52 protein-coding genes (2 of these 52 running past the window's edge) are annotated in these 56,919 nt (G+C 66.9%); 31 read left to right on the forward strand and 21 right to left on the reverse strand.

What is annotated here, in order from left to right; genetic code table 11:
• From ACO07Z_RS15275 to treY, 6 genes are all read left to right on the forward strand, one after another.
• Positions 1-23 carry the 3' end of an ATP-binding protein gene (locus ACO07Z_RS15275; RefSeq protein ID WP_421699480.1) on the forward strand. 2,152 nt of this gene lie to the left of the window's left edge, so the window shows 23 of its 2,175 coding nt (coding positions 2,153-2,175); the start codon falls outside the window, past its left edge; its stop codon occupies positions 21-23.
• Between the two features lie 58 nt (positions 24-81).
• Positions 82-1,557, forward strand: a complete 1,476-nt coding sequence (locus ACO07Z_RS15280) for a methyl-accepting chemotaxis protein (RefSeq protein WP_421699481.1) — start codon at positions 82-84, stop codon at positions 1,555-1,557.
• A gap of 190 nt (positions 1,558-1,747) precedes the next feature.
• Complete coding sequence (locus ACO07Z_RS15285) at positions 1,748-1,996, forward strand: hypothetical protein (RefSeq protein ID WP_421699482.1); 249 nt, start codon at positions 1,748-1,750, stop codon at positions 1,994-1,996.
• Between the two features lie 96 nt (positions 1,997-2,092).
• Entirely contained in the window at positions 2,093-4,156 is a 2,064-nt protein-coding gene (glgX, locus tag ACO07Z_RS15290) for a glycogen debranching protein GlgX (RefSeq protein WP_421699483.1), read from the forward strand.
• Positions 4,153-5,928: a malto-oligosyltrehalose trehalohydrolase gene (gene treZ, locus ACO07Z_RS15295; protein WP_421699484.1), complete on the forward strand. Its 1,776-nt coding sequence runs from the start codon at positions 4,153-4,155 to the stop codon at positions 5,926-5,928. The genes glgX and treZ overlap by 4 nt, the downstream gene beginning before the upstream one ends.
• Positions 5,925-8,441 (forward strand): malto-oligosyltrehalose synthase, encoded by a 2,517-nt coding sequence (treY, locus tag ACO07Z_RS15300; protein ID WP_421699485.1) that lies wholly within the window; start codon positions 5,925-5,927, stop codon positions 8,439-8,441. Before treZ ends, treY begins: the two co-directional genes overlap by 4 nt.
• Positions 8,442-8,448: 7 nt before the next feature.
• Here treY and ACO07Z_RS15305 read toward each other — a convergent pair whose 3' ends face one another.
• The 4 genes from ACO07Z_RS15305 to ACO07Z_RS15320 form a co-directional block, all read right to left on the reverse strand.
• Entirely contained in the window at positions 8,449-9,399 is a 951-nt protein-coding gene (locus tag ACO07Z_RS15305; protein WP_421699486.1) for a dicarboxylate transporter/tellurite-resistance protein TehA, read from the reverse strand.
• 68 nt (positions 9,400-9,467) lie between these two features.
• Entirely contained in the window at positions 9,468-10,280 is an 813-nt protein-coding gene (gene phnE, locus ACO07Z_RS15310; protein ID WP_421699487.1) for a phosphonate ABC transporter, permease protein PhnE, read from the reverse strand.
• Positions 10,273-11,136, reverse strand: coding sequence for a phosphonate ABC transporter ATP-binding protein (locus tag ACO07Z_RS15315; RefSeq protein ID WP_421699488.1), 864 nt, complete (start codon positions 11,134-11,136; stop codon positions 10,273-10,275). Before ACO07Z_RS15315 ends, phnE begins: the two co-directional genes overlap by 8 nt.
• A 70-nt stretch (positions 11,137-11,206) precedes the next feature.
• Positions 11,207-12,064, reverse strand: coding sequence for a PhnD/SsuA/transferrin family substrate-binding protein (locus tag ACO07Z_RS15320; RefSeq protein WP_244450471.1), 858 nt, complete (start codon positions 12,062-12,064; stop codon positions 11,207-11,209).
• Positions 12,065-12,167: 103 nt separating this feature from the next.
• On the opposite strand from ACO07Z_RS15320, the gene ACO07Z_RS15325 reads away from it, so the two are divergent.
• From ACO07Z_RS15325 to phnF, 3 genes are read left to right on the forward strand one after another with little or no spacing between them, the layout of a single operon-like run.
• Entirely contained in the window at positions 12,168-12,848 is a 681-nt protein-coding gene (locus ACO07Z_RS15325) for a hypothetical protein (RefSeq protein WP_421699489.1), read from the forward strand.
• Positions 12,781-13,347, forward strand: coding sequence for an amidohydrolase family protein (locus tag ACO07Z_RS15330; protein ID WP_421699490.1), 567 nt, complete (start codon positions 12,781-12,783; stop codon positions 13,345-13,347). Before ACO07Z_RS15325 ends, ACO07Z_RS15330 begins: the two co-directional genes overlap by 68 nt.
• A 4-nt stretch (positions 13,348-13,351) precedes the next feature.
• A complete protein-coding gene (phnF, locus tag ACO07Z_RS15335; protein ID WP_421699491.1) occupies positions 13,352-14,128 on the forward strand; it encodes a phosphonate metabolism transcriptional regulator PhnF in 777 nt (258 codons plus the stop codon).
• A gap of 7 nt (positions 14,129-14,135) precedes the next feature.
• Here the strand turns inward: phnF and ACO07Z_RS15340 are convergent, their stop codons facing one another.
• From ACO07Z_RS15340 to ACO07Z_RS15365, 6 genes are all read right to left on the reverse strand, one after another.
• Positions 14,136-15,530, reverse strand: a complete 1,395-nt coding sequence (locus ACO07Z_RS15340) for an FGGY family carbohydrate kinase (protein WP_421699492.1) — start codon at positions 15,528-15,530, stop codon at positions 14,136-14,138.
• Complete coding sequence (locus ACO07Z_RS15345; RefSeq protein WP_421699493.1) at positions 15,530-16,762, reverse strand: NAD(P)/FAD-dependent oxidoreductase; 1,233 nt, start codon at positions 16,760-16,762, stop codon at positions 15,530-15,532. Before ACO07Z_RS15345 ends, ACO07Z_RS15340 begins: the two co-directional genes overlap by 1 nt.
• Positions 16,759-18,174, reverse strand: coding sequence for an NAD(P)/FAD-dependent oxidoreductase (locus ACO07Z_RS15350; protein WP_421699494.1), 1,416 nt, complete (start codon positions 18,172-18,174; stop codon positions 16,759-16,761). The genes ACO07Z_RS15345 and ACO07Z_RS15350 overlap by 4 nt, the downstream gene beginning before the upstream one ends.
• A 135-nt stretch (positions 18,175-18,309) precedes the next feature.
• A complete protein-coding gene (locus ACO07Z_RS15355; RefSeq protein ID WP_421699495.1) occupies positions 18,310-19,437 on the reverse strand; it encodes a C4-dicarboxylate ABC transporter in 1,128 nt (375 codons plus the stop codon).
• 44 nt (positions 19,438-19,481) lie between these two features.
• Positions 19,482-20,819, reverse strand: coding sequence for a TRAP transporter large permease (locus ACO07Z_RS15360; protein WP_421699496.1), 1,338 nt, complete (start codon positions 20,817-20,819; stop codon positions 19,482-19,484).
• Positions 20,819-21,361, reverse strand: coding sequence for a TRAP transporter small permease subunit (locus tag ACO07Z_RS15365; RefSeq protein ID WP_421699497.1), 543 nt, complete (start codon positions 21,359-21,361; stop codon positions 20,819-20,821). The genes ACO07Z_RS15360 and ACO07Z_RS15365 overlap by 1 nt, the downstream gene beginning before the upstream one ends.
• 501 nt (positions 21,362-21,862) lie before the next feature.
• Here ACO07Z_RS15365 and ACO07Z_RS15370 point away from each other — a divergent pair.
• Positions 21,863-22,642 carry a DeoR/GlpR family DNA-binding transcription regulator gene (locus ACO07Z_RS15370; protein ID WP_421699498.1) on the forward strand — a complete coding sequence of 260 codons (780 nt, stop codon included), beginning with the start codon at positions 21,863-21,865 and terminating at the stop codon, positions 22,640-22,642.
• A 72-nt stretch (positions 22,643-22,714) separates the two neighbouring features.
• Here the strand turns inward: ACO07Z_RS15370 and ACO07Z_RS15375 are convergent, their stop codons facing one another.
• The 6 genes from ACO07Z_RS15375 to ACO07Z_RS15400 all read right to left on the reverse strand — a co-directional run bounded on the left by ACO07Z_RS15375 (position 22,715) and on the right by ACO07Z_RS15400 (position 29,584).
• Positions 22,715-23,203, reverse strand: a complete 489-nt coding sequence (locus ACO07Z_RS15375) for a hypothetical protein (RefSeq protein ID WP_421699499.1) — start codon at positions 23,201-23,203, stop codon at positions 22,715-22,717.
• A 42-nt stretch (positions 23,204-23,245) separates the two neighbouring features.
• A complete protein-coding gene (ppk2, locus tag ACO07Z_RS15380; protein WP_421699500.1) occupies positions 23,246-24,046 on the reverse strand; it encodes a polyphosphate kinase 2 in 801 nt (266 codons plus the stop codon).
• A 156-nt stretch (positions 24,047-24,202) separates the two neighbouring features.
• Positions 24,203-25,693 carry a hypothetical protein gene (locus tag ACO07Z_RS15385; RefSeq protein ID WP_421699501.1) on the reverse strand — a complete coding sequence of 497 codons (1,491 nt, stop codon included), beginning with the start codon at positions 25,691-25,693 and terminating at the stop codon, positions 24,203-24,205.
• A gap of 131 nt (positions 25,694-25,824) precedes the next feature.
• Positions 25,825-26,589, reverse strand: coding sequence for a DnaJ domain-containing protein (locus ACO07Z_RS15390; RefSeq protein ID WP_421699502.1), 765 nt, complete (start codon positions 26,587-26,589; stop codon positions 25,825-25,827).
• Positions 26,590-26,591: 2 nt separating this feature from the next.
• Positions 26,592-28,961 carry a GumC family protein gene (locus tag ACO07Z_RS15395; RefSeq protein ID WP_421699503.1) on the reverse strand — a complete coding sequence of 790 codons (2,370 nt, stop codon included), beginning with the start codon at positions 28,959-28,961 and terminating at the stop codon, positions 26,592-26,594.
• A 47-nt stretch (positions 28,962-29,008) separates the two neighbouring features.
• Positions 29,009-29,584 carry a polysaccharide biosynthesis/export family protein gene (locus ACO07Z_RS15400; protein WP_421699504.1) on the reverse strand — a complete coding sequence of 192 codons (576 nt, stop codon included), beginning with the start codon at positions 29,582-29,584 and terminating at the stop codon, positions 29,009-29,011.
• On the opposite strand from ACO07Z_RS15400, the gene ACO07Z_RS15405 reads away from it, so the two are divergent.
• Entirely contained in the window at positions 29,583-29,729 is a 147-nt protein-coding gene (locus ACO07Z_RS15405) for a hypothetical protein (protein ID WP_421699505.1), read from the forward strand. The genes ACO07Z_RS15400 and ACO07Z_RS15405 overlap by 2 nt on opposite strands.
• 27 nt (positions 29,730-29,756) lie before the next feature.
• Here the strand turns inward: ACO07Z_RS15405 and ACO07Z_RS15410 are convergent, their stop codons facing one another.
• On the reverse strand, positions 29,757-30,602 hold the full coding sequence (locus ACO07Z_RS15410) for a tyrosine-protein phosphatase (RefSeq protein ID WP_421699506.1): 846 nt from the start codon (positions 30,600-30,602) through the stop codon (positions 29,757-29,759).
• Positions 30,603-31,043: 441 nt separating this feature from the next.
• On the opposite strand from ACO07Z_RS15410, the gene ACO07Z_RS15415 reads away from it, so the two are divergent.
• The 3 genes from ACO07Z_RS15415 to ACO07Z_RS15425 all read left to right on the forward strand — a co-directional run bounded on the left by ACO07Z_RS15415 (position 31,044) and on the right by ACO07Z_RS15425 (position 33,699).
• Positions 31,044-31,448, forward strand: a complete 405-nt coding sequence (locus ACO07Z_RS15415; RefSeq protein WP_421699507.1) for a hypothetical protein — start codon at positions 31,044-31,046, stop codon at positions 31,446-31,448.
• A gap of 34 nt (positions 31,449-31,482) precedes the next feature.
• On the forward strand, positions 31,483-33,003 hold the full coding sequence (locus ACO07Z_RS15420; RefSeq protein ID WP_421699508.1) for an O-antigen ligase family protein: 1,521 nt from the start codon (positions 31,483-31,485) through the stop codon (positions 33,001-33,003).
• A 114-nt stretch (positions 33,004-33,117) separates the two neighbouring features.
• Positions 33,118-33,699 carry a sugar transferase gene (locus tag ACO07Z_RS15425; protein WP_421699509.1) on the forward strand — a complete coding sequence of 194 codons (582 nt, stop codon included), beginning with the start codon at positions 33,118-33,120 and terminating at the stop codon, positions 33,697-33,699.
• Here the strand turns inward: ACO07Z_RS15425 and ACO07Z_RS15430 are convergent.
• Entirely contained in the window at positions 33,686-34,600 is a 915-nt protein-coding gene (locus ACO07Z_RS15430) for an NAD-dependent epimerase/dehydratase family protein (RefSeq protein ID WP_421699510.1), read from the reverse strand. The genes ACO07Z_RS15425 and ACO07Z_RS15430 overlap by 14 nt on opposite strands.
• Before the next feature lie 53 nt (positions 34,601-34,653).
• On the opposite strand from ACO07Z_RS15430, the gene ACO07Z_RS15435 reads away from it, so the two are divergent.
• Complete coding sequence (locus ACO07Z_RS15435) at positions 34,654-35,937, forward strand: glycosyltransferase family 4 protein (protein ID WP_421699511.1); 1,284 nt, start codon at positions 34,654-34,656, stop codon at positions 35,935-35,937.
• A 151-nt stretch (positions 35,938-36,088) separates the two neighbouring features.
• Positions 36,089-38,053 carry a polysaccharide biosynthesis protein gene (locus ACO07Z_RS15440; RefSeq protein ID WP_421699512.1) on the forward strand — a complete coding sequence of 655 codons (1,965 nt, stop codon included), beginning with the start codon at positions 36,089-36,091 and terminating at the stop codon, positions 38,051-38,053.
• Between the two features lie 12 nt (positions 38,054-38,065).
• Here ACO07Z_RS15440 and ACO07Z_RS15445 read toward each other — a convergent pair whose 3' ends face one another.
• On the reverse strand, positions 38,066-38,629 hold the full coding sequence (locus ACO07Z_RS15445; protein WP_421699513.1) for a class I SAM-dependent methyltransferase: 564 nt from the start codon (positions 38,627-38,629) through the stop codon (positions 38,066-38,068).
• A 582-nt stretch (positions 38,630-39,211) separates the two neighbouring features.
• Between ACO07Z_RS15445 and ACO07Z_RS15450 the strand changes: the two genes are divergently transcribed.
• The 15 genes from ACO07Z_RS15450 (at position 39,212) to ACO07Z_RS15520 (ending at position 55,062) form a co-directional block, all read left to right on the forward strand.
• Positions 39,212-40,942, forward strand: coding sequence for an ABC transporter ATP-binding protein (locus ACO07Z_RS15450; protein WP_421699514.1), 1,731 nt, complete (start codon positions 39,212-39,214; stop codon positions 40,940-40,942).
• Complete coding sequence (locus ACO07Z_RS15455) at positions 40,939-42,129, forward strand: glycosyltransferase family 4 protein (protein WP_421699515.1); 1,191 nt, start codon at positions 40,939-40,941, stop codon at positions 42,127-42,129. Before ACO07Z_RS15450 ends, ACO07Z_RS15455 begins: the two co-directional genes overlap by 4 nt.
• A gap of 24 nt (positions 42,130-42,153) precedes the next feature.
• A complete protein-coding gene (locus ACO07Z_RS15460) occupies positions 42,154-42,915 on the forward strand; it encodes a class I SAM-dependent methyltransferase (protein WP_421699516.1) in 762 nt (253 codons plus the stop codon).
• A gap of 81 nt (positions 42,916-42,996) precedes the next feature.
• Positions 42,997-44,103: a glycosyltransferase gene (locus tag ACO07Z_RS15465; RefSeq protein ID WP_421699517.1), complete on the forward strand. Its 1,107-nt coding sequence runs from the start codon at positions 42,997-42,999 to the stop codon at positions 44,101-44,103.
• A 149-nt stretch (positions 44,104-44,252) separates the two neighbouring features.
• Positions 44,253-44,576: a hypothetical protein gene (locus tag ACO07Z_RS15470; protein ID WP_421699518.1), complete on the forward strand. Its 324-nt coding sequence runs from the start codon at positions 44,253-44,255 to the stop codon at positions 44,574-44,576.
• Positions 44,545-45,582 carry an O-antigen ligase family protein gene (locus tag ACO07Z_RS15475; RefSeq protein WP_421699519.1) on the forward strand — a complete coding sequence of 346 codons (1,038 nt, stop codon included), beginning with the start codon at positions 44,545-44,547 and terminating at the stop codon, positions 45,580-45,582. The genes ACO07Z_RS15470 and ACO07Z_RS15475 overlap by 32 nt, the downstream gene beginning before the upstream one ends.
• A 64-nt stretch (positions 45,583-45,646) precedes the next feature.
• Complete coding sequence (locus tag ACO07Z_RS15480) at positions 45,647-46,771, forward strand: glycosyltransferase (protein ID WP_421699520.1); 1,125 nt, start codon at positions 45,647-45,649, stop codon at positions 46,769-46,771.
• Positions 46,755-47,969 (forward strand): glycosyltransferase, encoded by a 1,215-nt coding sequence (locus tag ACO07Z_RS15485; protein ID WP_421699521.1) that lies wholly within the window; start codon positions 46,755-46,757, stop codon positions 47,967-47,969. Before ACO07Z_RS15480 ends, ACO07Z_RS15485 begins: the two co-directional genes overlap by 17 nt.
• 5 nt (positions 47,970-47,974) lie before the next feature.
• The gene (locus ACO07Z_RS15490) at positions 47,975-49,129 is read left to right on the forward strand and encodes a glycosyltransferase (RefSeq protein WP_421699522.1); all 1,155 of its coding nucleotides are present in this window, start codon (positions 47,975-47,977) and stop codon (positions 49,127-49,129) included.
• The gene (locus tag ACO07Z_RS15495) at positions 49,129-50,151 is read left to right on the forward strand and encodes a polysaccharide biosynthesis protein (RefSeq protein WP_421700828.1); all 1,023 of its coding nucleotides are present in this window, start codon (positions 49,129-49,131) and stop codon (positions 50,149-50,151) included. Before ACO07Z_RS15490 ends, ACO07Z_RS15495 begins: the two co-directional genes overlap by 1 nt.
• 27 nt (positions 50,152-50,178) lie before the next feature.
• Positions 50,179-50,565 (forward strand): NAD-dependent epimerase/dehydratase family protein, encoded by a 387-nt coding sequence (locus tag ACO07Z_RS15500; RefSeq protein WP_421699523.1) that lies wholly within the window; start codon positions 50,179-50,181, stop codon positions 50,563-50,565.
• The gene (locus tag ACO07Z_RS15505; protein ID WP_421699524.1) at positions 50,543-51,706 is read left to right on the forward strand and encodes an NAD-dependent epimerase/dehydratase family protein; all 1,164 of its coding nucleotides are present in this window, start codon (positions 50,543-50,545) and stop codon (positions 51,704-51,706) included. Before ACO07Z_RS15500 ends, ACO07Z_RS15505 begins: the two co-directional genes overlap by 23 nt.
• A 4-nt stretch (positions 51,707-51,710) precedes the next feature.
• The gene (gene wecB / locus ACO07Z_RS15510) at positions 51,711-52,856 is read left to right on the forward strand and encodes a non-hydrolyzing UDP-N-acetylglucosamine 2-epimerase (RefSeq protein WP_421699525.1); all 1,146 of its coding nucleotides are present in this window, start codon (positions 51,711-51,713) and stop codon (positions 52,854-52,856) included.
• On the forward strand, positions 52,853-54,112 hold the full coding sequence (locus ACO07Z_RS15515; protein WP_421699526.1) for a glycosyltransferase family 4 protein: 1,260 nt from the start codon (positions 52,853-52,855) through the stop codon (positions 54,110-54,112). Before wecB ends, ACO07Z_RS15515 begins: the two co-directional genes overlap by 4 nt.
• Before the next feature lie 503 nt (positions 54,113-54,615).
• The gene (locus tag ACO07Z_RS15520) at positions 54,616-55,062 is read left to right on the forward strand and encodes a class I SAM-dependent methyltransferase (RefSeq protein WP_421699527.1); all 447 of its coding nucleotides are present in this window, start codon (positions 54,616-54,618) and stop codon (positions 55,060-55,062) included.
• Positions 55,063-55,093: 31 nt separating this feature from the next.
• On the opposite strand, the gene ACO07Z_RS15525 is transcribed toward ACO07Z_RS15520, so the two are convergent.
• Together ACO07Z_RS15525 and ACO07Z_RS15530 are read right to left on the reverse strand one after the other, a co-directional pair.
• On the reverse strand, positions 55,094-56,458 hold the full coding sequence (locus ACO07Z_RS15525; protein WP_421699528.1) for an MBOAT family O-acyltransferase: 1,365 nt from the start codon (positions 56,456-56,458) through the stop codon (positions 55,094-55,096).
• A 6-nt stretch (positions 56,459-56,464) separates the two neighbouring features.
• On the reverse strand, positions 56,465-56,919 hold the 3' portion of the coding sequence (locus ACO07Z_RS15530) for a hypothetical protein (protein ID WP_421699529.1). Its footprint extends 91 nt past the window's final position; the window shows 455 of its 546 coding nt (coding positions 92-546); its start codon lies beyond the right edge, outside the window; the stop codon is at positions 56,465-56,467.

Consider the following 56,919-nt stretch of genomic DNA (forward strand, 5'->3'; position numbering starts at 1 on the left):
CTGAAGCAAGCTCCGCGGGCTAGCAAAAGAGGCCCGTCCCGATCAGCTGGACCGGCCAACTGCCCCCGACCGGAGATCGGCATGAGCCCCGCCTCGCTTTATTCCCTCAAGCGCCGCTCCTCCGCGCGCGCCTTCGACGCCTCCCTGCTGGACGAGCTGCCGGCAGCCATCCTCATGTGCGACCCCCATACGGGTGGGATCGACTACGCCAATATGCGCTCGAGGGCGCTCTACGAGACGATCCGGCACGCGCTGCCCAAGGCGCCGCCGGAGATCGTCGGGGCGTCGCTCAGCCTGTTCACCCTCGATCTCGCCTCGGGCGACGGCCGCTCGGCGCGCGGCGACCTCCAGCCGTTCTCGCGGGATGTGCGCCTCGGCGACGAGGTGCTGCGCTTCGCCCTCGCCCCCATCCGCAACGCCCGTGGCGAATGCCAGCATGTGCAGGTGATGTGGAGCGTTGAGACGGCGGCGCTGATCGCCGAGGCCAAGATCCGGCGGCTGATGCAGATGGTCGACCAGATGCCGATCAATGTGATGACCTGCTCGCTCGACGGCTTCATCATCGACTACGCCAACCGCACCAGCCTCGATACGCTCAAGCGCATCGAGCAGCATCTGCCGATCAAGGCGTCCGAGCTCATCGGCTCCTCCATCGACGTGTTCCACAAGAAGCCGGAAATGCAGCGCCACATGCTGGCGGACGCCTCGCGCCTGCCGCACACGGCGCGCATCAAGGTCGGGCCGGAGACGCTCAATCTCTCCGTCTCCGCGCTGATGACGCCCGATGGCCATTATGACGGGCCGATGCTGACCTGGGCGCTGGTGACGGACACAGTCAAGGTTGCCGCCAGCGTCACCTCGGTCATCGAGGAGATGAACAAGTCCTCCACCGCCATGGAGGTCGCCAGCACCGATCTCGACGATCTCAGCCGCCAGAGCGAGGAGATGACGGCGTCCGTCGCCGCCTCGGCGGTGGAGATGTCGGTGTCCTTCGGCGAAGTGAGCAAGCAGATTCACAACGCCACTGCCATGACCGCGCAGGCGGCCGAGCGCGCCACCTCCGCCGACGGGCTGGTCGGCGGGCTGGTGGCGAGCATCGAGCGCATCGGCAGCATTTCGGCGATGATCGAGCGCATCGCCTCGCAGACCAATCTTCTCGCCCTCAACGCCGCCATCGAGGCTGCCCGCGTCGGCGAAGCCGGCAAGGGATTCGCGGTGGTCGCCTCCGAGGTGAAGGAGCTGGCGCTGCAAACCGCCAACGCCACCAAGGAGATCACCACTCAGGTCGGCGCGGTGCAGCAGGCGAGCAATGACGCGGCGCGCGCGGTGAACGAGATCACCCACAGCGTCGGCACGCTGCGCGACGTGTTCTCCACCCTTTCCGCCGCGGTGGAGGAACAGAGCGTCACCAATGCCTCGGTGACGCAGAGCATCAACAGCGTCTCGCGCATCTCCGGCCAGATCCGGGGCACGGCGGGGCAGATCGATCAGGTTTCCGATGCCGTCTCCGCGCTTGGCGGGCGGCTGCGCGACGAAGTGAAGGTGCTGACCGCCTGAGCGACAGGCGGGCCGGGCACCCGCGAGACATCCCGTTCCTGCACAACCTCCCAAGGGCCGGCTTCCGCCGGCCCTCTTTTTATGCGATCGCCGGCTGATGGCCCCCGGCCGGGGCACTTGCTCGGTCCCGACAGGGAACCTTTTGGCGCGGACCTGCGTTTTGTGCTCGATCCGACACATGAGAGCACCCATGTCCGACTGCTACTGGGACGCTGATCTGGAACGCCCGCTGCGCACGCGGGAGGGCCGTCGCCTGCGCACGCTGCGCGACGCCTATGAATTTGTCGGCACCCGCAGCGCCTGCCCCGGCCATCCCGTGGTCAAGACGACGCTCGGCGCGCTCGCCGCCGCGGCGCGGAGCGGGGCGCCGCTCGATCTGCGCCGGGCGCTGGAACGCACGGTGCGCCTCATGCGCGCCAACCACTGGGGCTGGGGCTGACGCTCCACTTGTTCTGACCATTCCGGATGTGCCACGCGCCGCCCCTGCGGCGCGAACGACTGACCGCGTCTTTTCCCTCCTTCTGGTGACCCCATCATGCGCAAGATACTGCCCGGTTCTGCCTTTCCGCTCGGCGTGACGGTCGACGGGAAAGGAACGAATTTTGCGCTCTTCTCGGACAATGCCGTCGGGGTGACGCTGTGCCTGTTCGACCGCTATGGCCAGACCGAGCTGGAGCGCATCGACCTGCACGAATGCACCAACGGCGTCTGGCACTGCTATCTGCCGGGCGTCGGGCGCGGACAGGTCTATGGCTGGCGCGTCCACGGCCCGTGGGCGCCGGACGCTGGCCACCGCTTCAACCCTAACAAGCTGCTGCTCGATCCCTATGCCCGCATGCTGGTGGGCAATATCGAATGGGACGACGCGCTCTATGGCTACACGATCGGCGCCGGCGACGATGCCGATTTGATCATGGACGCGCGCGACAGCGCCCCCTTCATGCCCAAGGCCCGCGTCGTCGCCGGCACGCCGATGGCGGCGACCCAGCACCCGCGCGTCTCCTGGGCCAAGACCGTCATCTATGAGGGCCATGTGCGCGGCCTGACCATGCGCCACCCGCTGATCCCCGAATCCATTCGTGGCACTTTCACCGCGCTCGGCCAGCCGGAATTCATCGACTACCTCGCCAAGCTCGGTGTCACCGCGCTGGAACTGCTCCCGGTCCACGCCTTCACCCAGGACCGGCACCTCATCGACCGGGGGCTCGCCAATTACTGGGGCTACAACACGTTGAACTTCTTCGCCCCGGAGCCGCGCTATCTCGGCGAGGACGGGCTCGACGCCATTGGCGAAGCGGTGGACCGGCTGCACCAGGCCGGCATCGAGATCATTCTCGACGTGGTCTACAACCACACCTGCGAGGGCAACCATCTCGGCCCGACGCTCTCCTTCAAGGGCATCGACAACGCCTCCTATTACCGGCTGCTGCCCGGCAACGGCCGCTATTATGACGACCTCACCGGCTGCGGGAACTCGGTCAACACCGATCATCCGCGCGTGCTGCAGATGGTGATGGATAGCTTGCGCATGTGGGCTTCGGTCTACGGCATTGACGGCTTCCGCTTCGACCTCGCCACCACGCTCGGCCGCCGTCCGGACGGGTTCGATCCCGGCCACGCCTTCTTCAACGCCATCCTGCAGGACCCCACCCTTGGCGGGCTGAAGCTGATCGCCGAGCCGTGGGATGTCGGCCCCGGCGGCTACCAGCTCGGCGCCTTCCCGCCCGGCTTCTCCGAGTGGAACGGCGACTACCGCGACAAGGTGCGCGAGTTCTGGTGCGGTTCGGAAGGGCTGCTGCCGAGCTTCGCCACCCGTTTCGCCGCCTCGCAGGACATCTTCTCGGAAGGCCGCCGCCGGCCGTGGTCGAGCCTCAATTTCATCACCGCCCATGACGGTTTCACCCTGCACGATCTCGTCACCTACAACGACAAGCACAATGAGGCCAATGGCGAGGATGGCCGCGATGGCCATGACGACAATAAGAGCTGGAACTGCGGCGTCGAAGGCGAGACCGACGACCCTGCGATCAACGCGCTGCGCCGCCGGCAGAAGCGCAATTTGATCGCCACGCTGTTCCTCAGCCAGGGCGTGCCCATGTTGCTCGCCGGTGACGAGCGGTCCAACTCGCAGGGCGGCAACAACAACGCCTATTGCCAGGACAATGAGATCGGCTGGGTCGACTGGTCGAATGACGACCCGGAACTGCCGGAATTCGTCGCCCGCCTCGCCCAGCTGCGCAAGACCCATTCCTGCCTGTCGCGGCCGGAATTCCTCACCGGCTCGCGCAACGCGATGGGCCAGCCGGATGTCGCCTGGTTCAACAATGGCGGCACGCGGATGACCGAGGAGAACTGGGCCGATCCGCACTCGAAATGCATCACGCTGCGGCTTGCGCCGGTGCTGCCCGAGGAGCCCTCGCTGGTGATCATGCTCAACGCGTCGCATGTCGATGTCGATTTCGTCGCCCCGCCCGTGCAGTCCGGCCATTGGGAAGCGATCCTCGCGACCGGCGACGATCTCGAAGGCGCGAGCCTCGACGGCGGCGGCACGTTCGGCGTGCCGGCCCGCACGCTCATCGTGTGGGAATGGCGGGCATGAACAGCACTTTCGGCCCGCTGATCGAGGGCGCCACCACTCGCTTCCGCCTGTTCGCCCCTGAGGCCGCCACTGTGAGCCTGGAGATTGACGGCGCGGGGCCGGTGGCGATGGAGAAAGGCGCGGACGGCTTCTTCACCGCCGCTGTCGATGGGCTCAATGCCGGCACACGCTACCGCTTCCGCCTCGGCGAGGGGCAGGCTGGCCTCGCCGTGCCCGATCCCGCCTCGCGTGGGCAGGCGGAGGATGCCGATGGCTGGAGCCTCGTCCCCGCGCCCCTCCCCTCCCGCGCGCCCGGCCCGTCGCGGCCCTGGCATGAGGCCATCATCGCCGAGGTGCATGTCGGCACCGCCACGCCGGAGGGCACGTTCCGCGCGTTGATCGACCGGCTGGACCATTACCGCGACGCCGGCTTCACGGTTATCGAGCTGCTGCCGGTCGCCGACTTCGCCGGGCGCCGCAACTGGGGCTATGACGGCGTGCTGCTCTACGCGCCCGACACCGCCTATGGTTCGCCGGAGGATTTGCGCGCGCTGATCGACGCCGCGCATGAGCGCGGCCTCGGCATGATGCTCGACGTCGTCTACAACCATTTCGGCCCGAGCGGTAATTACCTGCCGCTCTACGCCAAATCCTTCTTCCGCGCGGATATCGACACCCCCTGGGGCCCGGCGATCGACCTCGAAAACCCCGTTGTCCGCGCCTTCTTCAGCGAGAACGCCGCCTATTGGATCGCCGAGTTCGGCTTTGACGGGCTGCGCTTCGACGCGGTGCATGCGCTGGCGACCACGGGCGCCGAGACCTTCCTGCGCGAGATCGCGGCTGCCTGCAGGGCGGCGAAGCCCGATGCCTGGCTGGTGCTGGAGAACCACGACAATATCGCCGGCTGGATGACGGGCGACGATCATCTCTACGACGCGCAGTGGAACGACGACTGGCACCATGCCTTCCATGTGCTGGCGAGCGGCGAGCGCACCGGCTATTACGCCCCCTATGCCAGCGACCCCGTCGCCGCCGCCGGCCGGGCGCTCAGCGAGGGCTTCGTGTTCCAGGGCGAGCCCTATCCCGGCGAGGGGGGGCATCCGCGCGGCACGGTGAGCACGGCGCTGGCCCCCGACGCTTTCGTCGCCTTCGCCCAGAACCACGACCATATTGGCAACCGCCCGCTCGGCGACCGGCTGGCCGCGAGCCTGGCGCCGGAGCGGCTTGCCTTCTTGCGCTTCGTGCTGATGCTCTCGCCTGCCATTCCGCTGCTGTTCCAGGGCGAGGAGGCGCTGCTGTCGCAGCCCTTCCCGTTCTTCTGCGATTTCGAGGGCGATCTTGCCGAGGCGGTGCGCAATGGCCGGCGGAGCGAATTCGCCGATTTCTTCGACGCCCATGGCGAGAGCTTCCCCGACCCGCTGAGCGAAGCGACCTTCATCTCCGCCAAGCTGAAGGCGGAGGATTTCCGCACCCCGCAGGCGCGAGCGGAACTCGACATCTTCCGCCGGCTGGCGGATGAGCGGCGGCGGCTGGTGTGGCCGCTGGCTTTGAGCGGCTATCGCGCCAGCGAACTCAGCCGCACGGGCGAGGCGCTGCGCGTCGCCTGGCACTTCAACGCCGGCACGCTGGTGATGGTGCTGAATGGCGGCCGGCAGGCGGCGACGCTCGACCCGATGACCGGCATTGCCGGTATGCCCGCCGGGGCCAGCACTGGCAGCGTGATCCATGAAGCCGAGGGCAAGCTCACCCTCGGCCCCTTCGCCGCCGCCGTCTGGAGCCTCGCGCCCGTATGAACCCGCCGCTTCGCGCCACCTACCGCCTGCAGTTCCATCGCGGCTTCACCTTTGCCGATGCCGAGGCGCTGGTCCCCTATCTCGCCGAGCTCGGCATCAGCCATCTCTACGCCTCGCCGATCACCATGGCGGTGCCGGGCTCCACCCATGGCTATGACGTGGCCGACCCGACCCGCATCAACCCGGAACTCGGCGGGGAGGAGGGGTTCGCGCGCCTCGCCGCCGCGCTGGCCGCGCGCGGCTTGGGCGTGCTGCTCGACATCGTGCCCAACCATATGGCGGCGTCCAGCCACAACCCGTTCTGGAACGACATGCTGGAAGGCGGGCCGGGTTCGCCCGCCGCCCGCGTGTTCGATGTGAAATGGGAGAGCGGCCGGCTGCTGCTGCCGCTGCTGGGCGATCCGCTCAAAGCTACGCTGGAGGCGGGCAGCCTGTCGCTGGAGGCCGATTACGCGCTCGGACGGATCAATGTCGCCTATGCCGATCACCGCTTCCCGCTGCGCGCGGCGAGCGTGGCGGCGCTGCTGCGCGCGGCCGGGCTTGAGGCCGCCGCCGCCGGCTTCGAGCGGGTGGAGGCCTCGCCCAGCGATGCCGGTCTCGGCGCGGCGCGGGTGGTGTTCACCGGCCTTGGCGAAAGCGAGCGGGCCGCGCTCGACACTGCTCTCGCCGGTGCGGACCTCGCCGCCCTGCTGGAGGCCCAGCACTGGCGCCTCGCCTGGTGGCGGACGGCGGCGCATGACCTCAATTACCGCCGCTTCTTCAACATCACCGACCTTGCCGGCGTCCGCGTCGAGGACCCCGAGGTGTTCGACCTCGTCCACCGCCTGCCGCTGGACCTGATCCGGCGTGGCCTCGTCCATGGCCTGCGCATCGACCACATTGACGGGCTGGTCGACCCGGCCGGCTATTGCGACAGGCTGCGCGCAGCGGTGGGTGCGGGTGTGCCGTTGCTTGTCGAGAAGATTCTTGAGCCGGGCGAGGTGCTGCGCCCGTGGCCGATCGAGGGCACCACCGGCTATGAGCGGATGAACGACATCAACGCGCTCTGTGTCGACCCCGAGGGCTATCGCCGCTTCGAGGAAGATCTGCGGACCCGCCATCTGCTCATCGGCGCGCTGCCCGAGCGGCTCGCTTCGGCGAAACGGCAGGTGCTGGAAGCGAGCCTGAAGGCCGAGGTCGACATTCTGGCGACGCTGGCCCGCGAGGGGCTGGACGAGGCGATGCAGGCCGGCGACCTCACCGACACCGCGATCCGCGACGGCGTGGTGGCGCTGCTCGCCCATTGCCCGGTCTATCGGTCCTATGCCACGCCCAACGGCCATGCGCCCGAGGATGTCGCGATCTGGGAAGAAATCCGCGCCCGCATCGAGGCGAACGAGAACCCGCTCACCACGGCGGCCGCCACGCTGCTGCTGCAGCGGGTGGAGCATCCAGAGCGGCCAAGCGACCATGAGTTCCGCTCGCGCTTCCAGCAGCTCAGCGGCCCGGCCATGGCCAAGGGGTTCGAGGACACCGAGCTTTACCGTTATCCTGTGCTGCTCTGCGCCAATGAGGTGGGCGGCAGTCTCGACCATCCCGCCCGCACGGCGGAGGAGATGCACGCGCTGTATGCGGCGCGGGCGCAGGCGGGGCTGAGCGATCTCATCCCGCTCGCCACCCACGACACCAAGCGCGGCCCCGGCCCGCGCGCCCGCCTCGCCGCGCTCAGCCACCAGCCCGAGCACTGGCTCGCCTTCACCGAAGAGGCGCGGGAACTTGTCGCGCCGCTGCTGCGCGAGGAGGCGGGCATGGCGATGCCCGACCCGCTCGATGCGCATATGATCGTGCAGACGCTGGTCTCGGCCTGGCCGATCACCGCCGAGCGCATGGCGGGGTACATCACCAAAGCGCTGCGCGAGGCCAAGCGCCACAGCAATTGGGAAACGCCGAACGCGCCTTACGAGGAGGCCTGCCTCGCCTTCGCCGCTGCATTGATCGAGGCGCCGGAGGCGGCCGGGTTCCGCGAGCGGCTGGGGGCGCTGGTGGCGGAAATCGCCCCGGCCGGGCGGTTGGTCGGCCTCACCCAGCTCATTCTCCAGCACACGCTGCCGGGCACGCCAGACCTCTATCAGGGCACGGAGTTCCGCGATTTCTCGCTGGTCGACCCGGATAATCGCCGCCCGGTCGACTGGACGGCGCGGCAGGCGGCGCTGCGCGGCGAGGAACCCAATGAGGCCGGCGACGCCGAATATTTCCGGCTGACGCGGGCGCTGCTGGCGCTCCGCAACCGCAATGCGGCACTGACGGGCGGGGACTACCGACCGCTCGACCTTGATCCCGGCCGCGTCGGCTGGTTCGGCTTCGAGCGCTGGCGCGGCGAAGAGGCGGTGCGCGTCGTTGTGCCGACACGCCTGCCGGCCGATGCCGGCGAGGTTGCGTTGCCGGATGAACTCATCGCGCCGGGCTGGCGGGTGCTCGACGCGCTCGGTCCGGATGCGCCTTTCCTGATAGCGGAACGTGGGGCGGCGGGCTGACCGAGGTTCAGCCGACCTTGCTCCTGATGAAACCGGCGACACCGACCAGGCTGCGCAGTGCGATCCAGCCGATGATTGCGTTGCCGGCGACGAACAGCGCCAGCGCCATCTGCGTCACCGGCGCGCCGGCGCCCTGTTCCACCAGCTTCAGCGCAGCGAGCGGCAGGCTGGCCACGCCGAACGTGTAGCCCCAGGCGCCGGGGCCGAAGGGCTGCTGCCGCAGCCAGGGCACGAGGCGCAGCATCACCAGCGCCAGAAAGCAGCCATAGCCGAACAGAGCGAGCGCCGCCCGGTCCGCCGGGCCGGGCGCCAGCGAGAGATAGGCGACGCAGGCCACCGCTGGCGGCGCCAGTTCCATGCCGAGGCTCGCGCGGGCGGTGGCAGGCAGCCCGTGCTGGAACAGCCGGGTGAGGAACACCGATTCCATGGAGAGCCACGAGAACAGCCCCATGCCGAAGAACATCCAGCCCAGCGCCGGCTGGCCGAAGGTGGCGCTGGCGATGCCGGCGACCAGCCCGCCGCCGACGGTGGGCAGATAGAGGATCGGCGTCACTTCCTGCGGCGCCCGCCCGCCCTGCCACAGCCCGCCGACGCTCCACGCGGCGTAGAGCGCGACCCCCGCCGCCCCGGCGATGAACAGGCCCCAGCCGAGCAGCGGCACATGCGGGCCGATGGCGATGGCGGCGATGAGGGTGGAAACGGGCGCCAGCGCGGCGATGAGCCCCTGCGCGGGGTGGCGTATTTCCTCGCGCGCGGCGGCGGGATGGATCAGCCATTTCAGCGCGTAGAGCACGCTCCACAGCGCCCAGAGGGCGAAGGCGGTGACCGCCAGCGCCTCGCCGATCAGCACCGGCGCGCCCCACAACCGGCTCGCCGCCCGCCAGCCATTGGCGAGGCCGCCAATCCCGAGCACGGTGCCGAAGAAGATGGGGCGCATGTGGAGGAGGAGGGAGGTCACGAGTGGGCACCTGTCGCTTGAGGCGCGACACTTACCCCCTCGACCCGCGGAAAGCACCCTCCGCGCGCCTATTGGAACTTCGCCCGCAGCCGGTCGGTGAGGAATTCCATCGCCAGCACGATGACGAAGATGGCGAGGATGATGGCCGAGGCGTTGCGGTACTGGAAAAGGTCGAACGCCACTTTCAGTTCCTGCCCGATGCCACCGGCGCCGACGAGGCCGAGCACCACCGAGGCCCGCACCGCCTTTTCCAGCGCGAAGAGCGAGGAGTTGATCAGTGTCGGCATCACATCCGGCAGGATCGCCCCCAGCAGCACGCTGACGCGGTTGGCGCCGATGGCGTGCAGCGCCTCCTGCGGCTTCTTGTCGGCCTCCTCCATCGCCTCGGCGAAGAAGCGGCCGCAAAAGCCGATCGTGTCGACGACGATGGTCATCGTGCCCGCCACCGCGCCGAGGCCGAGCGTCGAGACGAAGAGCAGGGCCCAGACGAGATCGGGCACGGTGCGGAACAGCGACACCAGCGCGCGCGGGAAATGCCGGAGCGCGCCGAGCGGGGAGATGCCGCGCGCGGCCAGCCAGCCCATGGGCAGGCTGATGAGCACGCCGAACACGGTGCCGACCAGCGCGATCTGCAGCGTCTCCAGAATGCGCCAGCCCATGCGCTGGAGAAAGCCGGGGTCGGTGTTGGGCGGCAGCATGCGGCCGACCAGTTCGGCCATGCGCGGCAGGCCGTTGGCGAGCTTTTCCGGCGAGGGGGCGACCTGCCCCATGGAGGCGAGGAAGAGGGCCGCGACCACCACGATGAGGGTGAAGGTCAGCGGCGACATCGACGGAAGCCGCGAGGGCGGCAGGGCGCGTGTGGCGGTGGCGGCGTCAGCCATGGAACACGCCCTCCATGTCGCGCGCGGTCACCCGCGCGGTGGGCCGGTCGAAATGCACCTTCCCGTCTTTCAGGGCGACGATGCGGTCGGAATAGTCGAGCGCGTGCTGCATGTCGTGCGTGGTGTAGACGAGGGTGATGCCGTGATCGCGGGCGAGATCGGAGAAGATGCGCATGATGTCGCGCCCCACCGCCGGGTCGAGGCTGGCGGCGGGCTCGTCGGCGATCAACAGGCGCGGCCGGCGGATCAGCGCGCGGGCGATGGCGACGCGCTGCGCCTGTCCGCCGGAAAGCTGGTCGGCGCGGGCGCCGGCCTTGTCGGCGAGGCGCACCTCGGCCAGCACCGCCATTGCCTCCTCGCGCCAGTGCTGCGGGGCGAGTGCGTGGTGGAAGGCGCGCCAGCTACCGGGCAGGCCGAGCTTGCCCTGAACGACATTGGTGAGCACGCTCTGCCGCCCGACCAGCCCGTGATTCTGGAACACGAAGCCGATCTGCCGGCGCAGGCGGGCGAGCTGCGCGCCGCTCGGCGCGGCGAGGAAGCGCTCGCCCAGCGTGGTGATTTCGCCGAGCGTCGTCGGCAACAGGCCGATCAGGCATTTGAGCAGGGTGGATTTGCCCGCGCCATTGGAGCCGATGAGCGCCACGCGCTGGTCGGCGCGGATGTCGAGATCGACGCCGGCGAAGACACGCTGCCCGTTGGGATAAGTCTTGGCGAGGCCGCGCGCGCCAATGATCTGCGGGGCGAGCACCGGCGCCGGCGCCTTCACCAGCGGGCCGATCGGCGGGTTGCCGGTGTCGGCCGGGCGCAGGCCGGCGAGATGCGGCACGGGAACGGGCTCGATCGGAACGCGCTCCATGGCGGCCTCCATCGCGAAAAACACAGAAGCGCCGGACGGGGCAGAGCCCGCCCGGCGCCGGGAAAGCGGATCAGTTGATGAAGCTGCCGAAGCTCTCAATGCCGATGGTGCGGTACATCGAGCGGACATAGTCGTAATCGCTGTCCGTCACGTCGGTGATGAAGACACCGCCCTTGAACTTCTGATTGTCCTCGCCCTTCAGCACGGCGTTCATCAGCTCGTTGCCGTGCTTGAGGAAGGCTTCGCGCACCTTCACGAACACCTCCTCGGGAATGTCCTTGCGGGCGACGAGGATGTCGTTCGGCAGGTCGCGGCCACGGGCGACGACGGCGAAGGCAGCGTTGGGGAACGCCTTGCGGATGGAGTTGAGATGGCCATAGTTCAGGCCGATGGCGGCGATGTCGCCGCGGATCAGCGCTTCCGCCGCAACGTTGCGGGAGATGATGACGCCCTCATAATCCTTGCCATACATGATGCCGAAATCGGCCAGCACCTGCGCCGGGCCGAGATGCTGCGAGGTGGAGCCGACCGAGCCGAAGGAGACCTTCTTGCCCTTGAGGTCGTCGATGGAACGGATCGGCCCGTTGGCCAGCACCGCGATTTGCGCGAAATAATCCGGGCGCTGCCAGGCGACGACGATGCGCGGGTCGCTGAGCTGCTTCATGACGACATATTCGGCCGGGCCGGTGAGCACGAGCTCGACATGGCCGGAATTCATCGCCTCGACAGCGGCGGTGCGCGAGCTGACCGGGATCAGCTCGATGTCGAGCCCGGTGAGCTTCGACAGTTCCTTCTGGAAGCCGCCGAACTCCTGCTGCAGCGCCTCCAGCCCCTCAATGTCGGTCACGGCGAAACGCACGGGTTCGGCGCTTGCGGCGAAGGCGGTCACCACGGTGATGGCGAGAGCGGAAACAAGCCTGCGAAACATTTTGTGCCCTTTGCTGTATAGACAGGAACTATGGACTGCGATTATCTGTATAGACAGCGTATGACGCATACGTGACAGTGACCTAGGGGACGATGAGGCGGTGATGAGCGTGCGTATCGAGAACGGACTGGCGCTGGTCGATGGCCGGTGGAGCGAGGAGCCGCTGGCGCTGCGTGGGGCGCTTCTGGCGGATGACGCCACCTCCGGCGCGCCGGCGCGGGTCATCGACGCGTCGGGCCTCCTCGTGCTGCCGGGCATCGTCGACATTCACGGCGACGCCTTCGAGCGCTACATCATGCCGCGCCCGGGGGTGCGCTTCGACACCACGCTCGCCTTGCGCGACACCGACCGGCAGCTGGTGGCCAACGGCATCACCACCGCCTTTCACGGCGTCACCATCTCCTGGGAGCCGGGTCTGCGCTCGGTGGAAGCGGCGCGCGCCTTCGTCGCCACGCTGATGGACATCCGCCCCGGCCTTGCCTGCGACACCCGCCTGCATCTGCGCTGGGAGACCTTCGCGCTGGAGGCGCTGGAAGAGGTGCGCGGCTGGCTGGCGCTCGACCCCGCGCCGATCCTCGCCTTCAACGACCACACGACCGGCTCGGTGCTCAAGGGCACCATCGCGCGCAAGATCGGCCAGATGGCCGAGCGGTCCGGCCTGACACAGGACGATTACCGCGCGTTGCTGGACCGCGTGTGGGGGGGCGCGCGAGGCCGTGCCCGCCGCCATTGCGAGCCTCGCGGCCAGCGCGCGGGCGAACGGCAATGTGTTGCTGGCCCATGACGAGAATTCGCCGGCCGAGCGCGCGCAGTTCCGCGCGCTGGGCGCGGTGGCGTCCGAATTCCCGATGAACCCGGAGACCGCGCAGGCCGCCCGCGATGCCGGCGAGGATGTGATCCTCGGCGCGCCGAATGTGGTGCGCGGCGGCAGCCATAATGGCGCGCAGAGCGCGGGGGAGGCGGTGGCCGCCGGGCGCTGCACCGTGCTGACCAGCGATTATCACTACCCCTCGCCGCTCTATGCCGCCTTCACCCTGGCGGCCGGCGACCGCGACGCGCTGGCGCGGCACTGGCCGCTCATCTCCGCCAACCCCGCCCGCGTCGCCCGTCTGGACGATCGCGGCTGGCTGGCGCCGGGGCAGCGGGCGGATCTGCTGCTGGTCGATGCCTCGGACATGGCGCATCCGGAAGTTGTGGCGACGCTGGTCGAAGGGCGTATCGTCCATGCGCGCCGGGCGGTGGAGCATCGCCCCGTCGCGGGCGTGGCACAGGCGGCGGAGTGAGGGCGTGAACCGAAGCGTGAAGGCACAGGCCGGGGGGGCGAGCGATGTGTCCGGCTTTGACGGGCTGGTGTTCCGCCCGCGCCGGGACACCCCGATCTGGCAGCAGATTTACGATTACATCCTCGCGCTGATCGAGAGCGGCTATTTGCGGCCGGGCAGCCAGCTGCCGGGCGAGGTGCATCTGGCGGAAAAGCTCGGCGTCACCCGCATCACGCTGCGCCGGGCGCTGCAGCAATTGCAGCAGGAAGGCCACCTCACCGCCCGCAAGGGGGTGGGGGCGTTCGTGCGCAGCCTGCCCTCGGCGCTGGTGGTGCGCGACGGCAGCCGCTTCGCCGAGAGCCTGCGTGCCGACGGCAAGGCGGTCACCACCACGACGACGCTGCTGGAAGAGGAGTTCGCCGACGCCGCGGCCGCCGAGCAGCTGCATCTGCCGCCCGGTGCGCCGGTGGTGCGGCTGCGCCGCGTGCGCGCGGCCGACGGGCAGCCGATCTATATCAGCACCAAGGTGTTTCCCGCCGCTTTGCTGCCGGACTTCGCCACCGTCTATTCCCGCCGCCAGTCGGTGACGGATGTGTTCATCGCCCATGGCATCCAGAAATATCGCCGCGCCGAAACCCGGATCAGCGGCGGCTTCGCCACAGCGGAGGAGGCGAGCCTCCTGGCGCTGACGCCGGGCACGCCGGTGTTCCGCACCAGCTCCATCAACACCGACGCGGCCGGCAACCGCATCGAATGGGCACGCGGCTGCTGGCTGCTCACCTCGGTCGACTTCGTGTTCTGAGGCGGCGTTACGCCCGCCAGCCCCGGCTTTTCGCCACCGCCTCGGCGAACCGGGCGTGGTCCTGCGGGCTCACCGAACCGTCCGGGGCGAAATGGCGATCGGCGCCGCGCGCGGCACTGATATCGACGCCGCACAGCGCGGCGAGACCGAGCGCGGTCATTTCGTGCTGCGCCGGCACCTTCACCACCCGCCCGCTGGCGGCGGCGAGGAAGCGGGCGAAATAGGTGCTTTGCGAGAGGCCGCCATCGATGGAAATCGCCGTGATCGGCGCGCCGGCAGCCTCCGCCGCGTCGATCAGCCCGACGGTGAGCAGAGCAATGCCTTCGAGCGCCGCCCGCACCATATCGCGCCGGTCGGTCGCCGCCTCCATGCCGATGAACAGCGGTGCCGCCTTGCGGTCCCAATAGGGCGCGGCAAGGCCGGACAGCGCCGGCACGAACACCAGTCCGCGGCTGAGAGCGGAGGGGCCGGTGAAGCCGTCGAGTTCGGCCGTGTCGCTGTAGAGACCGAGCCGGCGCAGCCATTCCAGAGCCGCCCCGGCATCATAGACCCCGCCCTCAATGGCGAAGACCGGCGCCTCGCCCATGCGCTGCCAGCCGATGGTGGGCAGCAGCCCCTCCGGCGCGGGCCGCTCCGCGCCGGCGAGGACGAGCAGGAAGGCGCCGGTGCCGAAGGTGATCTTGGCATCCCCCGGCGCCCGGCAGCCATGGCCATACAGCGCCGCCTGCTGGTCGACGATGGACACGCGCAGCGGCACGCCGTCGATCGTCCCGAAACCGGAATCGACGGCACGGATGGGGGGGAGGAACTCGCGCGGCACGCCGTGGAGATCGCAGAGTTCCGCGCTCCAGCGCCCGGTGGCAAGGTCGAGCAGGCCGGTGCGCGAAGCGGTGGCGAGATCGGTGGCGAAGGTGCCGGTAAGCCGGTCGAGGAAATAGGCGTCGGTGGTGCCGAGCCGCAGCCGCCCGGTCGCCCGCGCGGTAGCGACGCCGGGCACATTCTCCATCAGCCAGCCGAGCTTGGAGGCGGAGAAATACGGGTCGAGCGGCAGGCCGCTGATCGTCTTGGCGCGTGCCGCCTGTTTCGCCGGGCGCGCGGCCAGGCTGTCCGCTGTGCGCGCATCCTGCCAGACGATGATGGGAGAGAGCGCGTCCCCGCTCACCGCGTCCCAGGCGAGGCAGCTCTCGCCCTGATTGGCGAGGGCGATGGCGTCCACTTCACCGGCGGCGGCAATGAGCGCGCGGATATTGCGCAGGAGCTCGGCCGGGTCGTGCTCCACCCAGCCCGGCGCGGGGTGGCGCTGGGCATGGGTCAGGCTGCCGGCCACCCGCGCCGTGCCATCCGCCTCGACCACGAGGCAGCGCGTGGAAGTGGTGCCCTGGTCGATCGCGGCGACACGCATCAGGCGGCCTCCTCGAAGCGGAGATGCACGGCGTCGGCGGTGAGCGCGGCGCATGGGATCGGCACCAGGACGCGCCGCTCGGGCATCCAGGCCCCCCGCGCCGACCACGTCTCGCGCCCGTCAATGAGCAGCGCCAGCCGCCCGCGCGCCCGGCGCAGGAAGCGCAGCTGGAAATCGGGGAAGGCGGGCGTCGCGCGCGCCCCGCGCCGGATCAGGCCGGGAACCGCCAGCTTGATCGGCGGGTCGAAGGTGACGGGAATGAGCGCGTCCGCGTCGTCGCCTGCCTCGCCGCGCGCCAAATCCTCGGCCATGGCGCGGCCGACGGCACGACCCTCGCGGAACGACCAGCCGCCGGTCTCCACCGCCCGCAACAGATTGCCGGCGGCGAAGACATGGGGGTCGGCGGTGCGGCCGAACGGGTCGATGGCCGGGCCGGAACTGCCGGCGTCGACGCCGATGGCGGACTGACGCAGCAGCGCCGATTCCGGGGTGAAGCGGCCGGTGAACAGCACGCCGTCGCAGGCGAAGATGCGCTCCGTGCCGTCGGCAAGGCGCACCGTCGCCTCTTCCACCCGCGTCGTCCCTTTAATGTCGACAAGTTCCGCGCCGGCATGGAAGGGCACGCCCATCAGCCGGGGAAAGGCCATCAGCGGCGCCGGGGCGAGCGGGTGCGGGCCGGGCTCGATCATCGCCACCGGCCGCGCGCCATGGCTCTTGCAGGTGAGCACGGCGGAAAGGCTGACCAGTTCCGAGCCGACAATGAGCGGGCGGCGGAACGGCATCAGCCCGTGAAAGGCGACATAGGCCTGCAGCGCGCCGGTCGTGACCACGCCCACCGGCCGGTCGCCGGAAACGAGGCGCGCCGCGCGCGGCGTCTCGCGCGTGCCGGTGGCGATGAGCAGGCGCTTCGCGGCCAGGGTTTCGACCCCGCGCGGGGAGGTGACGTGGAGCTGGCCATCCGGCTCGATCCGCACCACGGAGTGTCCTGTGCGCAGTTCGACCCCGGCGCGGGCGATCTCCGCTTCCAGCCGCCTGCCATAGGCGGCGCCGAGATAGACCCGGCCGAATTCGCGCATGCCGAAGGGCGAATGGCTGCAATGGCGGGTGGCGCCGCCGAGATGCGGCTCGCGTTCCAGCAGCACGACGCGGGCGACGCTCTGGCGGCGCAGCTCCAGCGCCGCCGCGACCCCGGCCGGCCCGCCGCCGACGATGAGGACATCCGCCTCGCTCATGATGCGTCGCCTCCCACCGCCAGCGGTTCGGCCAGATGGCCGCGCGTCATCTCGGCGAGGCGGGCATTGCAGTAGAAGCCCTGGCAGCGGCCCATGCCGGCGCGGGTGCGCCGCCGCAGCCCGCCGAAATCGCCCGGCGACACCTCGGAGGCGAGCGCCGCCTCGATCTCGCGCTTGGTCACCAGTTCGCAATGGCAGACGATCTCGCCATGCTCCGGCTGCTGCCAGTCGCGCGGCAGCGTTTCGGTGAGGTTGGGCAGGCGCACCGGCGGCGCGCTTTCCACCGGCGCGAGGCCGAGGCCGAAGCCTTCGATCAGCCGAAGCGCGTGCTGTGCCAGGCCGAGCGCGGCGCTGAGACCGGTGGAGCGGATGCCGCCAAGGGTGACGGCGCGGCTCTCCGGCCGGCAGAAGACGCGATAGGCCTTGCTCTCGCTCGCCGGGCGCAGGCCGGCATAAATGGCGGTGACCGGAATGCCCGCCAGCGCCGGCACGATCTCCGCTCCGCGTGCCAGCAGCGCTTCCAGCGTGTCCTTCTCCACCGTGGCGCGGACGCGGTCGTCCTGTTCCTCGGCGGTGGGGCCGATCAGCACATTGCCGAAGGCGGTGGGGCAGACGACGACGCCCTTGGTGATTTCCGTCGGCACCGGCAGCACGATGCGCGGCACATGCGCGGCGGCCGCCTTGTCCAGCACGACGAACTGGCCCTTGCGCGGGCGGATCTCGAATTCCGGGGCAAAGCCGAGGCGGGCATCGACGATGTCGCCATAGAGCCCGGCGGTGTTGACCACGGCGCGGGCGCGCACGTCCCCGGTGGTGGTCGAGAGATGCCACTCCCCGTCATAGCGGCCCGCGATCAGCTCGGCGTGGCGCAGGAAGCGCGCGCCGAGCTTTACGCCTTGCGTGAGATAGGCGAGCGGCGCGGTCCAGGGGTCGATGATGTGCTCGTCCGCCACCTCCAGCGCCGCGACCAGCCGCTCGGAGAGGCCGGACATGGTGGCGCGGGCGGCGTGGCCGGAGAGCAGCTCCAGCGCCGCGATGCCATTGGCCCGGCCCTGCGCGGCGATGGCCTCCAGCTTTTCCGCCTCAACGTCGTTCCAGGCGCAGACCAGCGCGCCGGTCTTCACCACGGAGAGGCCCAGCGAACCGGCGATGGCGAGATATTCCGCGCGTCCCGCCTTGATGAGATCGAGTTCGAGACTGCCGGGCGGGGCGTCGAAGCCGGTATGCAGAATGGCGCTGTTGGCCTTCGAGGCGCCGGAGAGGATATCGCTGCCCTTCTCGATCAGCACCACCTTGGCGCCGGCGAGCGCAAGGCGCCGCACCACCGCGCAGCCGACCACGCCGGCGCCGATGACGGCGACATCGAAGGTCTCGCGGGGGGCTGAGAGGGTGGGGGCGGTTGCGGGGAGCATGCGGCTCCTTTCCTGGTCGGCACGGCCGCAGCGGGGCGGTCGGGCCCGGCTGGCAGGTGACAGTGAGCGCTGGGGGGGCGGGCGCTCGGGGCCCCGCCGCCGCGCGGGCGGCGGGACAATTGGCGGTGAGGCGGCTCAGCGATAGGGGTAGCCGGCCTTCTGCATGGTCTCGTCATATTTCTTGAAGGCGGCGACCACCTTGGCCGCGCGCGGGCTGGACGACGACACCTCGTCCCAGAAGCCCTTGGAATCGGCCACCACCTGCGCCCATTCGGCCGGCGGCAGGGCGGTCAGCTCCATCTTGTTGCCCTCGACGCGCAGCTTAGCCTCGCCGCCCCAGTACCAGACATCGCGGTAATAGTGCGACTGGTCGATGCTCATCAGGAACAGCTCCTTGAGATGCGCCGGCACCTTCTCCCAGCTCGGCGTGTTGGCGAAGTAGCTGCCGAACCAGGCGCCGGTGACCGAATTGGTCAGCGCGTAGTTGCACACATCCGCCCAGCCCACCTCATAGGCCTCGGTGAAGCCGCACCAGGCCACGCCGTCGAGTTCGCCGGTCTGCAGCGCCACTTCCACGTTGTCCCACGGGATGGTCACCGGCACGAGGCCGTATTTGGAGAGGAACTTGCCGGCCGTCGGCACGCCGAACACGCGCAGGCCGGCCATGTCGGCGAGGCTCTTGATCGGCTTGTTGACGGTGAAGATGTGCAGCGGGTCCCAGGCGCCGGTCGACAGCCAGGTGACGTTCGGCACCTCGGCATAGGCCTCGGCCCAGATTTCCTTGAGGCCGTAATAGCGGAACAGCGCCGGCACATCGAGGCTGTAGCGGGTGGCGAAGGGGAAGTAGCCGCCAAACACCGCGATATCGACCGGCGAGGCCATGGTCGCCTCGTCCGACTGCACCGCGTCGAGCGTGCCGGTCTGCAAGGCGCGGAACAGGTCGGAGGTCGGCACCAGCTGGTCGGCGTAATAGAGCTCGATCTCCATCGCGCCATTGGCGGCGGCATTGAAGGCGTCGATCTGCGGCTTGATCACATGCGCGCCGAGCGGGGCGCCGGAATAGGTCTGCAGCCGCCACTTGATGGTGCCGGCCTGGGCGATGACGGCGGGGGCGGCAAGCGTCGAGCCGGCGAGCGCCGCGCCGGTGCCGAGCGCCGCCTTGCCGAGGAAGCTGCGGCGGGTGGCGAGAATGGCGTCGGCGGCGGGGTCGACCTTTTTCGGGAAGGGCGTCGTCGCGGCGGGCTTCTTGATGTCGTCGGTCATCTTGTTCTCCTCTGGAAGGGGGAAAGATTGGACAAGGCCGTTGATCAGCCTTTGACCTTCATGTGTTCGGGGAGCCAGAGCGCGATCTGCGGGAAGACCATCAGGATGACGATGGTGAACAGCATGATCGCGGCGAAGGGCCAGATCGACTTGTAGATGTCGACCAGCGAGATTTCCTTCGGCGCCAGCGAGCGCATCAGGAACAGATTGTAGCCGAAGGGTGGGGTGATGTAGGCGATCTGGCAGGTAATCGTGTACAGGATACCGTACCAGATCAGCTGGTTGTCGAAGCCGAGATCGAGTGCCTTCACCAGCGGGATGTAGAGCGGCGCGACGATGACGAGCATCGCCGTGTCGTCGAGGAACATCCCCATGATGATGAAGCTCAGCTGCATCATGATGATGATGGTCCAGGGGTTGAGATCCCACTGCTTGACGAACAGGAACTCGATCGCCTTCACCGCGCCGAGCCCGTCGAACACGGTGCCGAAGGCGAGCGCGGCCAGGATCAGCCACATGAACATGCAGGAGACGTTCAGCGTCTTCAGCGCGGTGTCGCGCAGCACCGGCCAGTTCAGCCGGCGCTTGGCCAGCGCCGCCAGCGTCGCCGTGGTGGCGCCGACCGCCGAGCTTTCCACCAGGCTGGTGACGCCGAAGACGAACAGGCCGGTCATAAAGAAGAAGATGGCGAAGGGAATGATGCCCGCCCGCGCCAGCGCCAGCTTTTCGCGCAGCGGCATGTTCAGCTCTTCGTCCGTCAGCGCGGGCGCCAGCTTCGGGTTCAGCTTCACGCGGATGTAGATGTAGATGATGAACAGCGCGGCCATCAAAAGGCCCGGCCCGACACCGGCGAACCACAGCTTGGACACCGGCTGGCGGGCGATCATGCCGTAGAGCACCAGCACCACCGACGGCGGGATGAGGATGCCGAGCGAGGAGCCGCCCTGGATGACGCCCGAGATCAGCACCTTGTCATAGCCGCGGCGGATCATTTCCGGCAAGGCGATGGTGGCGCCGATGGCCATGCCGGCGACGGAGAGGCCGTTCATCGCCGAGATGATGACCATCAGGAAGATGGTGCCGATGGCAAGGCCGCCGGTGAAGCGCCCGAACCAGACATGCAGCGCTCGGTATAGATCCTCCGCGATGCCGGATTCCGCGAGGACGTAGCCCATATAGATGAACATGGGCAGGGTCAGCATCGCGTACCAGTTGAACAGCTTGAACACCTGGTTGAACGGCAGGTCCATGGCGCCGGGACCATAGAGCAGCAGCGCCGCGGCGGAGGCGACGAAGCCGATGCCGGCGAAGACCAGCTGGCCGCTGATCAGCGCCAGCACCATCGACGCGAACATCAAGAGCGCGATCGTCTCATAGGACATCAGAGCTTCTCCCCGCGCAGGGTGGCGATATGCTTGAACACCAGCGCGAAGGCCTGCATCAGCATCAGAACGAGACAGACGGTGAGCAGCGCCTTGATCGGAATCACCGAGGGATTCCAGATCGAGAAGCGCTTCTCATTGGTGGCAATGGCGTATTGCAGGCTGGAAATGGAGCCGGCGAGCAGCACGCCGAGATAGAAGATGAGGCACCAGACGGTGGCGAGGTCCATCTTCGCCTTGCCGCGCTCCGACAGGGTCGAATACCAGAGGTCCATCCGCACATGCTCATTGTTCTTGAGCGTGAACGGGCCACCCATGAAGTAATAGGCCGCGAGCATGAACTGGGTGAGTTCCACCGCCCAGTGCACCGGCATCTTGATGAGGTTGCGGGTCACCGCATCGAACATCAGCACCCCGCCCATGGCGAAGACCAGAGAGGCGGCGAGATAGCCGACATAGTCCGAGAGCTTGTCCGTCACGCGGACATAGGCGGCGATCAGCCGCCAGACGCCCCCGCTCCGCTTCACGCCTTCCACCTGCACGCGGTGTCTCCATGGCTGGCCGGGCGTCCCTCGCCAGGCGGCAGGACGCACGCCCGCGACGCCGCGCCGGCCGGGGCCAGCGCAGGGTGATGCGGGGTGCGGCGCTGCCGCCGTCGGCCGGGCGCGAGCCCGGCAGGTGCTGCCCGGTTCAATTCAGTCCCCTCGCGCTGCATTGCACTAATGTTGTGCTTGCTTGATTTTTTCGCGCTTGCGATCACTCTAACGTAACGGAGCGCAAAGGGAAGCCCGATTTTTGACCTAATTGCCCGTTCGGTCGCTGATTTTGTGAACAAAAAGTCCGAACGGTCGGTCGCGGCCCGGATTCCTTGACCAATTCGATGTTTCGCGCGGAATCCACTGGATTAACGCCGCCCATTCGGTCAAGCTTGGCCGTATTGACCGCCTTTCCGCTCTGGCATAACCGATCCCGCATGCCTAAATCGCCCGAACGGGCAGGGGCGGCATGGGGCGGCGCGGGGCGCGGCTCGTTGGGAGACAGGCTTGGCACTTTCCTCGCGCCATCAGGACATCGTCGCGCTGGTCGCCGCTGCGGGCGAACTGACCGTGGAGGCGCTGTCCGACCGGCTCGGCGTCTCGCGCGAGACGGTGCGGCGCGATCTCGCGCGGCTGGAATCCACGGGGCATCTGCGCCGCTACCATGGCGGCGCGCGCGCGCTCGCCGCGCCGGGCGCCGAACCCGACGAGGAACGCCCCTTCGCCCAGCGCATGGTGCAGAACGCGGCCGGCAAGAAGCGCATCGCGCTGGCGGCGCGGGAGCTGTTCGGGCCCGAGGATTCGCTGTTCATCGACACCGGCAGCACCACCATCGCCTTCGCCGAGGCGCTGGCGACGCGGCCGGCGCTGGTCGCCATCACCAATGCGCCGCGCATCGCCGCGACACTGGCGGCGCCCCATACGCACAAGGTGTTCCTGCTCGGCGGGGCCTATGGCGCCGATGCGGGGGAGAGCCTCGGCCCGCTGGCCCTGGAGCAGATCGGCAAGTTCCGCGCACGCCACGCCGTGCTCACCATCGGCGCCATCGACGCCCATGCGGTGATGGATTTCGACCTGCAGGAGGCGGAAGTGGCGAAGGCGATGATCGAGCGCGCCGACCGCGTCACCGTGCTGGCCGATCACAGCAAGTTCGAGCGCGGCGCGGTGTTCGAGGTCGCGCCGCTGGCGCGCATCGACCGGCTGGTGACCGATCTGCCGCCCTCCGAGGCGATGAGGCGCGCCCTCACCGAGGCCGGGGTGGAGCTGATCGTCGCCGACGCGGAATAGGTGGACGACGGGATCCTCCTCCTCTGCGGCCCCTCTGCGGGTGTCGTCCCGCTAACGCTTGCCCCAGTCCCCCTATCGCTTGCCCCACGTCAGGTACATGCCGACATCGCCGGGCATGTCGTTGGGCCATTCCACGATGAGGGCGGAAAGCCCGTAGCCGGCGCTTTTCAAATGGTCGCGCCAGATTTCATAGGCCTGGCGCGGGCGTCCGGTCAGTGTCTCCGGCCAGCCGGGCTCGGCATTGTTGATCGCCCGCCCATGGTCGGTGCACAGCGTGTTGGGGAAGCGCATGACCATGATCTCGGTCTCGCCGCGCTCGGCGGCGGCGCGCATCTTCACCAGCAGCGTCTCGGCGAGTTCGTGCAGCTTCTGCGGCGTCAGCTCGATGGGTTCGGCGAGCCGCTTGGCCAGCTCCTCCTTGGCGTGGCGGGCATGGTCCATCGCCTCCACCGCCTCGTTCATCTTCGCCAGCGCGATCTTGTCCATGTAGCCGCGCAGATCGGCGGCGGACATGAAGCTTTCATCGCCGAGCTTGTCGTGCGGGCCGGTGGGGTCGGTCATTGTTCGCTCCTCTGATTGTTGTTGCCGGCGGCGGATGGGCATTCAGAAAATCGCCGGGACGTGGTGGCGCACATCCTCCGGCTCGACATAGCCCTTGGGCCTCTGCCGCTTCGGCAGGGTGATCTTGTCGCGCTTGGGCGCCTCATAGGGCACCTTGGACAGCAAATGGCTGATGACGTTGAGCCGGGTGCGCTTCTTGTCGTCGGAGCGCGCGACATACCAGGGTGCCCAGGCGCTGTCGGAGGCGGTGAACATGGCGTCGCGGGCGCGGGAATAATCGTACCAGCGGCCATAGGATTCGAGGTCCATCGGCGAGAGCTTCCAGATCTTGCGCGGGTCGTGAATGCGCTGCTCGATCCGGCGGGTCTGTTCCTCCGGGCTCACTTCCAGCCAGTATTTCAGCAGGATCACGCCGGATTCGACGACGACGCGCTCGACGGCGGAAATGGTGTCGAGGAACTTCTCCGCCTCCGCCTCGCTGCAGAAGCCCATCACCCGCTCGACGCCGGCGCGGTTGTACCAGGAGCGGTCGAAGATCACGATCTCGCCCGCCGCCGGCAGATGCGGCAGGTAGCGCTGGGCATACATCTGCGATTTCTCGCGCTCGCTCGGCGCCGGCAGGGCGACGACACGGAACACGCGCGGGCTCACCCGCTCGGTGATGGCCTTGATGACGCCGCCCTTGCCGGCGCCGTCGCGGCCCTCGAACAGGATGCAGATCTTCGCGCCGGTCGCCTTGGTCCATTCCTGCAGCGCGACGAGTTCGCCATGCAGGCGCTTGAGTTCGCGCTCATACACCTTGCGGGAGAGAGGGGCGGGCGTTTCGTCGCTCGTGTCGCTCATGGGTCTGCCCTGTCCAGCACAGCCGCAGCCCGCTGCCGCCAGGACGGATACGGGCACTACGCCCTTACCCTAGACGCCGCATCGGCGGGGGCTTTGATCTTAGGCAAGAGCGGGCAAGCGCCCGCGGGTCAGCGCCGGCGGGCCAGCGGCCGGGGCTCAGCCGCCGGATGTCGCCGGTTCCACCGGCGTGATCTGCAGCGACTGGAACTGGATCTCGCCGGAGGCGAACTGCTCCGAGGTCGAGCGCGAATCGTGGAACAGCCGCAGCCGCTGGGCATCGCAGCGGCCATTATTGGGAATGGTGATGTCGAAGGAGAACGGCCGCCACAGGCGCGGCGCGCCCATCAGCTGGGTCGACTGGCCGGCCACCGGTCCGCCGGGATAGCACAGCAGCTGCCAGACCATGCCGCGCTTGGAGGACATGACACCCTTCTGCTCGCCGGAGAACTGGTAGCGGCCGGGCCGCAGGAAGGTGACCTGCTCGATCGCGCCCAGCCGGATGCGGCCGACGCCGAAGCGGATGCGCAGCACGCGCCCGTCCACCGTGTCGTTGCGCGGCTGAAGATCGATGAAGGCGTTCATCGGCCGCGGCAGGTTCCAGTTGAAGGGCAGGGTGCTGGGGTCGCGGGCGAAATCGAGATTGTTCACCGGGCGGACCTGCAACACCTCCTCCGCCGGCAGCATTTGCAGCCAGATATTATAGGCGCCTTCGGCCCGCTTTTCCGCCGCCATCCGCGCCCGCAGCAGCGGGATCAGCTCGGCCTCGCTCGGTGGGCTGCCGGCCTCCTTCAGTGCCTGGATCAGCGCCAGCGGCGCGTCCGAGGCGGCCAGCTTGGCCCCCATGCTGCGCAGGAACAGCGGGCGCCAGCCGGGATCGCGCACCAGCGCCGCGACCAGCGCCGCGCGCCCCTCCGGCTCCAGCGCCAGCGAATTGAGATAGCTGAGCGTGTATTCGTTGAGTGCCGGCCGTGTTTGCAGCAGCACCGCCGCCAGCGCCACCACGCCTTGATAGTCCTTGCGCTCGTAATCCTGGTGCATCAGCCAGAAGGCGGCCACGGTCTCGCGGCGCGAGCGGGCGACGGCGTCCAGCATCGCCTGGCGGCTGGCATTGAGGTCGTCGGTGGTGTCGCCGAGCAGGCGGTGGGCCGAGGGCTCCAGCGGCGCGGCGGCGGCGATGCGGGCGGCGATGTCGCGCAGGCCGGCGCGGATGGCGGGCAGTTCCGCCGCGGCGGGCGGTATAGCCGGGGCCGCAGCGTCGTCCGGTGCGTCCGCGGCGGCATTGGTGGCCGGTGCGGCGAGAGAGGCGGCGTGCTCCCGCTCCGCCTGCGCCAGCGCGTCCTCGGCCGGGGGGGCCTCATCCACGGGGGCGGCTTCGCCGTCGCGATCAGGGTTCTCCTGGGCGATCTTGCCCTGCTGCTCCGCCTGCGCCGCCGCTTGCTGGGCGGCGGCTTCTTCGTGCGCCCGCGTCGTGGCGGCAGCGAGCCGGACGCGTTCCTCCCGCGCCAGTGTCAGCAGCGCCTGCGGATGGTCGGGATAGAGCCACAGCGCCAGCTGCGGGTGGCGCTCGGCCAGTGCCATGGGCAGCGAGGTGGTGGCGATGAGCACGGCGAGAGCCACCAGGCCGGCGGCGAGCGCCGCGCTGCGCACGGGATGCACCGCCAGGGCGAGGCGCGCATTCCGCAGCCAGCCAAAGCGAGGCCATGAAAAGCGAAGCCAGGAAAAGCGTAGCCCGGAGGATCGTGGGCGCGGCGAGGGCCGGCGCCGGTGTTTCGGCGTGCTCATCGGCGGCCCCAGAGAAGACCCCAGAGCCGTATCCACAGCGAGGGTTCCTCAAGCCGGTGGACGCTGAGCGGCAGCGGCCGCCGCGAAAGGCCGCTCCCTGCGCCGGCGCCGCCAGAACGAGAGCCGTTCGTGCCCGGCCCGCCGCCATTCGGCGCGCGCGGCCCGGCCTTCGGCGACCGTGTCTTGCCGGAAGGCCCCTTGGCCGCATTGGGCCTCGCGGCGCCCGGCTTGCCACCTCCCGGCACGGCACCATTGGTGCGGGCGCCGGTCGACGCAGAGGCGCGGCTCGCTCCGGCACGTGTGCCGGCGCTCGGCGCGGGCGGGCGGCGCAGCTCATAGGCCTCGCGCCGCTCCGGCGTCTTCAGGTCCTCCCAGGCGCGGGAGACGCGGGCGGCGAACACTTCCCGGTCGAGCGGCCCGTTGCGCTGCGCCTGCAGGTCGGGATGCAGCCAGCGCATCAGCAGCGCCATGTTGTGCCGCAGCTCCTCATGGGTGGACTGCGGCCCGCCACCGAGCACGCGGTAGCTGTCGGCGTCGCGGCAAAGCAGCGCCTGTTCGATGAAGAAGCCGGCGGCCTCCTGCAAGGGTTGCCGGGTGAAGCCGCTGCGGCGGCTGGCGGTGGCAAGCGCCTCTTCCTCGCCGACGGCGATGGCGAGCAGCCGGCCGACATCCGGCGGCAGCGGCCGGCCGGGCAGGCTGCGGACCCTGACCGGGTCCTTGAACAAAGCGAGCGCGGCGTCGAGCGCGTCGGGCTCCGCCATGGTCAGGCCGCTTCGGAATGGTCGGTCTTGGCGTCGCGGCGGCCGAATTTCGGCAGCAGCGCCTTCACGCTGTCGAGCCCGCGCGCGCCGCTCGGGCTGCCGGTGTCGGTGCCCTGCCCATATTCGTAGCCATAGCCGTAGCCATAACCGTAGCCATAGCCGTAATGGGCGCTGCGGGTGTCGAACTTGGTCAGCACGACGCCGATGGTGGCGGCGCGGGCGATCTGCAGCCGGCGCAGCGCGTTGCGGGCGATGGCACGGCGCCCGTCTCCGGAGCCGGTGACGAAGATGGTGGCCTGCGCGGCGGCGCCGAGCAGCTGGGCGTCGGCGATGCTGAGCATGGGCGGGCTGTCGAAGATCAGCAGGTCGTAAATCTCCAGCCCGACCGAGATCAGCGAGAACACATGGGTGCCGCCGAGGATTTCCGCCGCATTGGGCGGCAGCGGGCCGGAGGCGAGGAAATCGAGCGTGTCGAGATCGGTCGCCTGCACCACATCGTGCAGGGTCGACATGCCGGTGAGGCAATTGCTCAGCCCCACCGAATTGTCATAGCCGAGCTTGCTGTGCACAGAGGGGCGGCGCAGATCGGCGTCGATCAGCAGCACGCGCTTGCCGGTGATGGCGTAGTGGCGGGCGAGCGCGATGGCGGTGCTCGACTTGCCCTCGGAGGCGCCGGCGCTGGTCACCACCAGCGTGCGCGGCAGCCCGCTCTCGGTGGCGAATTGCAGCGAGGTCGCCAGCGAGCGATAGGCCTCGGCGATGGCCGAGCGTGGATCGCTCAGTTCGGCGACGATGCCATTGGGGAACTCGGCGCGTGGCACGATGCCGAGGATCGGCAGGCCGGTGGCCTTCTCCGCGTCCTCCGGCGTGCGGATGCGGTCATCCAGCAGTTCGATCAGGCAGGCCGCGCCGAAACCGCCGATCAGCCCGAGCATCAGCCCGCCGGCCAGCAGCAGCATCGTGCGCGGGTGCGAGGGGCCACCCGGCGGCAGGGCGCGGTCGACGATGAAGACGTTGTTGGTGCCGACGCCGCTGGCGACATCGACTTCCTTATAGCGCTGCAGCAGGTCGTTATAGAGGTTGCGGCTGGAATCGACCTCGCGCTGGAGAATGCCGTAGCGCACGCTCTTCTTCTGCAGATCCAGCACCTCGGCGCGCAGCTGATCGATCCGCTGGCGCATCTGCGCTTCCTGATTGGACGAGGACTCGTAGGCGGCTTTCAGCGAGCTGCGGATGGCCGCGACTTCGGCGGCGAGCTGGCGGTCGATCTCGGCAATCTTGTTGGAAATCTCGACCATGGCGGGATAGCCGGGCTTGAAGGTCTCAAGTCCCTGCTCATACTGCCGCCGGAGCTCGTTGCGCTGGGTGCGCAGCCCGTCGATGACGTTGTTGGTCAAGAGCTGCGGCAGGTTGATGCCCGTGGCGGCGTCCACCTGCTTCCAGTTTTCCTCGTCGCGAATGCGGGTGGAGATGAGCTGGCCGAGCGCGGCATTGGCGGCGGCGAGATTGCTCTCGGCGATCGAGACCTTGTCATTGGTCTGGACCATGTTCTCGCTTTCCGAGAAGGCGATCACCGCCCGCTCGGATTCCTCAAGCCGCAGCTTCAGCTGCTTGATCTGGTCTTCGAGGAACACCTTGGCATAGGAGCTGGCCTCGAACCGCTTGTCGAGATTGGAGGCGATATAGGCGTCGGCATAGGCATTGGCGATCGAGGCCGCCCGGGTCGGCGATTCGTCAGTGTATTTGATGTCGACCAGTCGCGACGCGGTCACCGGGCGAATATCGACATCGCCCTTCACCCGGCCCACGGCGCGGCGGTGATTGCGCTCCTGCTCCGCCGCCGAATTGGATTCCTCGGACGAGCCGGAGAACAGGCCGAACAGGCTGCCGATCAGTCCGGGGGAGGAGGCGGTGAAATCCGCGTTCTGATCGAGGCCCAGCGCCGCCACCACGCGCTCTGACATGGCGCGGCTTTTCAGGATTTCATATTGCGTCTTCTGGAACTCGGCGCCGCCGCGCTCGGTGGGCGAGATCGTGCCACCGTCGACGATCTTGCTCGCCTCGCTATCGATCTGGATGCGGACATTCGCCGTGTAGAGCGGGGTGGCGAGGAAGCTGTAGACCAGCGCGATGACGCCGAGGGCGCCAGCGCTGCTGAGGATCAGCGTCCGCCATTTCAGCGCAATGCCGATCACATAGTGCAGCGCGGCGGCGAGTTCGGATTCGTGGTGCGTTTCCGGCCCGACATAGGCGGCGGCGCCGTAGCCATAGCCGTAACTGTCGCGCGACGCGGGGAGATTCCGGCTCTCCTGTACAACCGGAAGGTTGCGATCGCTGCCCGGCCGTCCGCTCTCCGCCCCCTCGCCCATCATCCGTTTATGCTTCCCTTGAGGCGCATCCGCTGCTCGCTCTGGTTGGGCTACAATAGCATGAAGGCGTTGAAAAGCGGCACGGACTGGAAAATGTACCGCATGCCGATCTTGAGGTCGGAACTCGGCACCGTCACGATGTCACCCGCCTGAAGGTCCGGGTCGCTGGCCTTCTGCGAGCGTAGATCGGCGACGCTGAACTTGGCCACCGCCGTCTTGCCGTCCACTCGGCGGAACACCAGGATGGTGCCTTCCGCCACTTCCTGCATGCCGCCGGCCATGGCGATGGACTGCAGCAGCGACATCGGCCCCTGCATCGGGAACACGCCCGGCTTGTTCACGGCACCGTCCACGGTGATGCGGTGGCTGTTATATTCCTTCACCAGCACCGTCACCTGCGGGTTGCGCAGGTAATTGCCGCCGAGCTTGGCGGCGAGGTCCTTCTCGATCTCGCTCACCGTGCGGCCGGCCGCCGGGATATCGCCCACCAGCGGGAAGGCGAAGCTGCCGCTTTCCGACACCTGCACCGTCTTGGTCAGGTCGTCGACCTTGAATACCGTTATGTTCAGCACGTCGAGCGGGCCGACGCGGTAGCCGTCCGAGCCGGGCGTGCTGACGGCGGTCATGGCACTCACCGCTGCCGCCTCGCCCGCCGGGAGGCTCACCGGCTGCGCGGCCACCGGGGTGCTCGCCGCCGCCGGCGTCGCCGCCGTGCGGGTCGCGGCAGCGCTGCTGCGGGCCGCGGCCGGCGGCCCATCCGAGTCCGTGTAGCTTGCCGTCGAGGCGGAGGGCGCAGGATTATCGCCCGACGAGGCGACGCAGCCGGCCAAGAAGACCGCCGCCACCATCAGCGCCGCGATGCGTGCGGAAATCGTCGCTCTCGTTCCGCCCAGCCTCATTGAACCCCATCCCCGTCGACGCACACTCGGCCGGCGCCCTGTCCAAAACGATATCGCGCGGGCATTGCACCGCCAGGCGCGTGGCTTCCGCCGATCCCACCAGCACTTCGGCCGCCCGACGGCCTTCCGCAAGGTCCGGCGGGCGCTTCACCGTATCATGCGCGTCGCTGGCGAGGATATGCGCCTTTCCCTCGCTGACCATCTTCTCCGCCCAGTATTTGGGCCGACGCCCGAAACGGCCGGTGAGCGAACCGGAGGTAATCTGCATCCACACACCGCGCGCGGCCATGCGTTCGATCAGATCGTACTTCTCCTCGATCCACTTCAACCGCTCCGGGTGGGTCACGATAGGCACATAATTCGCCAAAAGAATGGTAAAGACCAAGTCGTCCAGCCGCGCGGGGGCGACATTGTGCGGCGGCTCCACCAGCACATAACGGGTGTCTCCGAGCGTCAGCAGCCGCCCGCGGCCGATCTCGTCGGCGAAATCCGGCACGATGTGGTTGTCGGCGCCGGGAATGAGGATGAGCGGCACACCCGCCTCGTCGAGCACGCGCTGGAGATCGTCCACCGCCTGGCGGATCTTGGGGCCTTCATTGTGATAGACGCCTGGCAGGATGTGCGGGGTGCAGGCGACGATCTCCACCCCTTGGGCGACATGCAACCGCGCCATTTCAAGCGAGACGGCGTAATCGGCCGCGCCGTCGTCGATGCCGGGCAGAATATGATTGTGCAGATCGATCATGGGGCCCATCTGTGCATGCGGCCAGCGGGAGCGTCCTTGCGGGCGGTCAATCGGCCGCACCCCGCACGCCATGCCAAGGGCCGGCGCCGCCGTGTCACAGGTGTGCAGATAGGGGGCCGGCGCCGCCGTGTCACAGGTGTGCAGATAGGGCGGGGGAGGGGGTTCAGCAAGAAGCGCGGGCGCCCGGCCCGCCATTGCAGATACGCGACGCCGTGAAGGCGGCGCTCTTGCCCACAGGGGGCGGCAACGGCGAAGCTGGGGCGAAGATCATGGTTGTGTAGGGGAATCTCGGCATTCCTCGCGCGCAGAAGAGCGATAAGAGACAATCTGGAAACCACGTCATCCCAGCGGTTTTGATTTCAGGGAGCAAAGCCAGTAACATTTCGCAAGGTTGGCGTGCCAGGGGTTACGTTTCGTAAGGTGGGGCAAATGAGGCGTTGTGTGGCGTATGCGTCGGTGGCGGGACTCGTCTCGCTCGGCATGATCGGTTCGGCGGCGGCGGATGCCTGCCAGACCACGGGCACGCTGGCCGAGGCGGTGGGTACGGTGCTGGTCGACAAGGGCCAGGGCTTTGCCCCGGGCGTCGTCGGCGCTTCGCTGAAGGGCGGCGACAAGGTGGCGGTGCAGGGTACCGGCAGCGCTGTGATCGATTTCGGCAATGAGCGCACCGTAACCGTGCCGTCTTCCACGACCGAGACCCTGCGCGTCCCCGGCTGTGGCGTGGTGCTGGACGATTCCACCGGGCTGGTGATCGGCACCGTCGCGGTCGGCGGCGGCATCGCGGCAGCCATTGCCCTCTCCAACAATGACAGCAAGAATGGGATCATCTTCCCGGTCAGCCCGTGATCGGGGTGACGAACGAGGCGCGTGAAAGAGGCAATTGGCCCTGTTTCTGAAGCCACATGGCGACGGGGGGGTGGCGTATGGTGCGTCGGTCCTCCTGCTGTTCGCGACTATCGTGCTCGGCGGGGCCACGCGCGCGGGCTACCTCGCCGATGTGTTGCTGCAGTTCTTTTCCCTCCCCTTCCTCGCCCTGGCGGCGTGGCTCTGGCTTGATCGGCTGACCGTCCCCCCCGGCCGCCCGCGGCTCAGCCTCGGTCTCGCCTGCGGCACCGCGATCGCGGTGGTCGGCGTACTCATCGCGCTGGCGCAGTTCTTTCCGCTGTTCGGCGCGCCGGGCTGGGGCGGCATCTCCACCCGCCTTGTCGCCGCCGGCGGGCAGGGGCTGGAGGGCGTCGCGTGGACGGGTAGTTCCTCCGTCGATCCGGCGGCAAGTCTCGCCGCGCTCCCCGCCGTGCTGCCGCCGCTGGCGCTGTTTCTTCTGGTCGCCCTGCTCGACGAGGAGCGCCGCCTGCGCTTTGCCGGCTGGGCGTTGGTCTTCGGCTTCCTGGCGCTGTTCCTCGGCATTCTGCAGGTGATGCAGGGGCCGGCCAGCGCGCTGCGCTTCTTCGAGATCAGCAATCGCTCGGAATCGGTGGGCTTCTTCGCCAACCGCAACCATTTTGCCGCGCAGCTCTATGTGACCTTCCTCATCGGCGTCGCCTGGCTGGTTGGTCGTGGTGGCGGTGTCCTGGGGCATCGTGGCGCGAGCACGCCGAAGATGATCTGGCTCGCGGGCGCGTTCTGTCTTGGCCTGCTGATCATGGCCGGCATCGCGCTCGCCCGCTCGCGCGCCGGCATCCTGCTGCTGCTGCTGGGGCTGGCCGGCGTGGTGGTGATGGCGCCGCTGATCCTCGCCGTGCTGCGCGGGCGCGCCGCCGCTCCCCGGCGGGTGCGCAGCCTCGTGCTCGCGCTGCTGGTGGGGCTAGTGTTGCTGGTCGGCCAGCTCGGCGCCGACCGCTTTCTCGGCCGTTTCGGCGGCGGCCTTGTCGACCAGATGCGCGCGACCCTCAATGAGACGACGCTGCAGGCCGCGCTGGAAGCTCTGCCCTTCGGCACCGGGCTTGGCACCTTCACCGCCGTGTTCCCGGTCTATGAAGGCGCGGCGACGCTCGCCCCGCAATATGTCAACCGCGCCCATGACGACTGGGTGGAGTTCTTCCTCGAAACCGGCCTTGCCGGCGGGGTGCTGGTGGCGCTGTTCCTCGTCTGGTTCGGCGCGCGCGTGTACCGGCTGTGGATTGCCCCGGAGGAGACGGGAGCGACGCGGCTCCTGGTGCTGCAGCAATGCGCCTCGCTGGCGGTGCTACTGCTGCTGCTGCATTCCTTCGTCGATTATCCCCTGCGCACCGCCACCATGCTCGCCTATTTCGCCGCCTGCTGCGCGCTGATGACGCCGGCCGAGGCGCTGGCGCGGGTCACGCGGCGGCAGGCGCGCGCGCCCACCACTCCCGCCGTCCCCACGCGCGCCGCGCCGGCGCGCCGGCCAATGCGGCCCCCCGGCGCGGGAGCACGGACATGATCACGCGGGCCGCGCCTTCCAGCTTTGCAGCACCGGCTCGTGCGCGGCTTCCCTCGGCCCGCCGTGCCGGGGCCCCCTTCCGGGTGCCTTCGCGCTGCCAAAGGGTTGTCGCGCATGTCTGATTTCTACGCCAAGGGGGGCAAGCGCCTGCTCGATGTGGCGCTGGCGCTGGCGCTGATCGTGCCGGCGGGCCTCGTCTGTCTTGGCTGCGTGGTGGCGATTCGGCTGGAAAGCCCGGGTCCGGGTCTGTTCCGGCAAACACGGGTAGGGCGAAATCGCCGTCCGTTCGTGCTCTACAAGCTGCGAACCATGACGACCAATACGGGCAACCACCCCAGCCACGAAGTGCCGCCGGCGGCGATCACCCGCCTCGGCGCCCTCCTGCGCAGGACCAAACTCGACGAACTGCCGCAACTGGTGAATGTGTTGCGGGGCGATATGAGCTTTGTCGGGCCGCGCCCCTGTCTGCCGAGCCAGGAGTTGCTGATTTCCGAGCGCGCCCGGCGTGGCGTTTATGGGGTGCGGCCGGGCATTACCGGCCCGGCGCAGATCGCCGGTATCGACATGTCGACGCCGGTGGAGCTGGCGCAAGCGGATGCGGTTTATCTTACGGAGATCGCGCTGGCGTCGGATCTCGGCTATCTCGTCAAAACCGCAAGGGGCGGCGGCCGTGGCGACGCGGCTATGCGTTGCTGATGTCCTCGCCGAGAAAGGCGAGGCTTTGCGGCATCTGCTCGACGGGGCGCCAGCCGAAGGCGGTCGTGAGTTCCTGCACGGGAGCCATCTCCAGCCCGTCGACGATCCCCCCCACCAGATCGCGCCGGCCGGTGGCAGAGCCGATGGCTCGCAGGAAGTTGGGCGGCACGGGAAGCAGCAGTGGCGCGCGTCCGCGCTGGGCTCCCATCATAATGGCCAGCTCACGCGTCGAGATCGCTTGTCCATCCCAGGGTTCGAAGACCCGACCCGCAGCGGCAGCCCAGCGCTCGGACCCCGCCAAGGCGATGGTGCGGACCAGCGAGGCGAGGTTGGTGCGAGAAAGGTAAGCGCGGGGTGCCCGCGCCGCACCCACAGGGAGCGGAATCGGCTTTTGCGAAAGACGCGCCAGCGCCGCGAAGCCGCCCCTGCAACCGGGGCCATAGACCGGTGGCAAGCGCAGGATCACGGTCTTCAGGTCGCCGGCGGCCATAAACCGCTCTTCGAGTGCCCGCTTGGCCGCACCATACGCACCCCGGCCCTCGCGCGCATACACACTGCTGGCGAGGATGATGCCCTTCATGCCTGTTTCACGGGCGGCGGCAATGATGGCGTCCGCATTGCGCAGGCCGGCTTGCGGATCACGCGCGGCGAGGCGCGAAGGGTCATCGGCAAGATGCAGAACGAAATCCGAGCCCGAGAAGGCGCCTTCGAGCGCCGCCGGGTCGCTGTAGGAAGGAATGCGGGTCCAGTCGGTCGCGGGCGGCAGCCAGGCGGGGCGCGAATGCCGGGAGACGGCACGGTATTCCAAGTGGGTGCCGGGCGCCTCTGCGAGCAGGCCGCGCGCGATAAAGCCTGTGGCCCCCGTGACCGCAAGCCTGACTTTCTCATTTTCGCGCGTCATGTTTCTCATTATTCTGGCCTGAGGGCGGTAAATATGCGAAGTCTCGCATCCTTATGAGAATAGCTTTCATATCCCAGTATTTTTTCCCTGAGCAGTTCTCAAATACGGCGATCGCTCGCGATCTTGTCGCGCGCGGTCATCAGGTTCACGTTTTTACCTGCGTGCCAAACTATCCTGCCGGTGTTTTTTTCGAGGGGTACTCAAATGCCTTGCGCCGCGAGGAAAACTGGGAGGGCATGCGCATCAGTCGAGTCTATACCTTCCCTCGCGGAAAGACGGCGGCAGCGCTTCTACTGAACTTTCTCGCCTTTCCCGTGGCGGCGAGCTGGACATTGTCCAGACGGCTCGCGCCAGCGGCGGATGTGTCCTTCGTCTCGATGCCCTCGCCCTTGCTGCAGGCTTTCGCCGGCCTTTTTCTGCGCTGGCGGACCGGCACGCCCTGCGTCTACTGGGTTCAGGACATCTGGCCGGAGAGCGTCACCTATACGCTCGGCATCCATAACCGGGCGGTGGTGGGTCTTCTCAATGCGCTCTGCGGCTGGCTCTACCGCCGGGCCGATATCGTCATGATCCAGAGCGCGGCGTTTCACAGCATGATCGCGCGCTTCGGCGTTCCGGAGGAGCGTATACGGCTCCTGCCCAATACCGCACCCGACTCTTACGTCCCGATGGCACCGCAGGACGCGCCGGAATATGCGGGGATCGTTCCGCAGGATGGGTTCCGCCTGATGTTCGCGGGAAACATCGGCGAGAGCCAGGACTTCGATACGCTGATCGCTGCCGCCGGCCTGCTGCGCGCGCGCTACGATCTGCGCTGGGTGATCGTGGGCAGCGGCCGGGATCAGGCGCGCGCGCAGAAGCTCATCGCCGAGCGCGGTCTGAAGGATCGCTTCCACTTCCTCGGGCGCTTTCCAGAGACCGAGATGCCGAAGCTATTCGCCCATGCGGATGCGATGCTGGTGAGCCTGAAGGACATTCCGATCTTCAGCCTGACTGTCCCCTACAAGGTCCAGTGCTACATGGCCTGCGGCAAACCCATTCTGGCCTCGCTTTCGGGAGAGGGGGCGCGAATAATCGAGGAGGCCGAGGCCGGGCTCGCCGTTCCGGCGGGTCGGCCCGAAGCCCTTGCCGATGCCATCACACGGATGATGGATACCGACCCCGAAGCGCGGGCCGCCTATGCGGACAATGGCCGCCGCTACTTCGAGGCCCATTATTCGCCCGAACAGGTCTATGGCGCTCTTGAGTGCGCCCTGCACGACGCGGCTGGTCTTCGGGCCGAGCGGCGGGCGCGGAGACATGCGAGCCGATCCCGCCCGGCCGGTGGGGATTGTTAAATGTTCTGGCGTCATGTGACGGTGTGTCGGACGTGCAGGCGGAAGAGAGTGAACTTTTGGCGGCAATGAGCGCAATTGAAGGCGTGGGGCCGCAGGGCGGATATCCTCGCCCCTCCTTTCGCCGCGAGGGACACGATGGAAAGGGAAGGCGATGACAGGACGCTTTCTCAACTATCTCATCGGTCTGAGCCGGTCGCGGAAGCGGGCCGTGCTGATGCTGGTGGATGCGGGGCTGCTGGCGTTCAGCTTCGGGCTGGCCATGGCGCTGCGTCTCGACGGGTTTTCGCCGGCTCTGGCGCCGTCGAGCTGGCTGGCCTTTGCGCTCGTCCTGCCCTGCACCTTGCTATTGTTTCACCTGATGGGCCTTTACCGGGCCGTGGTGCGCCATGTCGCCGGGCGCACGGTGCAGGTGCTCGCCTTCGGCCTTGCCGTCTCGGGGGTGCTGCTGCTGCTGGCGGCCAAGAGCTTCGGCCTGTTCCTGCCGCGTTCGGTGCCCGCCATCTATTGGCTTCTGGCAATGGGGCTCTTGGGCGGGGCGCGCTTCGGCCTGCGCGCACTGTACCGCCAGCGCCTGGCGCGGCTGAAGGCGCGGGTGATCATTTTCGGGGCCGGCAGCGCCGGTCGCCAGCTTTTCGCCACCCTGGAACATGGCGGCGATTACGCGCCCGTCGCCTTTGTCGACGATGCGTCGGAGCTGCAGGGCCGCGACATTGGCGGCCTACGGGTCTATTCGCCGGCGCGCCTGCCGAGCCTGGTGGCGGAACACGGTGTCGAATGCGTGCTGCTGGCGATTCCCAGCGCCACGCGGCGCCAGCGCCGCGATATATTGGAGCGGCTGGAACCGCTGGGTCTGCGCGTCCAGACCGTTCCCGGGCTTTCCGACATCGTCTCGGGCCGGGCGGAACTCAGCGAAATCCGCGAGGTCGCGATCGAGGACCTGCTCGGCCGCGACCTGGTGCCGCCGCGCCAGGACCTGCTCGACGCCAATATCCGGGGCAAGACGGTGATGGTGACGGGCGCGGGGGGCTCGATCGGCAGCGAGCTGTGCCGGCAGATTCTGAGTCAGCGCCCGGCGCGGCTGGTGCTGCTCGATCTGTCGGAGTTCGGGCTCTATGGCATCGATGAGGAGCTGCGGGGCCTTGCCGCGGCGGAATCACCGGAGACGGTGGTCGTGCCCTTGCTTGGCTCCGTGCTCGACCGGCCGCGCCTGGACGGCGCGCTGCGCGATTTTGCCGTCGACACCATCTTCCATGCCGCCGCCTACAAGCACGTCCCGCTGGTGGAGCGGAACCCCGTGGAGGGGCTGCGCAACAATGTCTTCGGCACGCTCGCCTTGGCGGAGGCGGCGCGAACCGCAGGGGTGAGGGCGTTTGTCCTGGTCTCGACCGACAAGGCGGTGCGGCCGACCAACGTCATGGGCGCCTCCAAGCGCATCGCCGAGCTGATCTGCCAGGCCTTGAGCGGGCTGCCGGGCGAGACGGTCTTCTCTATTGTCCGCTTCGGCAATGTGGTCGGTTCGTCAGGCTCGGTCATCCCGCTCTTTCGCAAGCAGATCGAGGCCGGCGGGCCCGTAACGGTCACGCATCCGGACATCACCCGCTATTTCATGGCCATACCGGAAGCGGCGCAGCTGGTCATTCAGGCCGGCGCCATGGCACGGGGCGGCGATGTGTTCATCCTCGACATGGGCGAGCCGGTGCGGATCGTCGATCTCGCCACGCGCATGGTGCGGCTGATCGGTCTCAACCCGGTTGTGGCGCGTGCGGGAGGGGCGGGCGTCGTTCCGGCAAAGGGCGATATCGAAATCCGGTTCACCGAGCTGAGGCCGGGGGAGAAACTGTTCGAGGAACTGCTCGTTGGCAGCGACGCCCATCCCACAGAGCATCCCCGCATCATGACGGCGACCGAGGTCGCGATGGACTGGCCGGCGCTCGACGCGCTGCTGCAGCGGCTGGCCGCCGCATGTGACGCCCACGACCTGCCGACGCTGCGCGACCTTCTGCGCGAAGCTCCCACCGGCTATGAGCCGGCGGAAGCGATCGGCGATCTGCGCTGGCTGAGGATGCCGTCGCAGCCGACGCCGAAGGAAGGCGCCGGCCTCTCCGGTGCCGCCTGAGCCGGCGGAAACTCAGGCGGTGCGCAGCCAGGGCAAGGCCTCGTCCCATGTTGCCAGGGGCAGGCGCGTGTAGTTCTCGTAGAAATAGGGGAACTGGGGCCCGCCCAGCGTGCCGCTGAAATCGGCGAGCGCGCTGCCCGGCTCCAGCACCCGGATCACGCCGACCCCGTGGTCGATCTTCACGATCTTGAAGTCGACCCCCTCGGTCTGCAGCAGCTCGAAAGCCACCTTCCAGCCCTGGCCGACCCAGGCGGTGATCTCCGAATAGGGCTCGTGCTGTTCCATGACATTACTGGGCAGCATGTCGTGCATGGCGATCCAGCCGCCGGGCTTGATCGCCTTGAGGGCGTTGGCGACATCGCGATGAACCTGGTCGTAGGTGTGCAGGCCGTCGATGAAGATCAGGTCGAATTTCTGGGTGTTGGTGGCGAAGAACGCATCCGAGGTCGCACGCACCGTACCACCCTGGACGGGGTCGACACCGACCTTGACCGCCAAGGGTATGGAATCGAACAGGTCGTTCTTGAAGCAGCCGATTTCCAGGTAAGCGCTGTCCGGCTTGCGGGCGGCGAGCACGTTGAGAAGGGCGACGCGGTTATAGTGGGTGGCCTTCCAGTTCCAATCGATCTTCCAGCCCTGCCCCTGGCGCTCGTATTCCTCTTGACATAGGCGGCGTGCAGGCGGGCTTTATGGCGATACCTCTGCGCGAACCGGAGGGCTCGGAAAGGAAGGCTCATGCTGATTCGGCGATCCATGCCCGTCGTCGTCCCCTCTTTGAAAGATCCGCTCCGCCACCCCTATCAGAAGACGCGGCGTATCAGAAAGTCAGGGCGTGGCGGCATGGAACGGTAGCCCAATGCAGAGTGGCCGCGAAGGTGAGAGAAAAGCCGCGATTCACGGCCATCTTCGACGGCGGCGGGCGCGATTGCCTGATAATAAGCGACGTGTCAGAAGGGCGCGCCGGGCACTTGCCTGCAGGCTGCGCGGCGCCAACCTTCGGCGGGTGTCGCAGAGCCCGCGTCAGTGGCAAAAGAGGCTTCAGGGCGCCACGCCAAGGCCCGGCCGGCCCACCCACGGCAGCGGAAAGAACGGGCAACAGGTTTCTCGTGGTGATGAAGCGGTGAGTGAGGCGTGACAGGATCGACACCGGACAGGACCGTGCTGCAGGCAGGCCGCGCGCTTTTCAGCGAGCTGAGCCCGGCCCGGCGCCGCGCGGCGATGCCGCTGCTCATTCTCATGCTGGTCGGCGCTTTCGCCGAGATTTTCAATCTCGGGGCCGTCGTCGTCTTCCTCTCCATCATTGCCGAGCCCGCTTCGATCGGGCGGTTCCCGCGGCTGGCGCAATTCCTGTCCTGGGTCGGGGCGGACACGCCGCGAGGCTGGGCCGCTGTGGTGACCGTGTTCTTCTGCCTCTGCGTGCTGTTCGCGGCGTTGATCCGGTTGCAGCTTCTCAAGCGGACGATGGGCTTCGTCTACGATGTCTCCTATGAGCTGGGATCGCGGCTGTTCTTCCTCACGCTGCATCAGGATTACATCCACCACACCCGGCAGAATTCCAGCGAACTCCTGGCGGCGGTGAACAAGGCGCAGCAGGTGACCGGCGAAATCCTGCTGCCGGCCATGCAGGCGCTGGTCGGGGCGATCCTCGCCCTGTTCATCGTGGTGGGGCTGGTGTGGATCGACCCAATGATAGCTGTTGTGTCCGGCGTGGCGCTGACAGGCATCTACGTCGCGACGTCGATCGTCAGCCGCGCGCAGCTCCAACGCAACAGCCACATCGTGGCCCGCGCGCAGAATGTGCGGGTGAAGGTGATGCAGGAAGGCATCGGCGGCATTCGCGACATCCTGCTCGATCGCTCGCAATCGGTGTTCGTTGAGGCCTATGACCGGGCGGAGGCCGACATACGCAACGCGCGGGAAACGACCGCGCTTGCGGCCTTCGGGCCCCGCTACGTGGTGGAGGCGCTTGGCATCGTCGTCGTTGCCATTGTGGCGTGCGTGGCCTCGCTCGGCGCCGGCGGCCTTACGCAGGTGCTGCCGACGCTGGGGGCGCTGGCGCTCGGCGCGCAGCGCCTGTTGCCGTTGCTGCAGCAGATCTATTCGGGCTGGGCTACCACGACGGGCAACCGCCAGGCGCTGTACGACCTGACGGCGCTGCTGCAGCGGCCCGTGCCGCCGGCGCCCTCGACGGCCGTCTCGCTGGCTTTCCGCAACAAGCTCGCCATCGAGCATGTCGGCTACTGCTACAATGAGGGCGGGCGCCCGGCGCTGGTCGATGTCAATCTCACCATCCCGCGCGGCGCGCGGGTCGGTATCGCCGGCAAGACCGGCAGTGGCAAGTCGACGTTGATGGATATCATCATCGGCCTGCTGGAGCCGACCCAGGGCGCGATACGGGTGGACGACGTGCTCCTCACCGCCGCCAACCGTCACGCCTGGCAGCGCCACATCGCCCATGTTCCGCAGGCGATCTTCCTGTCGGATGCCAGTATCTCGGAGAACATCGCCTTCGGTGTGCGCCCCGCCGATATCGATCCGGAGCGGGTGCGCCGCGCCGCCGAGCAGGCGGAACTGACGGATGTCATCGAGGCGCTGCCCAAGGGCTACGAGACGCGGGTGGGCGAGCGCGGCATCCAGCTCTCCGGCGGCCAGCGCCAGCGCATCGGCATCGCGCGCGCGCTCTACAAGCAGGCCTCGGTGCTGGTGTTCGACGAAGCCACCAGCGCGCTCGACAACGAGACCGAAGCGGCGGTGATGCGGGCTATCGAGCGACTGGACCGGGAACTCACCATCCTCATCATCGCGCACCGGCTATCGACGCTGGAAGGCTGCGACATGGTGGTGAGGCTGGAAGGCGGGCGCGCCTTTGTGCAGGAGAAGGTGGCGTGAGTGCTGGCGCCGCGGCCCGTCCTGCGACGGCCCGCGTCCTGCTCTGCATCGTTGTGGGCGCCCCCCAGCACTATGGCGTGGGGCAGGTGTGGGACGACGTGCTGCGCGGCTTCGCGGCGCGCGGCTGGAAGGTCATCCTGGCGGTGCTCGACAGCGCTCATGCGCAGGCCTGGCAGGCCGCCTATCCTGATGTCGCCGTGGTATCGGCGCCGACATCCGCTTCGGTGGTTCCGGTGGCGTCCGGCCGGTGGAACAAGCTGGCGTCGATGGCGCGCCGTGTCGGCCGGCAAGTGTCGCATCTGGGCTGGCTCACCCGGCTGGCGAGGCAGCGCGGGGTCGGCACGGTGATCGTCCAGACGCCGCCGGAAACGCTGCTCGCGGCGCTGGTGGCGCGCCGGGCGAAGCTGCGGGCCTTGTGGCTGGTGCCCAATGCCATCGGCGACAATGTGCCGCTCAACCTCAACCGGCGAATCTACCGCACGGTCTTCCGGCTCGGCATGGTTCCCGTCGCCAATTCCCGCTTCACTGACTCGACGTTCGGGTCGGGCCGGCATGAGCGCCATGTGGTTCATCTGGGCGTCGACACGACCTACTTTGCCCCCGGTGGCGATCCGCGACCGGTGCGCGAGGCCTTCGGCATTCCGATGGACGCGCCCGTCATCGGGCTGTTCGCGCGGATGACACCCTCCAAGGGCCAGGACAGGCTGGTCGAGGCGCTCGCCCGGAGCGGGACTCCTTTTCACGTGCTGCTCTGCGGAGGGCCGGTGGAAGGCGACTATGCCGATCATCTCCGGCGCCGGACCCGTGAACTTGGCCTGACCGGCCGCGTACATCTCGCCGGGCCGCAGACCGATCTCCGCCCCTTCTTCGCCGCCAGCGACATCATCGCCAATGTGCGGGTCGATCCCGAACCGTTCGGTCTGACCATCATCGAGGCGATGGCCTGCGGCAAGCCGGTGCTTGTGCACGGCCTCGGCGGTCCGTTGGAACTCGTTGACGACGGCGTGGAGGGCTGGGTTCTTGCCGATGCCGGGATTGCCACCATTGCCGAAGGCCTCCGCCGTGCCCTAGCCTCACGTTGGGAGTGGTCCGCGCTCGGCCATGCGGGCGCTACGCGGGCAGCGCGCTCCTTCGTTAAAGAGCGCTTCGTGCGGCAGATCGAACAGTTGGCCTGTCCTGATCTGTAGCGAGAGAGAGTCGGAGACCCATCAATGTCCAAATTGCCGTTCATCCGACAGCTCATCTGGGGAAATGCCGCCTGGTTCTCGCTCGTCTTTCAATCATTGTTCGGAGCGGCAGGTCGTGTCGTTCTTTCCAACGTGTGCCACGCAATGAGTGTCTATAAGAGACAGCCGCGCCTGAGAAAGGTCCCGCTTTCCGATGTGGTGCCGCGTAGCATAGAGATCAATCTGTCTCATGTCACGAGCGAGAATTGGCAAGTAACAACCTACGAACTCGCATCGATTATTTCAATCGTCCTGTCAAAGAGCCCACAGCGCTTTTTCGAGTTCGGCACGTTTGACGGCAGAACATCACTTAATGTCCTGCGAAATGCCCCGGCGACTCAGGTCTTCAGTATTGATCTTCCACCGGGCGATGTAAATTTGCCGGACCAGAAGAAGGTTGGAAATCTGATTGGCGAGGAGTTTCGCGGCGATGATAACCGCTTCACCCAGCTGCTCGGTAATTCCCTGCACTTCGACTTCACGCCTTATCGCGGCAGTGTGGATGTGGTCTTCATTGATGCCGGTCACAGCTATGCCTGCGCCATTGCCGATTCCCGCTCGGCCTGCCGCCTGATCGGTGAAAGGGGCGGGGTCATCATCTGGCATGATTATGCAACTTGGCCCGGCGTTACGCAGGCGGTTGAGGAGATTCATGCGCTGACGCGGGAAAAGGCCGATATGTTCTGGATCGAATGCACCACGTTGGCTGTGATGATGGCGAAGCCCGGGATTTTACTTCTGGAGTAAATTCCATGTCTAGCGCCTTGCTTTGCCGCAATAAATTAGTCCACGCGTATCATTGATATTCAATTTGTGAAAAGATCGTACATGAAAATCGCAATGATAGCAATCCATGACCCAAATGTGTATCCAGGTTTCTACGACCTTGCGATAAAGATGTCCAATATTTGTAATAAAACATACTATATATCAAGACCTGAGTTGACGTTGAATGGAGCTGATGGCGGCAGTTTGTCGTTGTTGAAATTCACGATTCCGGATAGTATTCTTAAGAATGTTCCGTGGTTTAGGTCTGGGCATGATAAGGTCGTCGGTTTTCTCAAGGATGTTCAGCCAAACCTAATAATTGCAGAAAATGAATTTCTCATGCCGTCAATATTTTATAAGAATATTTTTGACAAAAATGTAATTATAGCTAGTTTTATAATGGATAATGAAAGAAATAGGAATTATATGAAAATAATTAAGCCATTAAGCGGGGACATAAGTATTCAGATCGAATGTTGTGACGTTCTCTGCCGTTTCCGCCAGGAAGATTGGCCAAAGATGACGGCGAAGTCGTTTATTTTGAGGCACGCGCCCTCCCTCCGTGAGGGTGCCAAGTTCCTGCAACATCAGGGGGCGGCCCGGATCGTGTTCACCAGTTCGAGGTATGTTCTCGGATTGAACCGCGAGCGGCTGGCGCGTTTTCTCGGGCGGTTGTGTTTGCACGGAATCTCGGTCGACTGGTACTTTCCTCATCAAGATGAGAGCCGTGACATTGCCCGGACACTGCTGTCACATCCCCTGTACACGGTACGTGAGCGGGTCGGAAAGGCGCAACTACTCGACACGCTGAGCGGCTACGATGTGGGCCTGCACTGGGCGCCGATGGCCGAGCAGGACTATGACTACAACTACTTCCAGTCGACCGCGTCCAACAAAATTGGCGAATATGTTGCGGCCGGGCTGGCGGTTGCCTATGCCGGAAATCCCGGCTTGGCGTTTCTGCCCCGCGAGATTTCGCTCATCTTCGACCCGACGGATCCCGAGGCCGGTGCCGACCAGTTGGCGGCGTCGCTGTCGGATCGCGCCGGCCTTGAGAGGATGCGGGCGGCGTCGCTTCGCTATCATCAGGAGGAGCTGAACATTGAGGCACAGGCGGCTCCGTTCCTGCGCTATGTCCGGGAAGAGCTGATGCCGCGATTTGCCTGACAGGCGCGTGCGGACGGTGGTCGGTGCGCTACACCGGCGGTCGCCTATGCTATGATTTCCAGGAATTGCCCGTTCTGCCACGCCTCCATGCCAGAGGCCTTCGGCCGATGGCCATGGGCGAATGACGGGATGATGGGGAGCGCGATGGCGTGAGTTATGGTCTGGCGCACGATCGGATGCGGGCGTCGCCCCTTGGCCTGAGCGCTCGGCCCAAGGTCGATTACATCTACCTCGCGGTCATCATCATGTCGTTCCCAGGCTACCCGCTGGTGGCGGCGTTCGCCACCCTGTCCGGCTTGCCGAACACGCCGATGTCGCTGGCGATGCGCGCCCTCAACTTCTGCTTGGCGCTGCTGTTGGTCGTCGGCGGGATCGTGAGTCGCCGGGGGCGAAGCGCTTCGGTGCTGCTTCTGCTGCTGGTCCTGTTCTGGGGGGGCGTATGTGGTCCGCCTCTATGTCGACACGCTCTATGAGCCCCTCTTCCTCGGCAGGGAGGTTTCCTATTACTGGGTCTGGTCCATCGGCGGCTGTCTGGTGCCCATGCTCGGCCTGGCGATGCGCACCAGTCGTCCCGAGCAGGCGGACGACTATTTCCGCTGGCTTTACGTCGCCACCTTCTGCGCCTGCTTCATGTCTATGTCCTTGGCCACCGGTGCGGTGAGCAATGAGGCGGGAATAGAGTATGAATCGGGGCGCATGCGGCTGGAGGCCCTGAACCCTATCGCTCTTGGCCATCTCGGCGCCATGCTGGTGATATTGTCGGCATGGGCACTGCTGTTCCATCGCCCCTGGGCGCGCGGTTCGCGGCGGCTGTTCCTGCTGGTCGGGCTGGCCATTGGCGCCTACGTGCTGCTGGCGGCCAACTCGCGCGGTCCGGTTCTTGCCGTCCTGACCTGTTTCCTGTTTCTTCTGTGCTTTGTCAGCTTCCGCTACAAATTCGCGGTGATGGCGTTTCTGGTCGTCGGCGCGCTGGCGGTGGTGCCCTTGTCGCTGTATTTGCAGGAAGCACACAACATCAATGCCTTTAGCCGGCTGTTCGGCATGTCGCTGGAAGAGCACGCTCAGCAATCTTCGCGGCTCGACCTCTATGCCAGCGCCTTCGAGGTCTTCTGGGCCAACCCGTGGCTCGGCGGGGCAATGGAGGATCCTTCCACTCAAGGCTACCCGCACAACGTCATCGTCGAATCTTTCATGGCTCTCGGCTTTTTCGTGACGGTGCTGTTCATCGGCGTGCTGGTGGCTCTGTGTTTCCGCGCTGCCCTCCTGTTCCGGCGCTACCCTCAATATGGCTGGCCGGCGCTGCTGTTCCTGCAGTATCTGGTCGGCGCGCAGTTTTCGGGGGCGCTTTACGGCTCAACCTTCATGTGGTGCGCGATCGGCCTGCTTCTGTCTTTCGGCGATCAGGCGCGCGAGAGGGCGTTCCAGGTGTCGCGCGCGGCGATGCCAGTTCGACCGCGTTTGGAGCGGCAGACATGGTGAACGCGGCCCGCTCCCTCGTCATCCGGTGGCGCGCGCTCTGCCGGGCCGGGAAGATAAAGCGCCTATGAAGGCCTCGCGTGTGATCATCTTTCAGCCGACGCTGCCGAGCTACCGCGTCGATCTGTTCGCGCGGGTCGCGGAAGATCTCCCCTGTCAGACCGAGGTGTGGCACTCCTCCGCCCAACTCGGGGTGTTAACGCAGCGTGAGGAGCGTTTTGCCTGGGAGCGGCGGCTGCCGGCCATGCGCGCCCTGCTGCCGGGCCTCGACTGGCAGCCCGGCGTTCTGACGACACCGGTCGGACCGGGCGACATCGTCGTCCTCTCGGGCGCGCCGCGCAATGTGTCGAACATGCTCATGTTGGCCTGGGCGCGCTGGCGCGGTGCGCGCACCGTGTGGTGGGGGCAGTATTGGAGCAGCACCAGCCGCACGCATCGCTTCCTGTTGCGCCTCCTGCTCATGAAGCTCAGCCACGCCATCCTGTTCTACACCGACGACGAGGTCGAGGCGTATCGCAACGGCTTGGGGCGCGGGGACCGTCGGCCGGTCGACGCGCTCAATAACGGCATCAATGTCGGGCCGATAGTGGCCGAGCGGGCGCCCTACGTGCCCGGACAGCGGCCGCGCTCCCTGCTGTTCATCGGCCGTCTCACTGAGAAAGCCGAGCTTGGCACCCTGCTCGATGCGTTGGCCCGTCCGGAACTGGCGGATGTCCGGCTTGAGATCGTCGGCGATGGCGAGGAGCGGTCCTCTCTTGAGGAAAAGGCGGCCCGGCTGGGCCTCACGGGCCGTCTTGCCTGGCATGGGGGTATGACCGACGAGCGCGCCATTGCCGCGATCGCCAATCGCTGCCGGCTGTTCGTCTATCCCGGCGGGGTCGGCCTCAGTTTGCTGCATGCCATGGCGTATGGCCTGCCGGTGGTGGTACATGACGAGCGCTGGCGGCACATGCCGGAAATCGCGGCGTTCCACCGTGCGCGTTGCGGCCTGAATTTCGAGAGAGGAAACCCGGTCGCCCTGGCGCGCGCCATCGCGCAAGCGCTGAACGTCACCGAGGTGGATGACGGCTGGTCCGTGGCGGCGGCGCGCGTGGCCGAGCACGAATTCAGCACCCAGGAAATGGCGAGGCGCTTCTGCCGCCTGTTGCAGCGGGTTGAGGCGGGGGAAGACCGGCATGCCGCCACTTCGTGAGGCGAAGGGTCCCTCGCCGAGATCAGGCACGGCCCCGGCCCGTCCCGTCGTCCTTGTGACCATCGGCCACTATCTCCCCGGTTTTCGCGCCGGCGGCCCCATTCACAGCCTCGCCCATCTGGTCGAGCATTTGTCGGACGAGTTCGACTTCCGCATCGTCTCCACCGATCGCGATCTCGGGGATGAGCAGGCCTATCCCGGCATAGAGACCGACCGCTGGCTGCCGGTGGGGCCGGCGCGGGTGCTCTACGCCTCGCCGCCGCGGCAAGGCGCACGGGCCATCGCTCGCCTCATCGCCGAGACGCCGCACGACCTCCTGTACCTCAACAGTTTCTTCTCGCCCCGCTTCACCATCGGGCCGCTGCTGGCGCGGCGGCTCGGCCTGGTCCCCCGGCGGCCGACGGTGCTGGCGCCGCGCGGGGAGTTCTCGCCGGGAGCGCTGGCGCTGGAAGCTTGGAAGAAGCGCTTCTATCTCGCCGCCGGCAGGGCGGCCGGCCTGTTCCGTGACATTCACTGGCAGGCGTCGTCGGATTTCGAGGCGCGGGACATCCGCGCCGCCATCGGGCCGCAGGCGCGGCTGAGTGTAGCCTGCGACCTGCCGGCGCCGCTCGGCGCGCATGCTCCTCCCCATACGCCGCGGCAGCCCGGCGCGCCGTTGCGGATTGCCTTCGTCAGCCGTATCTCGCCCATGAAGAACCTCGACTATGCGCTGAAAGTGCTCGCGAGGGTTCGTGTGCCGGTGCGGTTCAGCATTGCCGGCCCCGCCGAGGATGCCGAGCATGTCCGGCTGTGCCGCACCCTGGCGGAGGGGCTTGGGCCTCATGTCCATGTCGATTGGCTCGGCCCGCTGCATCCCGAGCAGGTGGGCGCGGTCTTCGCCGCGCATGACCTGTTCTTCTTCCCGACGCGCGGCGAGAATTACGGTCATGTCATCGCCGAATCGTTGGCGGCGGGAACGCCGGTGCTGATCGCCGACACCACGCCGTGGCGGGGGCTCGCCGAAGCGGGTGTCGGCGACGACCTGCCGCTTGGCGATCCCGCCGCCTTCGCCGCCCGTATCGAGGCGCTGGCGGCGGAACCGGTCGAGGAAGCGCAGGCCCGGCGCCGTCGGGCAGCAACGTTCAGTTACCATGGAAGGGACGACGATATTCAAGCCAATCGTCGTTTGTTCCGGTTTTCGATTGTCGCAGGATATTAATGTTTATGGCCGAGTGCACCGTACCCAAGACCATCATAATCAATGCGGCAAACCTCCACGGCGGAGGCGGTGTGCAGGTTGCGATCTCGTTCCTCGACGAGCTTGCCCGCCTTGAGGTTCATAGGTCGGGATTGACTGTCTTGGCTTCGGACGAGGTGGCGGAGGGGCTGAGTGAACTAGGCGTCGACGTCTCGGTGTTTCGGTCGTTCGAGGTCGTGAATTCCTACGGCCCATGGCGAGGATTCAGCGTTCTGAGAGAAAAGCTAAAGCGCGCCGACCTTGCTTTTACGCTGTTCGGTCCTCTTTATCAGATTAAAAAGCCAAATATTAGCATAGTAGGTTTTGCACAGCCCTGGATCGCCTATCCCGATAATGAAGTTTACAATAAACTATCGTATTTTAGCGCAATTTTGAATCGTATAAAGTTCGCCGTTCAGAAAAATGTTTTTAAATTTTCAAGTGATTTCATTGTGGTAGAATCTGAGAATATCCGGGATCAACTTATTTCCCTGGGTGTCGTGAAGCCTTCTGACATTTCGGTCGTTTCAAACTGCATTAGCGGGATTTATCAACGATCAGACGTGTGGCGCAACGTTAAAATGCCTGTCACGCCAGGTAGAATTCGACTTGGGATCGTAACGCGCGATTATATCCACAAGAACCTCGACATAATACCGGCCGTGAAGGCGTGTCTCGAGAAAGATTATGGCATTGATTCGGCTTTCTTTGTTACGTTTACAGAAAGCGAATGGATTAAAAAATCTGAAGAATTCAAAAATGCTGTTTTCAATATCGGTGTTATTAGACCAGAGCAGTGTCCGAGTTTTTATCAGCAGATCGATGCCGTTTTTTTTCCGAGTCTGCTCGAGTGTTTTTCGGCTACTCCGCTCGAGGCCTTGGCGTCAAAGAAGCCTCTTTTTGCCTCTAACAGGCCGTTCGTTTCAGAATATTGTGGGAATTTTCCAATGTACTTCGACCCAAATTCACCTGCAGACGCCGCGCGTGTCATTGCTGAGTTCGTGCATAAGGGCATAAGTTCCGAACGCGTCGAGTCGGCATGCCAGCATGTGCGTTCGCTTCCCGGCGCTCGAGATCGCGCACTGGCCTATCTGCAGATTGTGGAGCGGCTCATGGCTGGAAAACCGGGGAGTACGCCTTGATGCAGCACGAGCGGGTTTTGATCACCGGCGGCACCGGCTCGTTTGGGCGGACGATGCTGCAGGATCTGCTGCGTCGGGGCTGTGCGGAAATCCGCGTGTTCAGCCGCGACGAGGAAAAGCAGGACATGCTGCGCGGCACGCTGCGCAGCGGCAATGTCCGTTTCTACATCGGTGATGTGCGCGACCGCGACAGTGTCGACCGCGCGATGGCGGGTGCCACCCGCGTTTTCCACGCGGCGGCGCTGAAGCAGGTGCCCTCCTGCGAGTTCTTTCCGCTGGAAGCCGTCCGCACCAATATTCTCGGCTCGGAGAATGTGGTGCGCTCCGCGGTGGCGGCCGGTGTGCGCTCGGCGGTGTGCCTGTCCACCGACAAGGCGGTGTTTCCCGTCAACGCCATGGGCATCTCCAAGGCGATGATGGAAAAGCTGGCGCAGGCGCTCGCCCGTTCCATCGGCCCGGAGGCGCCCACCACCATCTCGCTGGTGCGCTATGGCAATGTCATGCATTCGCGCGGTTCGGTGATCCCGCTGTTCATCCGGCAGATCAAGGCGGGCCTGCCGATCACCGTCACCGAGCCCAGCATGACGCGTTTCCTGATGCCGCTGCGCGACTCGGTGGCGCTGGTGCACCATGCCTTCGAGAATGCCCGCCAGGGCGACCTGTTCGTGCGCAAGGCGCCGGCGTCCACCATCGCCGATCTGGTCACGGCGCTGACGGAACTGTTCGGTCGTCCCGACCACCCGGTCGAGGTGATCGGCTGGCGGCATGGCGAGAAGCTGTTCGAGACGCTGGTCAGCGCCCAGGAGCTCATCAAGAGCGAGGATATGGGCGATTATTTCCGCGTCAGCATGGACGGGCGCGACCTGAACTACCGCCATTACTTCGTCGAGGGCGATACCGAGACGGTCGACCAGCAGGATTACCATTCCCACAACACGCAGCGCCTCAGCGTGGCTGAGGTGAAGGCGCTGTTGCTGACCCTCCCCGAGGTTCAGGCCGAGATCGAGGCATGGACGGCGTGAGGAGGAAAGCGCGGGGATGAGTTGCTCATGAAGGTTCTCGTCGTCGGCGTGAGCGGCATGCTTGGCAATGCGCTGGCGCGGGTGCTCCCGGCCGAGGGTGTGGAGGTCTACGGGGCCGCCCGCGGCCCGTTTTCCGCCGAGAGCTTCCCGCGTCTTTCCCCGGATCATTATGTGCGCATCGCCCATGTGCAGGATCTCGACGCGTTGCGCGCGCTCCTGGCCCGGCTGCGGCCGGATGCGGTGATCAATGCCGTCGGCGTGGTGAAGCAACTCGCCGATGCGGATGACCCGCTGGTCGCCCTGCCGATCAACGCGCTGTTGCCGCATCAGCTGGCGCACTTGTGCGGGGAAGCTGGCGCGCGTCTGGTCCATGTCAGCACGGAACTGCGGGATGCATATGCACAGCGCGGCTGATGCCGTCACGGGGGAAGCCCGGCGCGTTGTCGTCACCGGCGCCGGCGGGTTGCTTGGCCGGCACTGTCTGGTTCGCCTGCACGCTCGCAACTGCGCGGCCCGCTTCCGCGGCGAGCCGGCGCCTTATGATCTGGTGCCCCTCGACCGCGCGGCGTTCAACGATGCGGCCCGCCTCGCGGGGGCGCTGGAGGGTGCGGCGGCCGTGTTCCATTTCGCCGGGGTCAATCGAGGCCCCGAAGAGGAGGTCGAGGCCGGCAATGTCGATATCGCCACCCGCCTCGCCGAGGCGAGCCGGGCAGGCGGGAGCGCGGCGCATATCGTCTACGCCAATTCCACTCATGCCGCGTCCGACACGCCCTATGGCCGCTCCAAGCGGCGGGCGGGCGACATTCTTGCCAATGCCGCGCCGCGCTTCACCGATCTCGTGCTGCCGCACATTTTCGGCGAGGGCGCGCGGCCGTTCTATAATAATGTCACCGCCACCTTCATCCACCAGGTGATGCGTGGCGAGACGCCGAGCGTCAATCCGGACGGGCGGGTGCAGCTTCTGCACGCCGGCGCGGCGGTGGAAGCGGCGATCGACGCCGTCGCCGAGGGCGTCACCGGCGAGTTGCGGCCCGCGCCGCGCCCGATGGGGGTCGTGGACCTGCTGGCGCGGCTGCAGGACATGCACGCCTCCTATGGCGCCAACCTGTTCCCGGACCTGTCGGACCCCTTCGACCTCGCTTTGTTCAACAGCTACCGCGCCGCGCTGTACCCGGAAGGCTTCCCGCGCCCGCTGAAGCTGAACACGGATGCGCGCGGGGTGCTGTTCGAGGCGGCCAAGGGCGGCGGCGGCGGGCAGACCTTTCTCAGCTGGACCGAGCCGGGCGTCACCCGCGGCAACCATTTCCACCTCGACAAGGTGGAGCGCTTCCTTGTGCTGGAGGGCGAAGCCATCATCCGCATCCGCCGCGTGCCGGATGGCCCGGTGTGGGAGTATCGCGTCGATGGGCGCCAGCCGGCGGCCGTCGACATGCCCACCTTGCACACGCACAGCATCGAGAATGTCGGCGATAAGCCGCTGCTCACGTTGTTCTGGACGCAGGCGGTGTTCGACCCCGCCGCGCCCGATACCTATGCCGATCCGGTTCTGGGGTGAGACGATGCTCAAGGTCATGACGATATTGGGCACCCGGCCCGAGATCATCCGCCTCTCTCGCGTTATGGCGCGGCTGGATGGCCTGTGCGACCATCGCCTCGTCCATACCGGCCAGAACTACGACTACGAGCTGAACGAGGTGTTCTTCGAGGATCTCGGCGTGCGCCGGCCCGACCATTTCCTCGGCACCGGCGGCGGCTCGCTGGGCGAGACGCTGGGAAAGATACTGATCGAGAGCGAGAAGGTGCTCGCCGCCGAGCGGCCCGACGCGGTGCTGATCCTCGGCGACACCAATTCGGCGATCTCGGCGCTGATGGCGCGGCGGATGAAGATCCCCGTCTACCACATGGAAGCCGGCAACCGTTCCTTTGACGGCAATGTGCCTGAGGAGACCAACCGCCGACTGGTCGACCACATCGCCGACTTCAACCTCGTCTATACCGAGCATGCCCGCCGGCATCTCATTTCCGAAGGCCTGCCGCACCGGCGCATCTATCTCACCGGCTCGCCGATGCGCGAAGTGCTGGAGCATTACCGCCCGCGCATTGACGCCTCGGACGTGCTGCGGCGGCTGGGTCTATCCCCACGCGGCTATTTCATCGTCTCGCTGCACCGCGAGGAGAATGTCGACAGTCGCGAACGCCTCCGCGAACTCGTCGGCGCCCTGTCGGAGCTGGCGGTGCGCTATGACCGTCCGGTGATCGTCTCCACCCATCCGCGCACCCGCAAGCGGCTGGAAGCGGCCGGGCTGGTGGCGGACGGACGGGTGAGCTTCATGAAGCCCTTCGGCTTCCATGATTATAATCACCTGCAGAAGAACGCCTTCTGCGCCATCTCGGACAGCGGTACCATCGCCGAGGAAGCCTCGCTGCTCGACTTTCCCGCCATCACGCCGCGCGATGCCATCGAGCGGCCGGAGGCGCTGGATACGGGCGCGATCATGGTCACCGGACTCTCCCGCGCGGCGATCCTGCGCGGGGTCGAGGTTGCCACCCGCCTGTTCGCCGCCCGCGCCGAGCAGGGGCTGGCCTGCCCGATTCCGGAGGATTACGCCGTCACCAACACCTCCGAGCGTGTGGCAAGCCTCATCCTCGGCACGGCGCCGCTCTCGAATGGATGGGACGGTATCCGGCCGCCCGAGCGGTCATGAGCGCGGCTGCGGGAGGCGCGGCGCGGCCGCGGCTGATCGTGCTCTCTCAGTGGTTCGATCCAGAGCCAACGGTGCGCGGTGTTGCGTTTGCGCGGCGTCTCGATGCGCTCGGATTCGATGTCGAGGTCGTCACCGGCTTTCCCAACTATCCCGGCGGCAAGCTGTATGAAGGCTACCAAATCCGACCGCTCCGCCGCGAGTTCGTTGACGGCATCCGGGTCACCCGCCTGGCGCTCTACCCCAGCCATGACCGCAGCCGCGTTGGCCGGGTGCTGAACTATGTCAGTTTCTTCCTGTCCGCGACGTTCTACCTGCTCTTCCTCGCGCGCCGGGCGGATGTGATCTATGCCTATCATCCCCCGCTCACCTCTGCGCTGGCCGGGGTGGCAGCGCGTTTGCTGCGCCGCATGCCGTTGGTGCTCGACGTGCAGGACATGTGGCCGGACACGCTGCGCGCCACTGGCATGCTGAACAACGAGCGGGCGCTTGGGTTCATCGGCGCCGTGTGCCGCTGGACCTGGCGCCGGGCGGACCGGATCAGCGTGCTCTCCGATGGGTTTCGCCGGCTGCTGGTTGAGCGGGGCGTGCTGGCCGAGCGGATCGCCGTAATCCACAACTGGGCGGACGAAGCCGATGGTAGCGAGGGCGCCGCCGCCCAACCAGCCGCCATCGCCATGCGGGGGCGCTTTCGCATTCTCTTCGCCGGAAATATGGGGCCGGCACAGGGGCTCGACACCGTGCTCGACGCTGCCGCCCTGCTGATCGACGCGCACCCACAGATCGAGTTCTGCTTTCTCGGTGGAGGGCTTGAGGCAAAAAGGCTGGAGCGGGCCGCCACCGCGCGCGGGCTTTCCAATGTCCGGTTCTTTCCGCGCGTGTCGAAAGTGGAGGTCGGCCCCTGGCTGGCGGCGGCGGATGTGCTGCTGGTTCACCTCAAGGATGATCCGCTCTTCGCCATCACCGTGCCGTCGAAGACGCAGGCCTATCTCGCTGCCGGCAAGCCGATCCTCATGGCGGTCGCGGGCGATGCGGCCGAACTCGTCCAGCGGGCCGGCGCCGGGCTGGTGGTGCCGCCGGAGAATGCCTCGGCAATGGCAGCGGCAGCGTCCGAGCTGGCCACTATGGAGCTGGGCCGACTGGCGGCGCTTGGAGCCAGTGGGCGCCGTTACTATGACGACCAGCTGTCCTTTGCGCGCGGCGCCGAATCCATGGCGGGGCTGCTTCGGCAGGCCATGGCCGGAGCGGACGGGACCTGAGCCGGTCCGGCGCTTGCGGCCAGGGTCGGCGCTTCGGGCTCGTCTAAAGCCGAAGCCTGGGCACGGGCAAGATTGTTTGAGCTATTGGGGATCGCGCCGGCGGCCATCGAATCGAGCCGCCCGCTGACCCCGCTGCAGCACGCTCAGGCGCTCTCGGCGGAAGGATCGCCTCTCCGCGTCCTCTTCGCGCGGGCACATGGCGGGCCCGATAGCCTGTCGACTCCGACGTGACCGGCATCTAAACCAATACGCTGCGCGTGTGTTCCTCCGAAAGCAGGTCGTTCATGACTCTTTATACTTTCATCAGTTGGATTCTGCACAATGCGGTACCTAGATACAGTAGTTATAAGATAAAGAAGCTCTATTCCAGCCACATGCCTATCCTTATCGGCCTTGGCCTTATTATGACTCCGCGGCGGGTACTTGAGCTCGGTTCTGGGACGATAAGCACGCCGGCTTTTCTCGATCCGGCGCTTTTTCCCTCTCTCTAATGCCTGGATTCGGTGGAGGACGATCCCGACTGGGGTGAGATGGTGAGCCGCCACATCGGTCCGCATCAGAAGCTCCGGCTGCATCAGGTCGCTTCGGTGCCGGAATGGGCGGCAACGGCGGACCTGTCCCGCTACGACCTTATCTTCATCGATGACTCCAAGACGAGCGAACTGCGGGAGCAGACGATCCGCCACGTTCTCGCGCGGGTGGCTCCCGAGACGGTGGTCGTCATCCACGATTTCGAGATACCGCCTTATCAGAACGCGGTACCTGCGGACTTCGAGCGCATCGCCTTTTCCAGCTTTCGTCCCATGACCGGCGTGGTCTGGCGTGGCGCCCGCTGGACCATGCCGATCACGCAGCTGGCGGAACGGATCGACGCGCGCAAACATATGTCGCCGCTTCGCCATTCTGCCTGGAGACGGTACCTCGCGAGCGGAACGGGACCCGCCCGCTGACCCCTGCCGGAAGCGCGGCGGAAGACTCGGATCAGAAGTCGAAATAGTAAAAATTCGTCGGCTGCATCGAGGCGATCACCGCGCAGCCCAGGCACAGCATGAGCAGCACCGGCGCGGCAAGCGCCGCCGGCACCCGCGCCGCCGCCGCCCGTATCTTGTCGATCTGATCGAGCGGGTGCAGGAGCAGCAGCCCGAGGCCAAGCAGCACCGGCACGGTGGCCGCTTCCGGCCACCGATCCCAGCCGCCACGCCCGAAGCTGGCGACGCCGACATCATACGCCACCGACATCGACGGCGAGCGGAAGAACACCGTCAGATAGGTCCACACCAGGAAGGTGAGGCCGATGCAGAGCCCTCGCTTCCAGCCGACCGCCTTGGCGGCGAAGCGGCCATAGCCGGTGGCCGACTCGGCCATCATGACCAGCCCCTGCACCAGCCCCCAGAACACGAAGGTCCAGGCCGCCCCGTGCCAGAGGCCGGAGAGCACCATGGTGAGCACCAGCGAGAGGTGGCGGGCGTATTTGTGCAGGCGGCTGTGCAGCGGCTTGAACACATAGTCGCGCAGCCAGAAGCTCAGCGTCATGTGCCAGCGCCGCCAGATTTCGGTCAGCGAGGTGGAGGCATAAGGCGAATGGAAATTCTCCGGGAAGGCGATGCCCAGCATGCCGGCCAGCGCGATCGCCATGTCGGAATAGGCGCTGAAGTCGCAGTAGATCTGGATGGTGAAGCCGAAGATCGCCGCCACCGCCTCCCAACCCGACAGGGTGGCATGCGCGGCATAGGCCTTGTCGACATAGGCGCCCACGGGATCGGCCACCAAAACCTTCTTCAGCATCCCCACCGTGAACAGGGCGAGGTTCGGCATCAGGTCGGCGCGCGCGATCGTCAGCTGCGGCAGTTGCGGCAGGATATGGCGCGCCCGCAGGATCGGCCCGGCGATCAGATGCGGAAAGAAGGTGAGATAGACCGCCGTCGGCCAGAAAGCGGGCGGCGTCTCCTCCGGCTGCCGGGCCGTGTCGACGACATAGCTGATGATGGTGAAGGTCACGAAGGAGATGCCGAGCGGCAGCGCCCAGCCGAGGCGCGGCGTGGGAATGCCGGTGAGGCTCTCGACGGTCGCAAAGAGAAAGTCCATGTACTTGTACAGGACGAGCGGAATCAGCGCCACGATCACGCACGCCGCCAGCCAGCGCCGGTCGTGCCAGACGAGGCGCAGCATCAGCCAGCAGCCGACAATCAGCGCGATGAGCAACAGCACGGCTGGCGGATACCACCAGGCATAAAAGATCAGGCTGGCGACGGTGACGAAGCTGAGCCGGAAGCGGGGCGGGCAGACGGCGAAGAGCGCGCAGAACACCAGAAAGAAAAGAAGGAAGGACGGCAGCTGGAACAGCATGAACGGCTACTTTTGCGGGGCGTCCAGATAGGGTGTCAGCACGTTCGCCATGACCCGAAAGGCATCGGCATTGAAGTGCACATCGCTGTTTGACACCCAATAGCTTTCCGCCGGCTTCTTCTGCAGCTCCGGAAGCGGATCGAGGAACGTCCAGCCGCGCTTGTCGGCCTCGCGGCGCATGACATCGGCCGTGAAGCCGAACAGATAGGGCTGGTAGCTGTGCGGCTCTGGCACCAGCATGACGATGACCCGATAGCCGCGCGTCGCCTGATCCTGCTTCAGCCGATCGAGCGCCACCTCCATCGCCTTGAAGCCCGCGCCGCCGGACCACAAGGCCCGGTAGTGGTCGACGAGCCCTTCCTTCCCCGGCGTGTTCTGCATCGCGATCTGCACGAAGGACACGAGCAGCGCGTAGAGCTGGCTATGCCGCACGAGCCATCCCGCGCCTTCGCCATCCTGGA

The sequence above is a fragment of the Ancylobacter sp. genome, assembly GCF_965229075.1.
GTDB lineage: Bacteria > Pseudomonadota > Alphaproteobacteria > Rhizobiales > Xanthobacteraceae > Ancylobacter.

Bases quoted from the DNA above. Each gene is read 5' to 3' on its own strand.
- ACO07Z_RS15280 (WP_421699481.1), top strand. From the start codon at position 82: ATGAGCCCCGCCTCGCTTTATTCCCTCAAGCGCCGCTCCTCCGCGCGC.
- ACO07Z_RS15485 (WP_421699521.1), top strand. From the start codon at position 46,755: ATGCCGCCACTTCGTGAGGCGAAGGGTCCCTCGCCGAGATCAGGCACG.
- ACO07Z_RS15500 (WP_421699523.1), top strand. From the start codon at position 50,179: ATGAAGGTTCTCGTCGTCGGCGTGAGCGGCATGCTTGGCAATGCGCTG.
- ACO07Z_RS15400 (WP_421699504.1), bottom strand. From the start codon at position 29,584: ATGACCGCCGTCAGCACGCCCGGCTCGGACGGCTACCGCGTCGGCCCG.
- ACO07Z_RS15525 (WP_421699528.1), bottom strand. From the start codon at position 56,458: ATGCTGTTCCAGCTGCCGTCCTTCCTTCTTTTCTTTCTGGTGTTCTGC.
- phnE (WP_421699487.1), bottom strand. From the start codon at position 10,280: ATGGCTGACGCCGCCACCGCCACACGCGCCCTGCCGCCCTCGCGGCTT.
- ppk2 (WP_421699500.1), bottom strand. From the start codon at position 24,046: ATGAGCGACACGAGCGACGAAACGCCCGCCCCTCTCTCCCGCAAGGTG.
- ACO07Z_RS15465 (WP_421699517.1), top strand. From the start codon at position 42,997: ATGAAAATCGCAATGATAGCAATCCATGACCCAAATGTGTATCCAGGT.
- ACO07Z_RS15320 (WP_244450471.1), bottom strand. From the start codon at position 12,064: ATGTTTCGCAGGCTTGTTTCCGCTCTCGCCATCACCGTGGTGACCGCC.
- ACO07Z_RS15490 (WP_421699522.1), top strand. From the start codon at position 47,975: ATGGCCGAGTGCACCGTACCCAAGACCATCATAATCAATGCGGCAAAC.
- treY (WP_421699485.1), top strand. From the start codon at position 5,925: ATGAACCCGCCGCTTCGCGCCACCTACCGCCTGCAGTTCCATCGCGGC.
- ACO07Z_RS15360 (WP_421699496.1), bottom strand. From the start codon at position 20,819: ATGTCCTATGAGACGATCGCGCTCTTGATGTTCGCGTCGATGGTGCTG.
- ACO07Z_RS15340 (WP_421699492.1), bottom strand. From the start codon at position 15,530: ATGCGTGTCGCCGCGATCGACCAGGGCACCACTTCCACGCGCTGCCTC.
- ACO07Z_RS15440 (WP_421699512.1), top strand. From the start codon at position 36,089: ATGACAGGACGCTTTCTCAACTATCTCATCGGTCTGAGCCGGTCGCGG.
- glgX (WP_421699483.1), top strand. From the start codon at position 2,093: ATGCGCAAGATACTGCCCGGTTCTGCCTTTCCGCTCGGCGTGACGGTC.
- ACO07Z_RS15435 (WP_421699511.1), top strand. From the start codon at position 34,654: ATGAGAATAGCTTTCATATCCCAGTATTTTTTCCCTGAGCAGTTCTCA.
- ACO07Z_RS15395 (WP_421699503.1), bottom strand. From the start codon at position 28,961: ATGATGGGCGAGGGGGCGGAGAGCGGACGGCCGGGCAGCGATCGCAAC.
- ACO07Z_RS15410 (WP_421699506.1), bottom strand. From the start codon at position 30,602: ATGATCGATCTGCACAATCATATTCTGCCCGGCATCGACGACGGCGCG.
- ACO07Z_RS15505 (WP_421699524.1), top strand. From the start codon at position 50,543: ATGCATATGCACAGCGCGGCTGATGCCGTCACGGGGGAAGCCCGGCGC.
- ACO07Z_RS15430 (WP_421699510.1), bottom strand. From the start codon at position 34,600: ATGACGCGCGAAAATGAGAAAGTCAGGCTTGCGGTCACGGGGGCCACA.
- ACO07Z_RS15425 (WP_421699509.1), top strand. From the start codon at position 33,118: ATGTCTGATTTCTACGCCAAGGGGGGCAAGCGCCTGCTCGATGTGGCG.
- treZ (WP_421699484.1), top strand. From the start codon at position 4,153: ATGAACAGCACTTTCGGCCCGCTGATCGAGGGCGCCACCACTCGCTTC.
- ACO07Z_RS15285 (WP_421699482.1), top strand. From the start codon at position 1,748: ATGTCCGACTGCTACTGGGACGCTGATCTGGAACGCCCGCTGCGCACG.
- ACO07Z_RS15315 (WP_421699488.1), bottom strand. From the start codon at position 11,136: ATGGAGCGCGTTCCGATCGAGCCCGTTCCCGTGCCGCATCTCGCCGGC.
- ACO07Z_RS15480 (WP_421699520.1), top strand. From the start codon at position 45,647: ATGAAGGCCTCGCGTGTGATCATCTTTCAGCCGACGCTGCCGAGCTAC.
- ACO07Z_RS15375 (WP_421699499.1), bottom strand. From the start codon at position 23,203: ATGACCGACCCCACCGGCCCGCACGACAAGCTCGGCGATGAAAGCTTC.
- ACO07Z_RS15350 (WP_421699494.1), bottom strand. From the start codon at position 18,174: ATGCTCCCCGCAACCGCCCCCACCCTCTCAGCCCCCCGCGAGACCTTC.
- ACO07Z_RS15390 (WP_421699502.1), bottom strand. From the start codon at position 26,589: ATGGCGGAGCCCGACGCGCTCGACGCCGCGCTCGCTTTGTTCAAGGAC.
- ACO07Z_RS15345 (WP_421699493.1), bottom strand. From the start codon at position 16,762: ATGAGCGAGGCGGATGTCCTCATCGTCGGCGGCGGGCCGGCCGGGGTC.
- ACO07Z_RS15460 (WP_421699516.1), top strand. From the start codon at position 42,154: ATGTCCAAATTGCCGTTCATCCGACAGCTCATCTGGGGAAATGCCGCC.
- ACO07Z_RS15495 (WP_421700828.1), top strand. From the start codon at position 49,129: ATGCAGCACGAGCGGGTTTTGATCACCGGCGGCACCGGCTCGTTTGGG.
- ACO07Z_RS15355 (WP_421699495.1), bottom strand. From the start codon at position 19,437: ATGACCGACGACATCAAGAAGCCCGCCGCGACGACGCCCTTCCCGAAA.
- wecB (WP_421699525.1), top strand. From the start codon at position 51,711: ATGCTCAAGGTCATGACGATATTGGGCACCCGGCCCGAGATCATCCGC.
- ACO07Z_RS15405 (WP_421699505.1), top strand. From the start codon at position 29,583: ATGGCACTCACCGCTGCCGCCTCGCCCGCCGGGAGGCTCACCGGCTGC.
- ACO07Z_RS15515 (WP_421699526.1), top strand. From the start codon at position 52,853: ATGAGCGCGGCTGCGGGAGGCGCGGCGCGGCCGCGGCTGATCGTGCTC.
- ACO07Z_RS15325 (WP_421699489.1), top strand. From the start codon at position 12,168: ATGAGCGTGCGTATCGAGAACGGACTGGCGCTGGTCGATGGCCGGTGG.